This is a genomic window from Mesorhizobium sp. M0030, assembly GCF_040323695.1.
Lineage (GTDB): Bacteria > Pseudomonadota > Alphaproteobacteria > Rhizobiales > Rhizobiaceae > Mesorhizobium.
In genome coordinates this window covers 1-56,221 of the sequence record NZ_JAMYVE010000021.1, presented here as the reverse complement: position 1 = coordinate 56,221, position 56,221 = coordinate 1, and the positions used below count along the sequence as shown (strand labels likewise).

Sequence of the window (56,221 nt, the reverse complement as noted above, 5' to 3'; positions counted from 1 at the left end):
CCGGATGCAGCGATTCCCTGGCGTGCCGGCTCTCGTCGATGTTCCACGCGCCCATGGCGCCGGCAGTCAGCGTCACGCCGAGCGCCCGCCTCTCCCAATCCGCATGAAAATACGGTTCGTCCTTTTCGGGCGCGACCGGCCCGAAACCCATCTGCCCACCGAGATCCTGCGGCCCGTTCATGCCGGTACCTTCTTTGTCCCGGGTTCCTTGGCCACCGCCGTGCCGATCATCGCATCGCGGCTGACCAGTTCGGCGAGTTGGTCCTCACTCCAGCGTTCGGTACCGCCAGGCCGCATCGGCACCACGAGATAGCGCAGTTCGGCAGTCGAATCCCAGACGCGGATGTTTTTCTCCGCCGGCAAGGTCAGCCCGAACTCTTCGAGCACGCCGCGGGGATCGATCACCGCCCGCGAGCGATAGGGCGGCGCCTTGTACCAGACCGGCGGCAGCCCAAGCACCGACCACGGATAGCAGGAGCACAGCGTGCAGACGACGAGGTTGTGCGTCTCGTCCGTATTGAACACCGCCTGCATGTGCTCGCCCTGGCGGCCGCTATAGCTCAGCGACGCGATCGCTTCCGTCGCGTCGCGCTTCAGCCACTCGGCAAAGGCCGGATCGCTCCAGGCTTTCGCCACCACCCTGGCGCCGTTGCGCGGCCCGATCTTGGTCTCATAGGTGTCGACGATGACGTCGATTGCGGCCGGATCGATCAGGCCTTTTTCGGTGAGGATGGTCTCCAGCGCGCGCACGCGCGCCGCAAACGGGTCGAGCTCATTGTCGTGGTCATGATCATGGGACATGACCTCAGATTAGGATCGGCGGCACGCGGCCGCAAGCATGACAGCTTGGGCCACGGGCTATCGCCTATTCGGCGGCGGCCCTTTGCGGCTGGAGCCGATCCTCGGGACCGAACAGCGAGGCCTGCTCGCCGCTCTCGACCGCATGCAGCTCCGGCCTGTTCTTTTTCGAAGAGAAGAAGCTCACCAGCCAGCCGGAGAAATTCTCGAAATAGACATAGATGACAGGGGTGACGAACAGCGTCAGCGCCTGGGAAGCGAGCAGCCCGCCGACGACCGCGACACCGAGCGGCTGGCGCAGCTCAGCACTGGCGCCGGTGCCGAGCGCGATCGGGAACGTGCCCATCAGCGCCGCCAACGTCGTCATCATGATCGGCCTGAAACGCATCAGGCACGCCTTGTGTATGGACTCCTTGGCCGACATGCCTTCTCGTCGCAGCTCCAGCGCGACGTCGACCATCATGATGCCGTTCTTCTTGACGATGCCGATCAGCATCAGGATGCCGATCACCGCGATCACCGACAGGTCCATGCCGGCAAAGCGCAGCGCGACCACCGCGCCCAGCACCGCCGAAGGCAGGCCGGTCAGAATGGTCAGCGGATGGATAAAGCTCTCATAGAGGATGCCGAGTACGATATAGATGGTCAGAACGGCGCCGCCGATCAGCAGGCCCTGATTGGCCAGCGAATCCTGGAAGGTCTTGGCGGTGCCGGCAAAGCTGGTCGAAATCGCCGGCGGCATGCCGATCTGCTCCTTCAGCGCGGCGATGCGGGCCGTGCTGTCGCCCAGCGCCACGCCTTGCGGCAGGTTGTAGGAGATGGTCACCGCCGGCAGCTGGCCGAGCTGGTTGACCGTCAGCGCGCCGGCGGTGCGGTCGACGCGGGCAAAGGCGCCGAGCGGCACCAGGCTGCCGCTTGCCGTCCTGACCTGGATGGCCAGCATGCGCTCGGGCGACCATTCGATGTTGGGATCGAGCTCCATGATGACTTCGTAGCTGTCGGCCGAGCCGAAGATCGTCGAGACCTGCTCCGTGCCGAAGCCGCCATAGAGACTGGAGCGCAGCGTGTCGGTGTCGATGCCGAGCGAGGCCGCCTTGTCGCGATCGACCACCAGCGTCGCCTGCAATGAATTGTTCTGCAAATCGCTGGTGACGTCGGTGAAATTCGCATGATCGGCCGCCATCGCATCGTCGAGCTTTTGCGCCCATGTGTCGGTCAAGCCGGTATCGAGGCCCTGAACGACGAGCTGGTAGGCGCTGGCGGAAGAACGCGCGCCAAGCCGCAGGTTCTGCACCGGCTGCATATAGGCATCGATCCCCGGCACAGTGGCCAGTTGCCGCCGCAGATCCGACAGCACCTTGTCGATGTCGGGGCGCTGGCTCTTGTCCTTCAGCTGCACATAGAGCTGGCCCTGGTTCAGCGCATTGTTGCCGCCGCCGGCTGACCAGGCGACATGCGAGACATAGGGCGAATGCGAGAAGACACTTGCCGCCTGGTTCTGCAGCTTGACCATGGCGTCGTAGGAGATGTCCTGCCTGGCGATCGTCGTCACCGAGATCTGGCCGATATCCTCTTGCGGGAAAAAGCCTTTCGGCGAGACTTCGATCAGCCACACCGACCCTGCCGCCGTGCCGACAAAAACGAGGAACACCAGGAAAGTGTGGCGCAGGCAGAATGTCAGAAGCCGATCATAGCCGCGGGTGACGAAGTCCTGCTTGTGGCCGGGGGCGTGCTTGTCGCGATCGGCCTTGGTCACCGACAGCAGCCTTGAGCACAGCATCGGCGTCAGCGTCAGCGAGACGAACATCGAGGCAAGGATCGCGACCGTCACCACGACGGCGAATTCGTTGAAGATGCGGCCGATGACGCCGCCCATTAGAAGCACGGGGATGAACACCGCCACCAGCGAGATCGAGATCGAGATGATGGTGAAGCCGATTTCGCGCGCGCCCTTCAGCGAGGCATCGAAGGCCGAGAGACCGTCCTCCTCCATGTGGCGAAAGATGTTTTCCAGCATGACGATGGCGTCGTCGACGACGAGGCCGACTGCGAGCGTCAGTCCCATCAGCGAGATGTTGTCGATGGAGAAGCCGAACAGGAACATGGCGCCGAGCGTCGCGATCAACGAGATCGGCACCGCCACGGCCGGAATGATGGTTGCAGTCACCCGGCGCAGGAAGACGAAGATCACCATCACCACCAAAGCGATGGTCAGAAGCAGCGTGAACTGGACGTCGTCGACGGCCTGGCGGATCGAGGTCGAACGGTCGTTGAGCAGCTTGATGTCGGCGGCGGCCGGCATTTGGTCCTTGAACGACGGCAGCATCGCCTTGACCTTGTCAACGACGTCGACCGTGTTGGCGTCGGGCTGGCGCTGCACCGCCAGGATGATGGCGCGCGTGCCGTCATACCAGCTTGCAGTCGTCGTGGTCTCGACCGAGTCGATGACGCGCGTCACCTCGCCCAGCCGCACCGGATGGCCGTTCTTGGTGGCGATGATGAGGTTGGAGAACCCGGCGGCATCGGTGAGCTGCGTGTTGGCCGTGATGGTCAGCTGCTGCTTGTCGTTCTGCAAGACGCCGAGCGGCGTGTTGGAGTTGGCCGACGCGATTGCCGTCTGCAGCTGGTCGATCGAAATGCCGCGCGCCGCCAGCGCCGTCGGGTCGATCTGCACGCGCACCGCATATTTCTGCTGGCCGAAGATCGACACCTGCGCAACGCCGTCGATGGTCGACAGCGAGGGCGAGATGACGTTTTCGGCGAAGGCGTCGAGGTCGGTGAGCGGAACCGTGTCGCTGACCAGCGACATCAGAAGGATCGGCGCGTCGGCCGGATTGACCTTGCGATAGCTCGGCGGCGCTGTCATCTCGGGCGGCAGTTGCCGCTGCGTGCGTGCGATCGCCGCCTGCACGTCGGCGGCCGCCGCGTCGATATCCCGGTTGAGCACGAACTGGATGGCAATGGACGTGCGTCCCAGCGAATTGCTGGTCGAGATGGAATCGATGCCGGCAATGGTGGCGAACTGCTTGATCAGCGGCGTCGCCACCGAAGTGGCCATGGTTTCGGGTGACGCGCCGGCCAGGTTGGCCGAGACATTGACGACCGGGAATTCGGCGCTCGGCAGCGCCGCCACCGGCAGGAACTTGTAGGCAAACAGCCCGCCCAGCACGAGGGCGAACGACATCAGCAGCGTCGCGACAGGCCTTCTTATGCAGAATTCTGAGATCATTGGGCAGCTGCCTTGCCGGCCTCGGCGACCTTGGGAGCAGCTTGATCACCGCTGGCCGCCTTGCCTTCGTGAATGGCGGCGCCGTCCTTCAGCCTGGTCTGGCCCTCGACCACCACCTTCTCGCCTGATTTGACGCCCTCGCTGATGGCGCTGTTTTCGCCTTCGGTCAGCGCCACCTGCACCGGTCGCATCTCGACCGTGTTGTCGGGCTTGACGACATAGACGAACGGTCCCTTTTGGCTAGGCTGCACGGCCACGGTCGGGATGGATGTCATCTGCGGCATGATGCCGGCGTCGAGCACGACATTCACATATTGCCCGGGCCACAGCGAAAGATCGGCGTTGGGGATGCTCGCCCGTGTCGCGATGGTGCCGGAAGCGGTGTCGACGCTGGAATCGACGAAGTCGAGCGTGCCTCTGCCGATCGGCGTCGGGTCGCCGTCCTTGGTCAGCGTGACTGCCCCCTGCTGCGGGTTGGCCAGCGCCTTGTGCAGCAGCGCCAGGTTGCTCTCCGGCAGGTTGAAGTTGACTTGCAGCGGATCCATCTCGGTGATCGTCACCAGCGGCGTGGCCGTGCTCGAGTTGCCGTTGCTCAAGGTGACGAGGTCACCGACCGAAACGTTGACCGCCCCCAGCCGGCCGGCAATCGGCGCCTTGATGCTGGCAAAGCCGAGCTGGACATTGTCGGCGTCGATCGTCGCCTTGTCGGCATCGACCGTCGCCGCGGCAGCCTTTTGCGCCGCCACCGCCTGATCGTAGGTCTGCTGCGTGCCGGCCTGCTTGGCGACGAGATCCTTGGCGCGCTGGAGGTCGGAGCCCGAACTGGTCAGCAGGGCCTGGTCCTTGGCGAGCGTCGCCTGATCCTTGGCAAGCTGCGCCTTGAGCGCCCTGTCGTCGAGCGAGAACAGCAGGTCGCCGGCCTTCACCATCTGGCCGTCCTTGACGTCGATCGATACGATCTGGCTGGACACGCGGGCGTTGATGTTGACCACGGCCGGCGAAGACACGAAGCCGATGGCGTAACGGCGGATTGGAAAATCGGCCATTGTCGCAGTGGCCGAGACGATCGAGGCCGAACGGGCGGCATTACCGCCGGCGCCGGATTTGCCCCCAGCCTTGTCGGCCGAAGCCTTGTCCGATCCAGCCGGCTTGTCCGTTGCTGCCGCCTGCCTGGCGCCCGGCAGCATCTGCTGCAGACTGCTCATCGCCGCCGGCGAAAAATAGACCCATGCCGCGGCGACACAGGCCGCTGCCACCACCACCGCCAGAACGACTTTACCGCGCATCGACTAAAAGCCCTATGATCCGACACGCCGAACCCGGTGGTCTCATTCTACGCAATCACGGCGCCTTGCCGCGATCTCGCCGAAGTAGATAGGACGCACATTTGTCGGAAAAGGGCCAAAACACGGCATTACGAAGATTTAATGTGCACTGCACAATGACTATGCAGCCGGCTCAGCAGTCGGAAAACCAGCCAGGATGCGGTTGAGATCTCAGGCGGATGCGTCTATTTCAGCATCGGCCAGAGCGTCGCCGCCAAGAGCACGCCCATGGCGATGTTGAACCATTTCAGCCGCACCGGATCCGACAGGAACCCGCGCAGCGCTGTGCCGAAACCGGCCCACATCGAGACGCTCGGCAGGTTGACGACGGTGAAGGCGATCGCGATCAGCGCCACCGACAGGAACGGGTGGTCCGGATTGGAGTAGACGGCCATGGCGGTGATCGCCATCACCCAGGCTTTCGCATTGACCCACTGGAATGCGGCTGCCTCGATGAACCGCATCGGCCGTGCCTCCGTCTCACCCTTGCTGGACAGCGAGCGCGACATGGCGATCTTCCAGGCGAGATAGAGCAGATAGGCAGCGCCGGCGATCTTCAATCCGGTGTGCAAGGCCGGAAACGCCGTAAGCACCGCGCCCAGGCCAAAGCCGACAGCAAGCAACAGCACCAGGAAACCCATGCTGATGCCCAGCATATGCGGAATGGTTCTGACGAGGCCGAAATTCACGCCCGACGCCAAGAGCATGAGGTTGTTCGGCCCCGGCGTGATCGAGGTCACGAAGGCGTAGACCAAAAGTGCAAGGAAAGCGTCGAGGGTCATGACGGCTCACAAAGGTCAGCAATGCTGACTTAAATCGACAGGGCGCCGGACGCAACCTCATTCCATTGGTCCAAAGCGCCCCGCCGCGCGCATGAAGGCCTACATCCCTTGCGGGCCGCGATTCATCGCCGCCACGCCGGTGCGGCAGATCTCGACCAGGCCGAGCGGCTTCATGATGGCGATGAACTGGTCGAGTTTCGAGCCCTTGCCGGTAATCTCGAAGATGAAGTGCTCGGTGTTGGCGTCGATGACCGAAGCGCGAAAAGCGTCCGCCAGACGCAGCGCCTCGACGCGGGCTTCGCCGGTGCCGGCGACCTTGACCAGCGCCAACTCGCGTTCCAGCGGCCGCTCCTGGCCGAACTCGTGTGAGCGCACGGTGAGATCGACGACGCGATGCACCGGCACGATGCGTTCGAGCTGGTGCTTGATCTGCTCCAGCACATGCGGCGTGCCGCGCGTCACGATGGTGATGCGTGACAGGTGCTTCTCGTGTTCGGTCTCGGAGACGGTGAGGCTCTCGATGTTATAACCGCGGCCGGAAAACAGGCCGATGACCCGGGCAAGCACGCCGGGCTCATTGTCGACCAGAACGGAGAGCGTGTGGTTCTCCGGCTTTTCCGTTTCCTTGGCGATGAAATAGGCGGAGCCGGTCGGTTGAAGCTGTGCGTTCATGACATGAATCTCGATTTCAGACTTTGAGCTAATTCTCTGTTTGCGCACGGCTTCTCGCGACAGCCCTGCCCCGGCTTGGACCTAGACCAGTTCCCTGCCCTTGGCGTCGATGGCGTTGGCCACGGCTTCGTCGGTCGCCTCGTCGGGCAGGAGCATTTCATTATGCGCCTTGCCCGACGGGATCATCGGGAAGCAGTTGGCGAGCGTCGCCACCCGGCAATCGAACAGCACCGGCTTCTTCACCGCGATCATCTCCTTGATCGCATCGTCCAGCTCGTCCGGCTTCTCGCAGCGAATGCCATGGCCGCCATATGCGTCGGCCAGCTTGACGAAGTCGGGCATCGCTTCGGTGTAGGAATGCGACAGACGGTTGCCGTGCAGCAGCTGCTGCCACTGGCGCACCATTCCCATATACTGGTTGTTGAGGATGAAGATCTTGATCGGCGCATTGTGCTGCACCGCCGCGCTCATCTCCTGCATCGTCATCTGCACCGAGGCATCGCCTGCGATGTCGATGACCAGCGCATCCGGGTGCGCGATCTGCACGCCGAGCGCCGCCGGCAGACCGTAGCCCATCGTGCCCAACCCGCCCGACGTCATCCAGCGGTTCGGCTTCTCGAAATGATAGTGCTGCGCCGCCCACATCTGGTGCTGGCCGACCTCGGTGGTGATGTAGGTGTCCATGTCCTTGGTCAGTTCGTAGAGCCGCTGGATGGCATATTGCGGCATGATCACATCGTGGTTCATCTTGAACGCGAGCGAGTCACGCGCGCGCCATTTGGCGATCTGCTCCCACCAGGGATGGAGCGCCTTCTTGTCGGCCTTGGCGCTCGCCCGCCACAGCCGCACCATGTCCTCCAGCACCCGGCCGACATCGCCGATGATGGGCACTTCCGTGTGCACGTTCTTGTTGATCGACGATGGATCGATGTCGATGTGGATCTTCTTCGAGTTGGGCGAGAAGGCGGTCAGCCGTCCGGTGATGCGGTCGTCGAAGCGCGCGCCGATGCAGATCATCACGTCGCAATCATGCATCGCCATATTGGCTTCATAAGTGCCGTGCATGCCCAGCATGCCCATCCAGTTCTTGCCCGATGCCGGATACGCGCCGAGGCCCATCAGCGTCGAGGTGATCGGGAAGCCGGTGAGGTCGACCAGTTCGCGCAGAAGATGGCTGGCCTCCGGACCGGAGTTGATGACGCCGCCGCCCGAATAGATGATCGGCTTCTTGGCGCTGGCCATCAGTTCGACGGCGGCCTTGATCTTTTCCAGGTCGCCCTGGACCTTCGGCTGGTAGCTGGTGCGCGGCGCCGCCTGCGGCGGCACATAGATGCCTTTGGCGAACTGCACATCCTTCGGAATGTCGACCACCACCGGGCCGGGGCGGCCGGTCGTCGCGACATGGAAGGCCTCATGGATGGTGGCGGCCAATTCGTTGACGTCCTTCACCAGCCAGTTGTGCTTGGTGCAGGGGCGCGTGATGCCGACCGTGTCGCACTCCTGGAACGCGTCGGAGCCGATCAGCGAAGTCGGCACCTGCCCGGTCAGGCAGACCAGCGGGATCGAATCCATCAGCGCATCCTGCAGCGGCGTCACCGCATTGGTGGCGCCCGGGCCGGAGGTCACCAGCATGACGCCGGCCTTGCCGGTCGAGCGGGCATAGCCTTCGGCCGCATGCCCTGCGCCTTGCTCGTGGCGGACGAGGATGTGCTCGACCTCGTCCTGCTGGAAGATTTCGTCATAGATCGGAAGCACCGCGCCGCCGGGATAGCCGAAGACATGCTTGACGCCATTGTCCTTCAGCGCCTGCACCACCATTTCGGCGCCAGTCATTTCCCTGTTTGGCATTTCGCGCCGTTCGTTCTGTCCGTTGCTCATCGGTCTGGTCCCGTAATTCTAGCCATGAGGCGATTGCTGGTCGTTTAGTCGTGTTTCGGGCAATAAAAAAGGCCCCCGATGGGAGCCTGTGTGTTGCGCATGGGAGGTTTTCGCCCGGCGGTTACACCGCCTTGCCCACGCGCTTTCCTACGAGAATGAGTGCCTTTTTCATCGTGGCGGACACTACGAGGGTGAAAGGCAAGGTGTCAACGGGAAAAACGCGCGATGCGAAAGACAAAGCAAGTGGCCCGCCGCCTCTGGTCGGCGGGCCACCGCGGCGCATACGATACCCCTCAATCGCACCGCGCCGGGAACAAGAGCCACTGCCGTGTCACGTCAGGATCAGCACGATCTTGTACGTATCCGGGTCGACGATGACGATGCGCCCGTCGGCCAGCACGAAGTACTCATAGGATTCGTAAGCCGGGACGATCTTGACAATGCGCGCCGGCAGACGGTGCAGGCGCACTTTGTGCCGCGGCACCTCGATGCCGACCGAAATGTCGAAGTCGACGTTCTTCACCGGCTCAACCCTGGTCTCGTGGATGATCTGCGTGACCTGCGTCTTCTGCTCGACTGTCACGTTGTTGATCGAGGCCGTATTGCCCTGGTCGGTCTGGACGTTTGTGTTGCCCTGAGCGTTCTGCTCGGTGGTGGTCCCGGCCTTGCCCTGGGCCTGCTGGTCCGTGCTGGTGCCGGTCTGGCCCTGAGCGTTCTGCTCGGTGCTGGTCCCGGCTTTGCCCTGAGCCTGCTTCTCGGTGCTGGTGCCGGTCTGGCCCTGAGCGTTCTGCTCGGTGCTGGTCCCGGCCTTGCCTTGGGCCTGTTCATCCGTCTTGAGCTTGGCCTTGCCCTGAGCCTGCTTCTCGGTGCTGGTGCCGGTCTGGCCCTGAGCATTCTGCTCGGTGCTGGTCCCGGCCTTGCCCTGGGCCTGTTCATCCGTCTTGAGCTTGGCCTTGCCCTGAGCCTGCTGATCGGTCGTGGCGCCGGCCTGACCCTGAGCATTCTGCTCGGTACTGGTCCCGGCCTTGCCCTGTGCCTGTTCATCCGTCTTGAGCTTGGCTTTGCCCTGAGCCTGCTGATCGGTCGTGGCGCCAGCCTGGCCCTGTGCATTCTGATCGGTCTGTGACTTCATCTTGCCTTGCGCCTGTTCGCCGGCCTTGCCGCCCTTCTGGCAATCGGCCGCGCCAGCGGCGCAGTTGTCGCCGCCGCTCGGCTGCACAGCCTGGGTCTGGGCGATCGCGGCGCCGCACCCGACGCCAAGCGCAATCATGCTCGTGATCAACACATGTTTCATCTGCTTTCTCCTTAAAGAGTCGGTCCCTCAGCCTAGCCAACTCTGTCAAAAATACTTTGTTCCGCATTTTGCGAATAAAATCGGGCTTCTAAGAAGACCAATAAATGTAGGCAGTAGTTTTGCCAACAATCAGCTACAAATTGCATCAAAAAATTAATGCAACGCAAGATTTTTGCTTTTTTCTGAGCTTGTGATCCCATAGCGATGACACCAGCCTCACAAGCTTAGAAGTACTCCCGTCGTCATGACCAGGATGGCTACCCCGAAAACAGGCAAGAGCAACCATCGTGCCTGATGGACGCTGTTGTCCATTAACGCCTCCCACAAGTGCTGATCTCAACGATGCCGAGAACCCTGTGTTCCGCCCTGAGGAGGCTCTAGGACCTCTACAGCCTGGCACCAGACTTTGGTCCCTCTCCCTATAGTCCATTGGCCCGATGACGCCCGGACCGAAGCCCCACGCGGGAACGCAGCCGCGAAAAGCCCGTTCGGCTTGCGGTGTGCATCAACCTCACCAACAACCACCGTATCGGAATCGAGCTCGCGCAAGATGCATGAGCGTTGATGAAGGAGAGAATCATGACGACCATGTACCAGTCGACCGCAATTGCCGGATTCTTGCTGCTCGCGAGCGCGGGCGTAGTTGCCGCTCAAGACGTCATCATCGCGCCGGAGCAGGAAACGGTTGTGCGCGAATACGTGAAAAAGCAGCCCCTTGCGTCGGTGAAGATTCCAGGTGTCGAATTGAACGTGGGGACCGCCATTCCCGACACGGTGGAACTGCATGAAGTGCCGAGCGTCAAGTATCGCTACGTTGTGGTCGACGGGCGAACCGTGCTGGTCGACCCCGGCACGCGGAAGATCGTCAAGATCATACAGTAACGCTGATCCCACCGCCGTTCCCCGCGGGTGGCGGTGGGATCATGCCCTGAAATTGCGGTTTCCCCGGCAATTCAACCTAGCGCTTGCTCGCACCATCGACCGTTCTAGATGTAGGATGGCTTAGGCATTTTGGCGCGGCCAAAGTCGCGGGGTCGGTTGAGACGTGCGCTACATTGATAGTCTCTATCAAAACTGGAACAGGCTATCGTTGGCTTGGCAGTTCATCATAGTCGGAAGCATTGGGCTGCTGTCGCTGATGCTGGTCGTCGGCCTATGGGTCACCTCGCAAATACGAGATGGAGTGATCCGCAACTCTGCAAGCACGACCGCGCTTTACGTCGACAGTGTCATCGCGCCAATCCTGCCGGATATGCGCAAAAGCCAGCAGCTCAGCGACACCGTTAAACGGGCGCTCGATGAAACCCTGGACCAGGGTGCTCTCGGCAAAAAACTGGCGTCGTTCGTGCTTTGGCGGCGTGATGGCAAGGTGCTGTACGCCAAAGACGCGGCTCTTATCGGCCAGACCTTCGAGCCAAATGCGAACTTGCTGCATGCGTTCGGTGGAAACGTGGTGGCGCAATTCAATGATCTGGACGAAAATGAAAGGAAGGAACGGAAGAGCCCCACCGCCTCGCTGCTCGAGATCTACAATCCGGTTCGAGAGCCGTGGTCGGGCGATGTTGTGGCCGTTTCCGAGTTCTACGAGATAGCCGACGATCTTCAGGGCACTTTAAACTCGGCACTATGGTCGAGCTGGCTGCTCGTGGCTGGCGCGACCGCGGTCGCCTTGGCGATGCTCTCGGGAATCGTGCTTCGCGGCAGCAGCACTATCGAAACGCAGCGTTCAGCGCTTGAGACACAAGTGGCCGAACTTCAGTTGCTTTTGGAGCAGAATTCCGCTTTGCGGGAGCGCGTCCAGCAGGCGTCGCGCCGCGCAACGGCAATCAACGAGCGTTACTTGCGTCGCATCGGGTCTGATTTGCATGACGGTCCAGCTCAGCTGGTCGCACTGGCTGCGCTGCGCATGGACAGCCCTCTGCTGCTCGATCCCGCCGCATCCCCAAGCCACCGGAAGACCGAGATCGCCGATATCCATCATACGTTGGACGAGGCGATGCGGGAGATCCGCGCCATCTGCACCGGCCTCGTGCTGCCACAGATCGAAGCTTCGACAGTCGCGGAGATATTGCGGCTTGCGGTTGCCGAACATGAACGCCGGACGGCCTCCTCCGTATCGCTTTCACTGCCATCTCGCCTGCCCGACCTGGGGACGTCCGAGAAAATAAGCATCTTTCGCTTCGCGCAGGAGGGGCTGAACAATGCCTGGCGACACGGTCTGGGCAAGGGGCAGGCTGTCAAGGCGAGAGTGACGCAGGGCAAGCTCCTCATTCAAGTGCTTGATCACGGCCCTGGATTCCAGTCGGGATCGTGTGAAGGACTTGGACTCGCCGGTATGAGGGAACGTATCGAAAGTATCGGAGGTCACTTCGAGACCTTTTCGAGCCCCAGGGGGACCCGGCTGACCATAACGCTCAACATCGAGGACCAGAAATGACCGCTCCCATAAGGATTGCCATTGTTGATGATCATCCGCTGTTTCGCGAGGGTGTGGCTCGCAGCCTCGCCGAAATCGGCGGCTTCGAAGTCGTTGGTGCGGGCGAAACCGCGACGGATGCCGAACAGCTTGCGGCCTTGGCAAATCCCGACATATTGCTGCTAGACATCAGTTTGCCGGGAGGGGGTCTGGCGGCAGCGGAAAATATTCTTGCAACTCAGCCTGACTGCAAGATCGTCATGCTCACCGTCTCGGAGGCGAACGCCGATTTGGCAACGGCGCTCAGGCTGGGCGTACGCGGATATGTGCTGAAAGGGATTGGGGCGGCATCGCTGGCCGAGGTGCTGACTTATATAGCCGCAGGAAAAAAATATGTTTCGCCGACCCTGTCAGCGCAGCTTTTGAATGAACTGATCCGGCCGGAAAAGCGCACAACCGATCTCGTTGCCAATCTCTCGGGACGCGAGCTTGGGATAATCTCCTTGGTAGGCGAAGGACTGAGCAATAAAGAAGTCGCCAAACGTCTCAACCTGCAGGAGAAAACGGTAAAACACCACATGACTCGGATATTTCAAAAGCTAAAGGTGCGAAACCGCACCGAAGCAGCCATTCTTATGCACGCGCCCAAAACGGGTCTTGTATAGGGAGATCGGGGCTTGTCTGAAGGTCGGATGCTGGTTGGCGAACCAACAGTTACAGCCCTTTCAGACGAGCAATGTCGGAGGCCCTTACGGCGCGTTCGACAATTGTCCTTCCAAGCGGATCCTTCATAGTGAAGCGGCCGGCCTCGATGCTTTCGCTGAATCCATCGCGATGCACGACCTGGATTTTGGCGCCCTGTACCGTCACCGTGTCGCCAGCGGCATTGACTTGGCTACTGGGAGCTTGGCTACCGGCGGCGTTGTCGCCGGCACCATTTTTTCCCTTTCCGTTGGCGTTGCCATTCCCGGCGTTGCCGCCTGAGCCATTACCGTTACCACTACCGTTGCCACCACCGTTACCATTGCCATTGTTTCCGCTCTTGGCGCTGGCAGCGGCGAATTCGATCTTGTAACCGTCGACATGGCTCAACCGCAGACCAAGCACCGGCATCGTCACCGCAACCGCCGCGAATACGCGCAAGCTAAAGTACGCCCGGCGACGCACGGATGAAAACAGGGGCTGCCTTTCTCCATTCATGCCACCATCACATCATGATGTGTCACGGTATTCAAGAATGAACAGCCCAAAATTGCGGCTCACAAACGCTGAGGAAACTCTCCTTTCGTGCTTTCAGCTCGATTCTCAGACCTTCGTCTGAGTCAAATATATACCGAAGTCTGACCTACTGATCTTGGCCGCGCCGACGGATGTCGCAATAAAATCCGCGGTGACAAGGCTCGTCACCGGTAGGGATCGGCAGCGAGGCGCGAGCGCCTGCGGCACGCAGACGCTTGCGGCAGGTCTCCGGCATACGGTTAGCGCATGCTCGCCGTCGAAGCGGTAGCACATGCCGGTCCTTCTCCGGATTATGATCAGGCGCGATTGGCGAAGTCGCGGACAACCCGTTGCAGCAGCGGCATGTAGTCGCGAAATGCCCGGGTCTTCATGTTGGCGATCTTGCCGGCCTCGTCCCAGATGCGGACCCGAACCGCTTCCTCGTGGAACGGGTTCTTGCGGAACTCGGCCACCTCTTCGGCGTTCATCGGCCCGCCTTGCAGCGACAGCGTGTGGACCGAGGCCTGCGACAGCCTGCCGAAATAGGTCGGGTCGGTAGCGCAGAGGTAGCGCTTGGCCGCGACATGCAGCCTGACGCATTCGACGATCACCGGTGGAAAGAACGGCGCCAGCACCTCGCCGCCGGCTTCGTCATGATGCTTGTCCTCGACATCGTCGGGCGAATAGGTGCCGAACTCGCTGGTGTAGTGGCCGATATCGTGCAGCAGTGCTGCCGCCACCAGCACATCGGGCGCGTCGTCCTTTTCGGCGAACCAGGCGCCCTGCAACATGTGCTCCGACATGGTGACGGGTTCGCCGAGATAGGATTCCGCCCCTCGGCGTTCGAAAATATCGGCGATGAATTCGACGATGTTGCCCGCGTTCAAATCCTGGCCGCTCATTCCGCAGCCTCCTTGAAGCTGTGTTCGATCGCCGACAGCGTCGACAAAAGGCCATCCTTGTCGGCGTAGCAGCCCTGCAGCCAGCGCTTGCCGGTGCCGGAGAACGCCTTGCGGGCATGCATGACGCGGGTGTTGTCGACGATGAAGGCCTCGCCCGCCTCGAGCCTGAAGGTGGCTTCGAAGGAAGGATCCTCGATCAGTTCGGCAAACCGGCGATAGGCGGCGTAGTAGGCCTCCATCTCCGCGAACGGTACATCGACGGTCGGCGCCAGCGAGCGGTTGTTGAAGCGGATGGCGATGAGTTCGCCATCCGGCCCGAGTTCGATCATCGGCCGTTTGGCCTGCAATCGCACGCCCGACGACCCCGCATATTCGAAACGCGCCGGGTATGAACTTAACAGCCGGAAGCCTTCGGGGTTTTCGGCCTGCAGCGCGGCCGCCACGGCAAAACCATCGACGACGCTGGATTCGCCGCCCTCCACCGTGTTTTCGATGCAGGACAGGATCTGCAAGGTCGGCACCGGATCACGATAGGGGTTGTCGGTGTGCGCCTGCAGGCCAAGATTGGTGTAGGCCAGATTGGTTGGATTGACCTCGGCGCGCACCTCGAACCAGCGGCCGTAATTGGTCTCCCTGATATAGCCGAACAGATCGGACACTTTGCACAGCGCCCCGGATTCGGCCGGCAGATCGTCCATCACCGCGAAGCCGTAGGTCTTCACCGCCGACAGCCATTGCCGCAAGACGGCGCGGTCGCGGCTGGCCGCGACATAGCCGGCGCGCGGCACCGAATTCTGCATAGAGGCCCTGGTCCATCGCACGGTGCCCTCGCCTGTCCAGCCGGGCTGTCGGGCGGCATCGCGGTCATAGGCATTGGCGCTCAGCCATGCCGCAGGAAAGCGCACCGTCTTTCCCTCCGGTTCGAAACTGACTTCAAGCGCATCGCCCTTGATCGCGGCTGCGCCGATCCGCGTTTGCGCCGGAATGTCGAGAATGGTGATCAGCCGCTGGCCGTTGCCGGCGCTGCGCGTCTTGTCGTCGAGCGCATTGTCGCGCAACCACATGGCGTGAAAGCGAGTGCGCGCGCCGTCCTTCCAACCGAGGTCGATCGTTCTTCCTTCGTCGCCGATCAGCGCCTGGGTAAGCATGGAGATCCGTTCCTGTCCGCTGCGCCCCGCAGCCAACTCCGCAGGGTTTCCGGTTGCATCGTGATGATGTCGAAGGTATAACTCAAATTATCATTTTGCGGCCAAAGGCCATAAACGGTTTATGCCTCAAACAACCCTGCCCTTGCCGCCGCTCGACTGGCTGCGGAGTTTCGAGGCCGCCGCGCGGCTGTCGAATTTCACCGCCGCCGCGGCCGAGCTTGGCCTGACCCAGGCTGCGGTCAGCCAGCACATCCGTTCTCTCGAAGAGCGGTTGAAGCAGCCGCTGTTCATCCGCCTGGCGCGCGGCGTCGAATTGACGCCGGAGGGTGCCGCCTACCTGCCGCATCTGCAATCGGCCTTTGCCGTGATCGCCAACAGCACGCGCGAGTTGTTCGAACCCAAGACCGTCCAGAGCGTGACGATACGCTCGCCGATCTCGTTTGCCGTGCTGATGATCGCGCCGAAGCTGCCGCAAATGGCCAAGGACCTGCCCTTCGTCCAGCTGCAGATCGAGACCATCCACACACCGGCCGATTACGGCGAGCGCTTTGTGGGTCTCGACATCCGATTCGGCATTGGCTCCGGCTCCTTTGCCGGACGGCAGGCCGACCGCCTCACCCGCGAAACCTTAACGCCGATGGCGTCGCCAAATGTCGCCAAGGCCAAGGATTGGACAGGATTGCCGAGACTTACAGTGGTCGGCGCGCGGGAAATGTGGGGCGAGTGGTTCGCCGTCGCCCGGATGAAGCCGGCGCTCGGGCCCACGCACAAATTCGACAGTTTCGTTACCGCGTTGGAGGCGGCGAAGCACGGCGCCGGCATGGTGCTGGGATCGCGACCGTTGGCCGACGCGGCACTGCGCGAAGGATCTCTCGTTACCCTGTCCGGCTTTACGCTGTCGAGCGGTGCCGGCCACTATCTGACCGCACCTTCGGGCGCGCATCTGAGCCCGGCCGAAGAAGCGGTCCGCCGCTGGTTCGCAACGGTCTTCGGCGTCCCGATTTCCCGATAAGCCCCTGAATACGCGGCAAACTATTGGACGACGTGACGCGGCGCATAATTTGTCGCGATACTGCGCCAGGCCGGACGTCAAGCTTCGGCAGGGTTCCGCTCGCTACAGGCGGCCAAGAAAAATCGCGGAGGAAATTCAATGCTCGACAAGGCCCCCAACAAGAAGCTTTCCGACCTGCTCGATCGCTTCGGCGCGGCACTCGCCGCCGGTGACATCGACAAGGCGGTCGCCTGCTTTCAGGAGGATTGTTTTTGGCGCGATCTCGTCAGCTTCACCTGGAACATCAAGACCATGGAAGGCCGTGACCAGGTGCGCGACATGCTGGTGAGCCAGCTGGCCAAAACCAACCCATCGAACTGGGCGATCGCCAGGGGCGAGGACGCCACGGAAAACGATGGCCTGCTCGACGGCTGGATCAGTTTCGAAACGTCTGTGGCGCGCGGCTTCGGCCACATCCGGCTGAAGGACGGCAAGATCTGGACGTTGCTCACCACCATGGTCGAGCTGAAGGGCCATGAGGAGCCGGCCGGTTTCGACCGCCCGCTCGGCGCCAAGCACGGCCATGGCAAGAACCGCCCGACCTGGAAGGAGGAGCGCGAGAAGGAGGCCGCCGAGCTCGGCTTCAAGACGCAGCCCTATACGCTCATCATTGGCGGCGGCCAGGGCGGCATCGCGCTCGGCGCGCGGCTGCGGCAGCTCGGCGTGCCGACCATCATCGTCGAGAAGAACGAACGGGCCGGCGACAGCTGGCGCAAGCGCTACAAATCGCTCTGCCTGCACGATCCGGTCTGGTACGACCATCTGCCCTATATCGACTTTCCCAGGAACTGGCCGGTCTTCGCGCCCAAGGACAAGATCGGCGACTGGCTGGAAATGTACGCCAAGGTAATGGAGCTGAACTACTGGTCGTCGACCGAGGCCATGAGCGCTGTCTATGACGACAGCAAGAAGGAATGGACGGTGGTGGTGCGCCGCGACGGCAAGGACATCACGCTGAAGCCGAAACAATTGGTGCTGGCCACGGGGCAATCCGGCAAGGCCAACATGCCGAACTTCAAGGGCATGGACACATTCAAGGGCGACCAGCATCACTCCTCGAAGCATCCGGGACCCGATGCCTATGTCGGCAGACAAGCTGTCGTCATCGGCTCGAACAACTCCGCCCACGACATTGCAGCAGCCCTTTGGGAGGCCGGCGCCGACGTCACCATGGTGCAGCGCTCGACCACGCACATCGTCAAGTCGGACACGCTGATGGAGATCGGCCTGGGCTCGCTCTATTCGGAAAAGGCGGTTGCGAGCGGCATGACCACAGCCAAGGCCGACCTCGTCTTCGCCTCCCTGCCCTACAAGATCCTGCACGAATTCCAGATTCCGGCCTATGCCGAGATGAAGAAGCGCGACGCCAACTTCTACAAAGGCCTGGAGAAGGCCGGCTTCATGCTCGACTGGGGCGACGACGGCTCCGGCCTGTTCATGAAATATCTGCGACGCGGCTCGGGCTATTACATCGATGTCGGCGCCTCCGACCTGATCATCGACGGGTCGATCAAGCTGAAAAGCGGTGTCGACGTGAAGGAGATCAAGGAGCATTCGGTCCTGCTCAGCGATGGATCGGAACTGCCGGCCGATCTCATCGTCTACGCCACCGGCTACGGTTCGATGAATGGCTGGGCGGCCGATTTGATCTCACGGGAGGTCGCAGACAAGGTCGGCAAATGCTGGGGCCTCGGCTCCAACACCACGAAGGACCCAGGCCCCTGGGAAGGCGAGCTGCGCAACATGTGGAAGCCGACGCAGCAGGAGGCGCTGTGGTTCCATGGCGGCAATTTGCACCAGTCGCGCCATTACTCCCAGTTCCTGGCGCTGCAGCTGAAGGCGCGCATGGAAGGCATCGCGACGCCGGTCTACGCGCTGCAAGAGGTTCACCACAAGGCTTAGGCAGCGCCGCCGATGCGCTTCCAGTAGATGAGCGTGCCGGTCAGCCCGCCATGCGGTTTCAGGGCAAAGTCCGGTATTTCGCCAGTGAGCGTGAAGCCGAGTTTTTCGTAAAGGCCGGAAGCGCCCTCCTCGGTAGCGGTGTCCAGCACCAGAAGCGTGCGGCCTTTCTCGACGGCGAGCGTTTCGGCCGCCCGCATCAGCCGGCTCGCTATGCCCTTGCCGCGGTGTTCGACGCGGGTCATGAGCTTGGCGATCTCGGCCCGGTGCGGCTGATTGACCGGAAAGTCGAGCAGCAAGGTGACGGTGCCGATCAACGCGTCGCCATACCAAGCACCCAGCACCGCTCTTTCACCTCTCTCTGCTGCCATCAACGAGTTGCTCCAGAAGGTTTCCGCCGCTTGCCTGGATAAGGGATGCATGAAGCTGACGGAGCCGCCGGCCGCGACCGTCTCGATCAGGAGGTCGGCCAGCATGTCGCGTGTTTCCGCAGTCAGCGACCTGATTTCGATGGGACTCACCTGCACTTTCCCTTGCTAATCCAGACGCGCGACGCGGCGCCGCTTTCGTCTCGCCTTGATCGCGGCGATGCGATCGGTGTCTTTCGGCTGCAGATGCAGCCCGCGTTCGAGGATTTCGAGCGTGTATTCCTCATAGGTCAGGCCAAGCCGCTCGGCCTTTTCCATGCGCATCAGCATCACGTCACGGCTTGGCGCCTTCCACGCCTTGGCATGCGCTGCCTGCCAGGCCAGGAAGATGTAGGGATCGCCCCTGCCCCATGGCGGACCCTTGTAATCATCGAGCGGCGGTCCGCCATTGTCGGAGCGCTTGGGACGTCTTGCCACGATTTCAGCCCCTGACCAGCGCAACCAGATAGTCGGCCGGCTGCGGTCCGACGGCATGGAACGTGCAGTCCGACGGCGCGCCGAGCGCCAGGCAGTCGCCGGGCTCGAGACTATGCACCATATCACCCTCGGTGAACTCAAGTCGCCCGGAGATCAGCCACATCTGCTGCTTGATGAAGGCATAGGACGCCGCCGGGAAACTCACACTGGCGCCAGCCGGCAGTTGCACCCGGATCAATTCGAGCGGCGTGTCGGAAACCGGCGACAGATGCCGGCGGACATAGCCCGTACCGGGGTCGCGCCAAACCGGCTGCTCACTCTCGCGCAGCAGGCCGCCACCTTGCTGCTCGGCGCGTGCAATCAGCGTCGACAGCGTCATGCCGAAAGCAGCGGCGATGCGCACCAGCAGCGCGGCCGTCGGGCTGGTCATGCCGCGCTCGATAGTGCTGAGCATGGCTTTGGAGACGCCGGAGCGATTCGCCAGGTCGGCCAACGACCAGTCCCGCAAGGCTCTTTCGGCGTGGATTCGTCTGCCTATCGTAGCCGACATGTCATTCGCTATATCAGTCATTCGTCCAATATATCGAATATTTAGATTCGGAAAAGAGGCCGGCTGGTTGAATTTTCGCTGACCGGTTAACCCCTGCTACACCATCCCGCATCACGCCACCTTAACCCCGTCTGTGTAGGATCGACGCTCCACGAGAATGGGGATCGGATCGTATGTTTGTCGAGCGCGAAGCCTCCGTCGGCGAACCGACCTCGCAGGAGCGCCGCCGCGCAGAGCAGAGCGACAAGCGCATTCTCGGCAACGTCGTGCAGTGCGACGGTGCGCGCGCCACCATCAGCGCCTATGCCGACGACATCGAAGGCGCGGTCACCGGCCTGTGGACCGTCGGCAAGATGATCTCCATCAATCTCGGGACATCGCGCACCGTTGGTCTGGTCTACGAAATCGGCAAGTCGGATCGCGCCTGGAGCAATGAGGGACAAAATCCCATCGAAGTCAGCGTCGAGCTGATCGGCGAAGTGCGCGACGGCGCCGAACCGGGGGCCAAACCGGTGTTCGACCGCGGCATCACCACCTATCCTCATATCGGCGCCATAGCGCACCGCATCCGTACCCGTGATCTGCAGGCGGTCTACGATCTCGCCGGGCGTCATTCGATCACCATCGGTACGCTGTCGCAGGATGAGTCGATCGACGCCAACATCGCCATCGACGACACGCTGGCGCGCCATTTTGCCGTTGTCGGCACAACCGGCGTCGGCAAATCCACCGCCATCTCGCTGCTGCTGCGCAAATCGATCGCCGCCCGGCCCGATCTGCGAATCCTCATTCTCGATCCGCACAATGAATTCGCGGCATCCCTGCCTGAGTTCTGCGTCCGGGTCGATTCCAAGACGCTTGATCTGCCGTTCTGGATGTTCAGGCTCGAAGAATTCGCCGAAGTGCTGTTTCGCGGCCGAGAGGTCGTGCCGGAAGAAGTCGATGTCCTGCGCGACCTGATCCCCGCCGCCAAGAACCTCTATCGCAATCCCAATTCAGGCTCTTACGTGCGCCGCGGCAGCGATGCGCTGACCGCCGACACGCCGGTGCCCTACCGCATGGTCGATCTCATCAAGCAGATCGACGAGCGCATGGGCCTCTTGGAAAGCAAGAACGACCGCCCGACGCTGAAATCGCTGAAGACGCGCATCGAGTCCGCCGCGTCCGACCCGCGCTATCGCTTCATGTTCAATTCGCGGCTGATCGAGGACACGATCCACGAGACGATCGGCAATATTTTCCGTGTGCCGCATCATGGCCGCCCGGTGACCTGTTTCGAGATGGCCGGCATGCCGTCCGAAGTGGTCAACTCCGTCTGTTCGGTGCTGGCGCGCCTGGCCTTCGACCTTGCGCTGTGGAGCGAGGGCCGGCTGAAGCTGCTGTTGCTGTGCGAGGAAGCGCACCGCTATATGCCGGCCGATCCGCGCCTAGGCTTCGCCCCGACAAGGCATGCACTGTCGCGCATCGCCAAGGAAGGCCGCAAATATGGCTGCTATCTCGGCGTCGTCACCCAGCGCCCGGGTGAACTCGATCCGACCATCCTGTCGCAATGCTCGACCTTCTTCGCCATGCGGCTGGCCAATGAGCAGGACCAGGCGATCATCCGCTCGGCGATCGCCGATTCCTCCGCCTCGACGCTGGCCTTCCTGTCCTCCATGGGCCAGCGCGAAGCCATCGCCTTCGGTGAAGGCGTGGCGACGACCATGCGGCTGAAGTTCGAGAAACTGGCGGAGAACCTGATCCCCGGCACCGCCAAGCGAGAGCAGGACGAGTTCTCGCAGGACGGCAACGACGTCGATCTCGCCGCCATCGTCGAGCGGCTGCGCAACGTCCCGAAACCGCAGCAGCAGATGGCCTTCGCCGAGGTCGTGGACTCCGGCCGCCAGGCCGGCGATCCCGATTACCGCAAGCCGGCCACCGCCCAGCGCGTCCAGCCCGACGACGATTTCGACCTGCGCTACGGCCTCAAGCCCACAACCTTCGGCATGCGCCCGCAGAACGATTGACCTTCAGCGTAGCGACTTTTTTGCCGGCCAATTGAGAAGCCGCCGGAGCGCCAGGGCTCGGCTTCGTTGGCCGCTTGGGCAAATCCCGAAAGGGAATTCATCAGGCCGGATTGAATGGCGTGGCTTTCGAGAAGCCGGAGCGGAGCGGACATTTAGTCCGTGAGCACCGGAAGTCGAGAAAGCCACGTCAGGCAACCGGCCTCATGAATTCTTCTTCGGGATTTTAGGCGCAGACGCGGTTGCGGCCTTGCCTCTTCGCCTCGTAGAGCTGGCGGTCGGCGCGGCGGTAGAATTCCTCGGCGGTTTCCTTCCGATCCCAGACGGCGAGTCCGACGCTGGTGGTGATCTTGAGGCGGACATTGCCCGACAGCACCGACATGTTGGCAATCGCCTTGCGGATGCGTTCGGCGAACTTGCCCAACAGCTCCGCATCCATGTTGGGCGTAACGACGGCGAACTCCTCGCCCCCAAGCCGCGCCACCACATCGTGGTAGCGCGTCATGCCTTTGAGGCAATTGGCGACTGCCCTAAGCACCTCGTCGCCGACATCGTGGCCATGCGTGTCGTTGACCTGCTTGAAATGATCGAGGTCGAGGATCATGAGCCCGACGGGCTTTTCGATGCGGCGGAATTCCTCGAGATATTCCTTCAGCGCATCATCGAAGTAGCGCCGGTTCTGCATGCCGGTAAGGCCGTCGGTCAATGCCGCATGCTGCAGCGTTTCCGAGCGGGCGCTGAGCGAAACCGTCATGGCGCGCAGCTTGCCCTCTTCCGTGGCCTGCCTACGGATCAGCGGGTAGATGAAGAACACGCCGAAGAACAGCGCTGTCGCCAGCAGCACCCCGGTGACAAACAGCAGCGTGTTGAGATAGGCGATCCTCTCGACCCGGGAAGTCGTATCGTGACCGACCGCGATGAACTGCGATTGATCATAGGCATAAAGCGTCACCAGGCCTGCGGCCAGGATCACGAAAATAAAGACGAAAAATGCGGATTCCGCCTTGTGGAAACGCATCTGCTTCCCGTTGCAAAAGTACCCGCCGGATCTATGGCATGCCGGCGCCTTACGGACGGTTAATCCAGACAACCGGAGCGGGAATGTTCATTCCTACTTCTGTTTCTTTAATTGTATTGGCAGCACGAAAATCAAATCGTGGTTTGCAGGCGGCCGCCGGGCTGCAATCTCAGCCATTCCGGTCCCAGCTGATGGCGAAACCACGTCGTTTGCCGTTTGGCATATTGCCGCGTCGCTGCCTTGCAGCGCTCGATGGCCTGAGGAAAGCTGATGTCACCCGCCATGGCGGCCGAAAGTTCGCGAACGCCGATCGCCTTCATCGCCGGCAGGTCGGGATCGAGGCCAAGCGCCGCAAGCCGTTTGACCTCATCGAGCGCGCCGAGATCGAGCATGCGGTCGAACCTTGTTTCGATCCGCTCGACAAGGGCGGCGCGGTCCGGCTCGATAACGAAGAACCGAGCGCTGTCGCGGTCGATCAGCGGCCGGCCGCGCGCTGCCTGCCATTCTAGGATGGAGCGGCCGGATGCGTCGAGCACCTCCAGCGCCCGCACGATGCGCTGGCCGTCGGTCGGCTTCAGCTGCATGGCGACTGCCGAATCCTCATGCATCAGGATGCGGTGCAGCTTGGCTGCGCCTTGCTCCTTTAACCCGTAGCGCCAGCGGTCGCGTACCTGCTGCGGAATGTCGGGCATTTCCGAAATGCCCTCGGCAAGTGCGCGAAAATAGAGCCCGGTGCCGCCGACGAAAATCACCGGACGTTCAAAGCCGGCGTCATCGGGCTGTCGGGCGAGCGTGCCGTCATCGATCAGCTTCATCACGTCGCGCAGCCAGGCGCCGGTGGAATAGGCGGTGGAGGGATGCACGTGGCCATAGAGATAGTGCGGCGCGCGGGCGAGGTCGGCAGCGCTCGGCCGCGCCGTCAGCACGTCGAGCACCGAATAGCCCTGCATGGAATCGGTGTTGACGATGACGCCGCCCTTGCGCTCGGCGAGATCGAGCGCCAGCGCCGACTTGCCGCTGGCGGTCGGCCCGGCTATCAGGATCGCGTCCTTCACGCGGCCCTCGCCCGCCTGCCCGCCCTCGCCTAGCTGCTTGGAAGCCTCGATGCCGCTCATTGCCACGCTTGTGTCCCACTCCGTCCGCCGCGCGATGTCGGCCTCGCTTGCGAATATGGCCTCACGGTCGGTCGGCGCAAGCGCTGTTCGCTGGCTGGGCGAAGGCGTCGCCTGCGACCTGGTGCTGCCCGAGGGTGCGGAAGCCGCTGAGGCAAGTGCCGCCTTGCGCTTGGCACTTGGCTCCGAGCCGGTCGACGTGATCGTTCAGCAGGCCGAAAGCCGCCGCAAGACAATCCTGCTTGCCGATATGGATTCAACCATGATCGACCAGGAATGCATCGACGAACTCGCCGACGAGATCGGCGTCAAGGACCGCGTCGCCGCCATCACCGCACGCTCGATGAACGGCGAGATCGCTTTCGAGCCGGCGCTGCGTGAACGCGTGGCGCTGCTGAAAGGCCTCGATACGGCCGTCGTCGACCGCATCATCGCGAACCGCCTGACGCTGGCGTCGGGCGGCCGCGCTCTGGTGCAGACGATGCGCGCCAATGGCGCCTGGACGGCGCTTGTCTCCGGCGGCTTCGACGTCTTCACCAGCCGTGTCGCCGCCATGCTCGGCTTCGAGGAAAACCGTGCCAACCGACTGATCGAGGAGAACGGGCGCTTTGCCGGCCTGGTCGCCGAGCCGATCCTCGGCCGCGCCGCCAAGGCCGATGCGCTGAACGATATCTCGGCCCGCCTGGGCCTGACGCCATTCGATGCGATTGCGGTCGGCGACGGCGCCAACGACCTCGACATGATCCGCCTGGCCGGCACCGGTGTCGCGCTCCACGCGAAGCCGGCCGTTGCTGCCGAAGCCAAGGTCCGCATCGACCATGGCGATCTCACCGCACTGCTTTATCTCCAGGGCTACCGCCAGGAAGAGTTCGCCCAATGAAACCGATGCGCACCGAGCGCCTCATCCTGCGCAACTGGGAAGAGCGCGACCGCGAACTATTCCATCGCATCAACTCCGACGAGCGGGTGATGGAATTTTTTCCGTTCCGCCGCGACCGCGCCGAGACGGATGCCAAGATGGACGAGTTTCGGGGCTGGATCGCCGAGGACGGCTTTGGTTTTGCCGCCGCCGAGATCGCCGCGACTGGGGAATGCATCGGCTTCGTCGGCCTCTTAAAGACCGATCACGTGCCGTCCCTGCCCTCCGATACGATCGAGATCGGCTGGCGGTTGGCGCCGGAATTCTGGCGAAAGGGCTATGTCACGGAGGCCTCCGAAGCCTGGCTCGCCTTTGGCTTCGAGACGCTTGACCGGGACGAGATCGTCTCCTTCGCCGTCGCGGCCAACCGCCGCTCGACGGCCGTCATGGAGCGTCTTGGCATGAGCCCTGACCCGGCTCGCGATTTCGACCACCCATCCATCCCTGACAGCCACCCGCACCTCAAGCGGCATGTCCTCTACACCCTGTCGCGCAAGGACTGGCAGGCAAGAAAAAGGGCGGCTAACTAGCCGCCCTTTTCATTTCGAAATCAGATCGTTGCAGGCCTGACCGGACTCAATCCATCCGGATCGTCACGAAGCGCAACTCGCCTGTCTTGGACGCCAGCATCAAGAGCGCATTCTTGCGGCCCTGCTCCTTCAGCGCGCCGATCCGGTCCATCACGTCCTTCGGGGTCGCGACCGATTCCTGGGCGATTTCGGTGATCACCTCGCCGGCCTGGATGCCGCGCTCGGCGGCGGCCGAATCCTTGGTGACGTCGGTGATGACGACGCCGGAGACGTCGGCCGCGATGCCGAATTTTTTCCGTGTGTCGTCATTGAGCTCGCCGACGGTCATGCCGAGCACCGAGGCCGTGGAGACCGCGGGCGCCTTGTCGCCGCCCTTGTCCTCATCGGTAGTGCCGTCCTCACCGGCAGCGACCTTCTCGCCGTCCTCAAGCCGGCCGAGCGTCACCTTCACCGTCTGCTCGACGCCCTTGCGCACGATGATCACGTCGACCGCCTTGCCGACCGGGCTTTCCGCCACGACGCGCGGCAGGTCGCGCATTTCATGGATGTCCTTGCCATCGAACTTGATGATGACGTCGCCGGCGAGAATTGTGCCGTTGTCGACCGGTCCGCCCTTGATGACGCCGGCCACCAGCGCGCCCTTGGCGGTCGCCATGCCGAGGCTCTCGGCGATGTCGTCGGTCACCGGCTGGATGCGCACGCCGAGCCAGCCGCGACGGGTCTCGCCGAACTGGCGCAGCTGGTCGACGACGCCCGAGGCAAGCTGCGAGGGGATGGAGAAACCGATGCCGATCGAGCCGCCCGACGGCGAGATGATCGCCGTGTTGATACCGATGACCTCGCCCAGGCTGTTGAACAGCGGCCCGCCGGAATTGCCGCGGTTGATGGCGGCGTCGGTCTGGATGAAGTCGTCGTAGGGGCCGGAATTGATGTCGCGGTTGCGGGCCGAGACGATGCCGACCGTCACCGTGCCGCCAAGGCCGAACGGATTGCCGATCGCCATCACCCAGTCGCCGACGCGCATCTTGTTGGAATCGCCGAATTTCACCGCCGTCAGCTTGTGGCCCTTCGGGTCGACCTTGAGCACCGCCACGTCGGTCTTGGTGTCGGTGCCGACCAGCGTCGCCTTCAGCGTCACGCCGTCGGAGAAATTCACCTCGATGTCGTCTGCATCGGCGATGACGTGGTTGTTGGTGACGACAATGCCTTGCTCGGCGTCGACCACGAAGCCGGAGCCCAGCGACTGTACCTTTTGCGCGCCGCCATCCTTGTCGCCGCCACGGTTCTTGAAGAAGTCGTCGAAGAAATCCTGGAACGGCGAACCCTCGGGCAGCTGCGGCATCGGCACCGCGCCCGGACCTTCCGTGCCCTTCACGGTCTGCGAGGTCGAGATGTTGACCACCGCACCGAGCAGGCCTTCGGCGAGGTCGGCAACCGAAGCCGGTCCGTCCGCGGCCATCGTCGGCGTCACGAAAGCTGGAACGGCAAGCGCGCCGACCAGAAGTGCCGCAGCACCTGCGATGAACGTCCGCCGCGCCGCGCGCAGAAGGGTGTTGGATGTCATCGAAAGCCTCCCGGATTGCAGAAAAGAAAAGCGCTTCGGCAAAACGCCGCGTCGCGTCATGTTGGCAAGAAATACGGCACGTTTGCGGCTATGGCCACATCAGGAGGATAAATCCTCCGTTACACCTTAGAACGGTTCGCCGTTTCGCGGAAACGGCGAACCGTTCGATCCCTTTGCTTTTACGCAATTCCGGACGGAAAACCGCTCACACTTTCCTGGAATTGCAGATCAGCGGTCCTCAGCCACGCACCAACCAGACGATGCCGACGCCGATGGCGATCGCCACCAGCCCGACGATGCGCAGCGCAATTTCCGGCGTCGACAGCACTTCGCCGGCAAGACGTTTGGCAAGGCCGGGAAAGCCGCCATAGACCAGACCCTCTACGACGAGGACCAGGCCTATGGCCGCAAGGAAATCCTGCACCGCCCTACTGGGCGGGTGCAGGTTGTGCAGCCGGCGCGGCAGGTGCCGTCGCCGGCGCGGCAGGTGCCGTCGCCGGAGCCGCAGGCGCCGCCGGCTTCGCGTCCGTCCCGTCCGGATTGCGGAAGAAGCGGAAGAACTCCGAGTTTGGCGACAGCACCATCGTCGTCCCGGAGTTGTCCAGCGCCGTGCCATAGGCATTCATCGACCGGTAGAAGTCGAAGAACGCCGGATCGCGTTTGTAGGCGTCGGCAAAGGTCGCGCTGCGCTGGGCTTCACCTTCACCACGCAGGATTTCCGATTCCTTGCGCGCTTCGGCGACGATTTCCACCACTTCGCGGTCGGCGCGGGCGGTGATGCGCTGCGCGGCCTCTTTGCCGCGTGCCCTCAGCCGTTCGGCCTCGGCCAAACGTTCGGCCTTCATGCGGTCGAAGGTCTGCTGCGAGACCTCGGCCGTCAGATCGGTTCGGCGGATGCGCACATCCTCGATCTGCAGGCCGAGCGAGGTGGCGTCGGGCCGAAGCTGATCGCGCACTTCGCGCATCATCACGGCCCGCTCTTCCGAAAGCGCCGCCTCGAAGTCGCGCAGACCGTAGACACGGCGCAGCGCCGCATCGAGACGCGTCCTCAGTCGTGCTTCGGCCAGTGTGATCTGACCGGACACGGCTGAGCGGAACACGCGCGGATCCGAGATGCGGTACGCGATGAAAGCGTCGACCTCGTAGAACTTGCCGCCCGAAACCTGGACGCGGATGTTGTCGAGATCGAAGCGCAGCACCCTGTTTTCGATCAATTGCACGCTGTCGGCGTCGAAGAAGGCGAAAGGCGCCTTGAAATAGATGCCGGGTTCATTCTTGACGTCGACAATCTCGCCGAACCGCAGCACGAGTGCCTGCTGGCGCGCATTGACCACGAAGACCGAGGAGTAGAGCAGGAACAGAAGCACGGCCGCGATGACCGCGATGATGGGAAGACGATTGGCCATCACTGGGCTCCTCCCGTGGTCGCAGGCGGCGGCGCCTTCGGTTGCAGTGCCGGCAGCGGCAGATAGGGAACGACCCCTTGCCCATTGCCCTGTTCGACGATCACCTTGTTGGAATCCTTCAGCACCTTCTCCATCGTTTCCAGATAAAGCCGCCGGCGCGTAACATCGGGCGCCTTGGCGTATTCGTCATAGACCGAGATGAAGCGCTGCGCCTCACCTTCGGCTTCCTGGACGACACGGTTCTTGTAGGCTGCCGCGTCCTCGCGGATCTGCGCCGCGGCGCCACGCGCCTGGCCAAGCTTCTGGTTGGAATACTGGTTGGCCTGCTCGACGAACTTGTCTTCGTCCTGCTCGGCGCGCTGCACTTCGTCGAACGCGTCGGCCACTTCACGCGGCGGCGCCGCGTCCTCGATCGAAACCGCGTTGACATTCAGGCCGGCCTTGTAGCCGTCCAGCGTCGTCTGGATGATTTCACGCACCGACGCGGCGATGCCCTGACGGTCGTCGCGGAAGATGTCCTGCGCCGGACGCCGGCCAACCGCTTCGCGCATGGCGCTCTCTGCGACCTGCTGCAGCATGCCTTCGGGATCGGAGACGTCGAACAGATAGGCCCGGGGATCGGAGACCTGATAGGCCACCGAAAACTGGACGTTGACGATGTTCTGGTCGCCGGTAAGCATCAGCCCCGACGAGTTGCCGCTCGTCGCGCCGCCACCACCGATATCGACGAGTTGTTCGGCGATGTTGGCCGTCTCGACGGTTTCGACCGGCCACCAATGGAAATGCAGACCCGGCTGCGACAGCTCCGCCTTCGGCTTGCCGAAGCGCAGCTCGACCGCAACCTCGTCCGGCTGCACGGTGTAGACCGCCTTGAACGCCCACAGCACGATCAGAGCCGCTGCGATCAGCGCAAAGACGGCGGGGCTGGCGCCGCCGCCACCGGGCAGCGCGCGCCGCAGCCGGTCCTGGCCGCGGCGGATGATGTCTTCGAGATCGGGAGGTGACCCCGGCGGGCCGCTAGGCCCCTTCGGTCCCTGCCCCCAGGGTCCCTGATTGTTGCCGCCGCCGCCCCATGGGCCGCCGCCGCCGCTCTTGTCGTTCCAGGGCATGAATGTCCTTTCGCTTGGGATTCCCTCAGCGCCGACGTTGCGGCGCAAAATCCAGTTGTTCTTCTATAGGGACGCAGCGATGCGCTTTCAACGCGATCCGCTGCCGAGCATGTCCGTTTTGGACGTTCGCGACCCTTTTATCGTCTCAATGCACGCCGCGGCGTCGCTCGTAAACCGAATAGCGCGTCGCATGGCTGTCCTTTTCACCGGCCGGAACGTCCTGAGCGCTGACAAGGCGCCACAAATCCGGATCGATGTCGGGAAAATGCGCGTCGCCATCGACCGCCGCCAGCACATGGGTGACGTGCAGCCGGTCTGCCAGCGGCAGCGCCTGCGCATAGATCTCGCCGCCGCCGATGATGCAGATTTCGTCGACGCCGGCCATGCAACGCCCGCGCACCGTGGCCAGCTGGATCGCTGCCTCCAGCGAGTGCGCCACCTCTATGCCCTCGGCGCGCCAGGCCTTGTCGCGGGTCACCACGATGTTCAATCGGCCCGGCAGCGGCCGGCCGATGCCTTCATAAGTCTTGCGGCCCATGATGACGGGCTTGCCCATCGTATCGGCCTTGAAGCGCTTGAGATCGGTGGACAGCCGCCACGGTAAGCCGCCGTCGCGCCCGATGACGCCGTTCTGCGCAATGGCGACATAGATCGCGACGTCCATCAGTTGGCTCCCCCGGCGCCGTCATCCGACGGCTCCAAAAGCAATATGTCGATGTTGTGCTCGGGATAGAAATCCTGCGCCTTGGTCTCGAAGGTCGTCGGCCCGACCTTCTTGACATTGTCGCCGTAAAACGAGATCAGCGCTTTCGGATTGCCCTTGTCGACGGTCAGCTTGAACTTGCCGATGCTGCCATTGGCCCAGTTGCCGCCGGTGGTCAGGATATAGGCTATGCGGTTCTCGTAAAAATGCGGATAACCGTCGGCCTTGGCGGCCTGCCGCACCGCATTCTCGAAGCTGTCGTCCATGCAGTAGCGGGTCTTGTAGGTCGTATACTGGCTGCCCTCGGAGAACTTGCCGTCATAGAAGAAACTGACCGATGACGTGCCACCGACGCTCGGTTTGTAGCGGTGCGAGACGTGGACATCCTTGTTGGCCGGAAAGGTCGCGCGCCACCAATAGGTCGAGCGCAACTGCCACCACGGCGTATAGACCTTTTTCGCCTCGGTACCGTCGCTGCCCGTATCCTCGATGATGATGCCGCGGTTTTCCCAATCCTCGGCGACCGTTTTCGGCAGCTTCGCCAGGGCCGCCTTGGCCGCATCGCCGAACGGATTGAACGGCACGTTCTGCGCCTTCAGATCGGCGCCGATATCGATGCCGACAGCGAACACTTTCTGCTCGAGCTGCGGCTTTGCCGGCGCTCCGTCGATCGTCACCTCGAAGCCAAGGAAATTGTCGCTCTGGTTTTCCGGGATGGCCGGCATTTCCTCCGGATTGCCTTCGATGTCCGGCAGCGGAAAAGCGACGATGGCATTTACATCCTTGTCGGTGTTGTTGTGGAAGACGTAGTCGACCGTGATCTTTTCCGGCGAGATATAGAGGTCCTCGCTTTGCATCGACACCGCGTCGCTACGCGACAGGATCAGGCCACCTGTGCCGAGTTCGGCGGTCGTATCATTGGCCAGCGCGGGCACGGCTAAAAGCGCCAGCGCTACGGACAGAACATATTGCAACATCGAAGCCCCTTGCCAAGAATGCCGCGACCCTAGCCGTTTCAATGTGGCGTTTCAAAGCCTTCCGTCTCCCAGCAGGACGCCACAGTGTCTGGACACGCCAATCGGCGGTCTGGACTAACAGGTTTCGATCGGGCAGGAGTTCGCGTCATGCGCAAGCTTCTCGTCATCGGCATCGGCGCCGGCAATCCCGACCATATGACCGTGCAGGCCATATCAGGCCTAAACCGGGCGGACGTCCTGTTTATCCCCGACAAGGGGGCGAAGAAGAACGACCTTGCCGAATTGCGCCGCCATATCTGCGACCGTTTCGTCAGCAATCCGAAATCGCGCCGCGTCGAGTTCGACGTGCCGGTGCGCGCCGAGCCGGCGCCTTCCTATCGCTCGACCGTCGATGACTGGCACGAGGCCATCGCCCAGATTTATGAGAGCCTGGTCCGCGACGACCTTGCCGAGGACGGCTGCGGCGCCTTCCTGATCTGGGGTGACCCCTCGCTCTATGACAGCGCGCTGCGCATCCTCGCGCGCGTACGACTGAGGGGCAATGTCGCATTCGAACTGGAGGTCATTCCCGGCATCACCGCCGTCCAGGCGCTAGCCGCCGGCCACAAGATGGCGCTGAACCGCATCGGCGACCCCGTGCTGATCACCACCGGCCGCCGCCTCGCCGAACAAGGCATGCCGCACAATGCCGGCAGCGCCGTGGTCATGCTCGACGGCAAATGCGCCTTCAACACGCTGGCAGACAAGGATCTGATCATCCATTGGGGCGCCTATCTCGGCACACCGGACGAGATCATCGTTTCCGGTCGCCTGGGTGATGTCGGCGAGGAGATTGAGAGGACGAGAGAAGAAGCCCGGAAAAGAAAGGGCTGGATCATGGACACCTATCTGCTGCGTAAAGCAGGAGAGCCCGAGGAATAGCGCGCTCAAAGGTCGAGTTCCTTCGCGCCCCCCTCTGTCCTGCCGGACATCTCCCCCTCTAGTGGGGAGATTGGCCGTCACGGAGGATTTCGCCAATCGCCTAACAGATTAGCGCCCGTCTACTGGCGAGCTGATCTCCCCCCTTGCGGGGGAGATGTCCGGCAGGACAGAGGGGGGTGTGACGGATCGCAAGCTTCAACCCTCACCCAGCATCAATCTCGGCCTGCAAGGCGTCCATATGCGTGGCCGCCGCTGCCGCCGCAGCGCGCTCGATAGCGCGAAAACGGCTGACAACTGCAAGGCCAACTGAGGTCAGCTGTGCGCCGCCGCCCTTCTTGCCGCCGGTCTGCGCCGCGACCAGTGGCTTGCCGAACACACGGTTCATATCTTCCACCAGATCCCAGGCGTGCTTGTAGGACATCTCCATGCCGCGTGCCGCAGCCGAGATCGAGCCGAAAGTGGCGATCTGCTCCAGCAATTCGATCTTGCCCGGACCTATGCGCCCGTCCGGATCGAGATTTATCCGCAGGCTCAGCGACGGCATCTCTTGTCCTCCACAGTCACACTAGCCCCTCTCGACCCATAGCGCTATTCCAAAACGATATAGCGGCTATCAGCCATCCGCTTCGGCCGGCAGCCCGGCGCCGGTGTTGGCACGGTCGAAACTGACCGTCTTGATCACCGCGAACACCTTGCCGCCGAGTTGAAGGTTCAGTACCTGCCTGGATTGTTCGGTAATGCGCGCAAGCACGGTTGCGCCATTGCAGTCGATGCCGATTTCGACCGTCGGCCCCTCGCCCGAGCCGATTGCGACGATGGCGCCCGGCAGGATGTTGAGCGCACTGAGACCTTTCGGCTGTTCGGTGGCGATCATCACGTCGCGGGCGCGGATTCGGATGCGCACAGGCGCGCCGACCGAGACCGCCAGAAGCGGCACCCGGATTTCGCCCGCCGCCGAGCCGAGCACGGTCATCCCGAAGATCTCATCATGGCGCAGCACCTTGGTGTCGAGAACCGCGCCGCCCTCGCCGCGTTCCTCCGCCGGCAGCAATTCGAGCCGTTGCATGATCGCGCCGGTCGGGCCTGAGGCAGCGACCTTGCCTTGCGCCATCACCACCACGTCGCTGGCCAGCCGCGCCACCTCGGCGACGGAGTGGCTGACATATACGATGGGCAGCTTGGTCTCGTCGCGCAGCCGCTCGATATAGGGCAGGATCTCGGCTTTGCGCGCATCGTCGAGCGAGGCCAGCGGCTCGTCCATCAACAGCAGTTTCGGGCTGGCAAGCAGCGCCCGGCCGATCGCCACGCGCTGCTTTTCGCCGCCCGAGAGCTTTGCCGGTCGCCGGTCGAGCAGAGGACCGATGCCGAGCAGTTCGACGACCGCGTCGATATCCGCATAGCGCTCCGCCGGTGGCGTGAACCAGCGGCCATAGCGCAGATTGCCGGCCACGCTCATATGCGGAAACAGCCGCGCGTCCTGGAACACCATGCCGATCCGGCGCTTGTGCTTCGGCACGAAAATGCCGGCATCGGTGTCGACCAGCACGCGGCCATCGACCGCGATACGCCCTTTGTCCGGTCGGATCAGGCCGGCGATCACGTTGATCAGCGTCGTCTTGCCGGAGCCCGATGGCCCGAACAGCGCCGTCAGCCGCCCGGCGCTTTCGAAACGCGCGTCGACGGCGAAACCGCCGAGCCGATGGCTGATGTCCACCAGCACGCTCATTCGATGTCCATCCGCCGGCCGACGCGCCGCGCCAGCACTTCCGAGGCGACCAATGCGGCCATCGAGATGACGATGGAGATCAGCGTCAGCCTGAGCGCCCCGTCATCGCCGCCAGGCACCTGCGTGAAGGTGTAGATCGCCGAAGGCAGCGTCTGCGTCTCGTTGGGAATGTTGGAGACGAAGGTGATGGTGGCGCCGAACTCGCCCATCGCCTTGGCGAAGGATAGGATCGAGCCGGCGATCAGCCCGGGCAGGATCAGCGGCAGCGTGATGGTGGCGAAGACCCAAATCGGGTTGGCGCCGAGCGTTCCCGCCGCTGCCTCCATTTTGCGGTCGACCGCCTCGATCGACAGCCGGATCGCCCGCACCATCAGGGGAAAGCCCATGATACCGCAGGCCAGTGCGGCGCCGGTCCAGCGAAACGAGAAGACGATGCCGAAATGCTCGGCCAGGAACGCTCCCGCCGGCCCGCGCCGGCCGAAGGTAAGCAGCAAGAGATAACCTGTCACCACCGGCGGCAGGATCAACGGCAGGTGAACCACGCCGTTGAGCAGCGTCTTGCCCCAGAATTTTCCGCGGGCCAGCAAAAGCGCCATCAAGATGCCCGGCGGCAGGCTGAACAGCATCGCCACCGTCGCCACCTTGATCGACAGCCGGACCGCATTCCATTCGTCGGGAGTGAGGTCCAGCAGCCAGTTCATGCGTCAGCCGCTACCTTAATTGCTCGGCGTGAGCACGGTGAAACCCTGATCCCTAAACAGCTCCACCGCCTTGGCGGACTGCAGGCACTTCAGGAAAGCCGGGGTATCCTTGTCCTTCGAATCGGTGGTCTGGGCAACCGGATAGATGATCGGCGGGTGCGAATCCTCCGGGAAGGTGCCGACCACCTTGACTCCCTTGTCGGCATGCGCGTCGGTGGCATAGACGATGCCGAGCGCGGCCTCGCCCGTTGAAACCAGCTTGAGCGCGGCGCGCACATTCTCGGCGTGCGCCACCTTGCCTTCGACCGACGACCAGACGCCGAGCGATTCAAGTGCCGCCTTGCCGTATTTGCCGGCCGGCACCGCCTTGACGTCGCCCATGGCAAGCCTGCCGTCGCCAACCAGCTTGGCCAGGTCGAAGCCTTTCTCGATCCTGGTCTCAACCTTGGAATCCTGTGGCGCCACCAGCACGATCTGGTTGCCGAGCAGTTTCACCTCGGTTTCCGGCTTGGTCAGTCTCTTGTCGGAGAGGTACTTCATCCAGTCGAGATCGGCCGAAATGAACACATCGGCGGGCGCCCCGCTTTCGATCTGCTTGGCCAGCGCCGAGCTCGCGGCGTAGGAGACGGTCGCCGCTTCTCCGACATCGGCTTCGCAGGCCTTGGTGACGGCGTCGAGCCCGTCCTTGAGGCTGGCTGCGGCAAACACGATCACCTTGTCTCCCGCGTGAGCCGCCGGCATCACGGCCATCAGAGCTACGGCAAAGCCGCCAATCGCGATTGCCCTCATACCAAAACCTTTGTGCCCCAACATGAAAACTCTCCCTGGGCTTGAAATCTGCTGGCTCACTCCTGCCGACCGATATATCTGGATGAATATAACAAGGGAAGGCCGCCTCCTGCGAAAGCGTATGTTCGGCATCGATTGTTCTGGTTTGGACGTGCACCGAAACCCGGAAAGGAACTCCGATGAAGATCAGCGCCCGCAACATCCTCAAGGGAACGATCGTCGAGATCGTCAAAGCACCTCGCCTGTCCGCGGTGATGTCGCCGGCTCCGTCGTCACGCTTCGATCACCAACGAGGCCTTTGCCGATCTCAAGCTCGAAAAAGGCAAGCAGCCTATGCCATGATCAAGGCAACCGACGTCATGGTCGACATCGATTGAGGGTCGGAATTGATTGACGGTGGACGGATCAGACCGCGATCGGCGCCTTGATCGACGCGTCGGCAAAATAGTTTTCCAGCCGGAAATCCTCGAAGCGGAAGGCGAACAGGTCCTTCACCTCCGGATTGATCCACAGCGTCGGCAGCGCCTTGGGTGTGCGCCGCAATTGCTCGCGCGCCTGCTCGAAATGGTTGGAATAGAGATGCGCATCGCCCAGCGTATGGACGAACTCGCCGGGCTTCAGCCCGGTCACCTGCGCCACCATCAGGGTCAGCAGCGCGTAGGAAGCGATGTTGAAGGGTACGCCGAGAAAAATGTCGGCCGAGCGCTGGTAGAGCTGGCAGGACAGCTTGCCGTCCGAGACGTAGAACTGGAACAGGCAGTGGCAGGGCGGCAGCGCCATCGCCTCCACTTCGGCCGGGTTCCACGCCGAAACGATCAGCCGGCGTGAATTCGGATTCCTGCGTATCTCCTTCAGAACATTGGCAATCTGGTCGATCGACCCGCCATGGCCATCCGGCCAGGAGCGCCACTGCTTGCCATAGACCGGGCCGAGATCGCCATTCTCGTCGGCCCATTCGTCCCAGATCGAAACGCCATGATCTCTAAGGTATTTGATGTTGGTGTCGCCGGCCAGGAACCACAGGAGTTCATGGATGATCGACTTCAGATGCAGCTTCTTGGTGGTGGTGACGGGAAAGCCGCGCGACAGGTCGAAGCGCATCTGGTACCCGAACACCCCACGCGTGCCGGTGCCCGTGCGGTCGCCACGGTCGGCGCCATTGTCCAGCACATGCTGCAAAAGGTCGAGATACTGGCGCATCGGCTTCGCCTCGATTCGGGGTTACCGCCATCATAACCGACTGGCCGCCGGCCGAACACAGCAAAAGGACCAGAACGCGGCTTGCCCCATCACTCTTCAAGGGTTAGCGCTGCCCCTCACCTGCCTGCCGGCATCCTCTCCCCGTATAGGGACGGGGAGAGGGGCGCTGTGATCAGCGGTTTCGCCAATCACAAGCGTTCGAGAGAGAGAGAGAGAGCCAAGGCTGCGGTCGGCCCTTTCTCCCCGTCACTATACGGGGAGAAATGCCCGGCAGGGCAATGAGGGGCGGTGCTGACCTCCGGTGAGGAGCAAAATCAAACGCGCGCTCTGCCTATCGGCAATAATCTCTACAAAGAGCCGAGCTTGCCCAGATCCTTGGCGACCAGATAGTAGAAAGTCACGCGGCTCTTGGAGCTGTCGGCGGCCAACGCCTTGCAGGTCTTCTCGATCGCTGAGTCGGCTTTCGCCCCGTCGGTCACGCGGAGTTTCTTGGCAACCCAGTTGGTCTTGACGCGCTCCAATTCCTTGGGGTCGGTGCAGGATACCAGCGAGGAATCGCGGTTGCGCAGCGCGATGCCCAGATGTTTCACAATCTTGGCAACCACATCGGCATTTGCGGCGGCGTCGTATTTCTTCACGTCTGCGAGATAATCGGCCATCAAATTTCCCCATGTCGGCGCCACGGGATCCGATCGATGAGGGCTGTGGCGCGCTGCCGCAACTTGTGCGCTCGGTCGATACTCCTCACCATCGCAAAGCTTCGGTTGAGACCGCGCGCGAGTCAACCCTCGGCGCCGCAGTTTGGTGCGGCCAAGAAGTGTCATTGCGGCCTTTCATTTTGTGCGCCCGCCCCCTATATTCGTTTTGTCGGCTTGACCGACTATGGCGATAAATGGGCGATGTAATAAGCCGTTCGGACCCGGGGGCGGTACCCGGCGCCTCCACCAAGAACCGCTCTGTGATCAGAGCGGCTGTTGCTGGGGGCGAAATAGGATCGACGAAGGTGTAAAGATCGTACTTTTGCCCGGCATGGTACCACCGTCATCGGGCTAAACCTGTAGTTGCAAATGACAACTATGCGGAAGCACGTCTCGCCGCGTAAGCGGTGCGATAGCTTCAAATCAAGCCCTAGAGGTTCGCACTTCTAGGCGGGGTTCGGAGGTACCTGGCAACAGAAACCTCCACTTCTCCCCTCCTCGATATCGTACGCTCAATGCCGGCTGCCGCTGGCCGGATTTCGCATGACGATGGGCCGCGAAGCCTACACCAAATTGAGCCATGAGCTGGTGCAATTTGCCGCTGGCGTCGGTCGAAGGCCGTGGTTCTGGCCGGGGCCGGATTACCCCAGACGTGAAAAAGGCCGGGATGACCCGGCCTTTCCGGTCGATTGCGGTCAGCTTACTCGGCCGGCGCTTCAACGGCTTCGCGCGAGCGGCCGAGCGTCAGTTTGGCCAGCGTGAACGAGATTACGGCGCAGAGCGTGATGCCGGCCACCATGGGCAGCGGGGTGCCGTCGAAGAAGATGCCGGCGACGCCCATCGCCAGCGCACCGATGGCGAAGTGCAGCGTACCCATCAGCGCCGAGGCCGTGCCGGCGATCTCGCCATGCTCTTCCATGGCCAGCACCGACGTCGTCGGGATGACCAGGCCGAGGAAGCCGTAGCCGACGAACAGCAGTGCCGCCATCACATCGAGCCGGTCGACGCCGGTCGCCATCACTGCGAACAGCACCACCATCGTCGTGGCATAGCCGGTCACCGCCACCCAGACGACGCGCTTCAGCCCGAAGCGCTCCGACAGCAGTCCCGTCAGCTGCGACATGCCGATGAAGGCCACCGCATTGATCGAGAAGAACACGCTGTAGACGGAAGGCGACAGCCCGTAATGGTCGATCAGAATGAAGGACGAACTCGAGAGGTAGACGAAGAAGCTGGCGATGCCGAAGCCGGCGATCGCCACCAGGCCGAGGAAATTGCGGTCGCCCATGAGGAAGCGATAGCCGGCGAGTGCGGTTCCGAAGGAGGAACCGACGCGTTCTTCCGCCGGCCGCGTCTCCTTCAGCGAGGTCGCCAGCAGAATGGTGGCCAGCAGGGCCGCGCCCGTCACCGTCCAGAACACGGCGCGCCAGCCGAAATTCTCGATGATCTGGCTGCCGGTCAGCGGCGCCAGGATCGGCGACACCGAAAACACCAGCATCAGCAGCGACATAAGCTTGGCGGCTTCGGTGCCGGTGTGCAGGTCGCGCACGATGGCGCGCGGCACCGCCATGCCGGCGCTGGCGCCCAGTCCCTGCAGGAAACGGAAGGCGATCAGCCATTCGATGGTCGGGCTCATGGCCGAACCGATGCCGCCGACCATGAACAGCGCAAGGCCGCCGTAAAGCGGCAGCTTGCGGCCGACCATGTCGGAGATCGGTCCGACGACGATCTGGCCGAAGCCCATCGACAGGAAGAAGATCAAAAGGCTCATCTGAACGGCGGCGGTGCCGGCATGCAGATCTTCGCCGATCGAAGGCAACGCCGGCAGATACATGTCGATGGCGAAGGGGCCGATAGCGGACAACAGGCCGAGCACGACCGCGATGCGGAGGAATTTGGGACTCATGATAAAGGCTTCTTTCAAGTCTGGTTGGCGCCGCCAACGCGACGACTAACCCTAGGACGTTCCATCCCGTTGAAATCCGACGGCTCAGAGCGAGATTATTCGTCTCTACGGAGCGAATTCCCCATTTATTGTGTCCACAAATTTAGACAGCCTTGTCTAATTCGTCAATCACCTCTATATAGATTTCTATGAAGCTTGCCGTTTCTCCTGACATTTTCCCGCCACGCGGCCACGAGGCCAAGCGTATGTCGATTATCGATGCGGCGGCTTCGGTCTTTTGCCGGGAAGGCTTTGCCGGCGCCAATATCGACCTGATCGCGGTGGAGGCCGGCGTGTCGCGCCAGACCATCTACAATCACCACCGCGACAAGGAAAAGCTCTTCGTGGCTGTGGTGCGCGATCTGACGGAGCGCTGCAATGCCGGCATCTTCGCCACCTTCGCCTCTTTCCCAGACCAGCCGAAGGATCTGGAAGCCGACCTGATCGGCTTTGCCGTGCGCATGAATCAGAACTGCATCTGCAACCGCGACGGACGCTTCCTGCGCAAGCTGATCCAGACCGAAGGCGAGCGCTATCCCGAGCTCTTCGCAGAATGGCGCGACCAGGGGCCGGGCCGGACCTGGCCCGCACTTGCCGCCCGTTTTGCCCGCCTCGCCCATGCCGGCCATCTCGCAGTCGACGATCCCGATGTCGCCGCACGCCAGTTCCTGGCGCTGGCCAACGCCGAACTGCAGACCACCTTCATGCTAGGCGGCATGCCGTCCGAAGACGAAGTGTTGCAATCCGCCACCCACGGCGTGCGCACCTTCCTGCGCGCCTTCGGCAAGCGCAGATCAGCGGCAGCGGTGGAAAAACAGCTGGCCAGCGCCTGAACGTCAAAGCCGGCGATCAAATCGTTCGTCACGGGCTTCGCTTCGGCGCATCAGCGATCTATATCCGGTTTACGCCGCGCTCAAGCTTGATTACAGCTATGCGGACGATTCAACGGAACCCGACCAGCACATGGCCGACGACCACATCCGCTACGACATTCTGGCCCAGGAGGCATTGCGCGGCGTCATGCGCAAGGTCCTGGCCGAAGTCGCGCGCACCGGCCTTCCCGGCAATCATCATTTCTTCATCACATTCCTGACCGGCGCGCCGGGCGTGCGGGTGTCCTCCAGGCTGCGCGAGCGCTATCCCGAACAGATGACCATCGTCATCCAGTTCCAGTATTGGGACCTCAAGGTGACCGATACCGGCTTCGAGGTCGGGCTGTCCTTCTCCGACGTGCCGGAGAAGCTGGAAATCCCGTTCTCGGCCGTACGCGGCTTCTACGACCCATCGGTCAATTTCGAACTCGAATTCGACGTCAAGACCGACGTCCCGGCGGAAGACGATGCAGCCGCCCAGCCGGCTCCCGAGCCTTTGGCTATCGTCTCCGAGAAAAAGCCGAAGGCCGAGAAGAAGGCAGCTGCCACTGAGGCCGAGAAAAAGCCCGCCGTGGCCGATGCCGCCGCCGGCAAGAGCGCCGACGTCGTGTCGCTCGACGCCTTCCGCAAGAAGTAGCGGGACGGTCGGCGCGACATGGGCGAAATCGTCAACCTTCGCCAGGTCCGCAAGCAGAAGGCGCGCACCGAAAAGGAAAAGCTCGCCGGCGAGAACCGCGCTCTGCACGGCCGTTCCAAAGCCGAAAGAACTCGTGACCGTCTGACATCGGACAAGGCCGAAAAATTCGTCGCCGGCCACCGCCGCGAACGCCCGGAAGACCAGGGCGATTGATGGACCGCCTGCGGTGAGCCCGGTCGAAAAACGCTCCGTGACCATCCGCGGCCATCGCACCAGCTATTCCCTCGAAAAACCCTTTTATGACGATCTCGTCGCCATCGCCGCCGCGCGCAAGCTGACCCTTGCTGCCCTGGTCGCGGAGATCGACGAGACAAGACCGCGCGATGCGAACCTGTCCTCGGCGCTCAGGCTGCATGTGCTGGACTGGGCCAAGCGCGGCGCTGTCTGAATGGTTTTTAATTGCCCAGCGACTTCAGCAAATTGTCGACCGAGAACGGATTTGTCCTGGGCTTCGGCGGCGCCGGGGCCGAACCGTCATTGACGCCGGGAAGTGAGCGGTCGACCTTCGGCGCCTGCTCCTGAGCCTTGCGCTCGGCCTCCAGCCTGGCTTTTTCCTGCGAAGCGATCCGAGCCTGTTCGGCCTTCTTCCGTTCGTCCTCGGCCTTGGCGGCGTCTTCGGCAGCCTGCTCTTCGGCCTGGGCTTTCGCGTCCGCATCTGCCTTGGCCTTTGCGTCAGCCTCTGCCTGCGCTTTCGCATCGGCATTGGCCTTTGCTTCGGCATCCGCCTTGGCCTTGGCATCCGCTTCGGCCTGTGCCTTCGCATCGGCCTGTGCCTTCGCCTTGGCGTCGGCCTCGGCTTTGAGCCGTGCCGCTTCCTCCTGCTTGCGCAATTCCTCGGCGGCCTTGTCGCGCTCGGTCTGCAGGGCGGCGTAGTAGCGCACCTCGCGCCGCAGCCGCTGCTTCTCGAGCAGTGCGGCCTGCATCGCCTCGACCCGCTGCTGCTCCTTTTCCAGCGCGCGCTGGGTCAAAAATTGCGCCAGCGGCTCGCTGTCGAACTGCTTCTTCAGCGCCCCGAACGGCCCATCGACGCTGAAATTGACTGTCGGATCGGAGCCGATCAGCGCCTCGTCGCCAGGCTTGTAGGTGACAGCGCCCTTGGTGGCGACGGTGCCGGTGTTGAGGTCGGCCGTGATGTCGGCAGACAGCGTCGCCGCCTGGTTTTCGAGTTTCATCGGTGGTGCCCGCAACGTGCCGCCGGCGACCGTGAAGGCGATGTCGGCATCGCCGGCAGCAAAGCTGCCGTCGCCAGCGATCTCAGGTGCAAAGCCCGCGGTCTTGGCCACGTCGATGTCGCGCCCGATCGCATCGGCCTTGGCAATCAACGCGCCGAAGGCATCGGGATTGACGCCGGCAATGGTGAGGCCTTTCAGCGCCGCCGTGCCCGAGCCGGAGAGTGCGGCAATCATCGCGTCGACCGATTTGCCGCTGGTCGACAGCCCTGTCGAGAAGTCGCCGCTGCCACTCAAGCCGGCAGCCGGCAGCACGGTCGCCAGGTCAGCGCCGGCAAGCCTCATCTGGCCGGAGAACAGCCCCGTGCCGTCCGTGTTCTTCAACTCGAACAATCCGGTGAGCGCGCCGCCGAGCAGTTTTGCCTTCAGGTCCGAAACGCGGATGCCTTCCTGGTCGAGTTTCAACGACAGCGACGCATCATAGGCTGTCGCCAGCGGTCCGGCGGCAAGAGTCGCCGTCGTCAGATCGAGATCGGCGCTGAACGGCAGGCTGGATTTCTGGCTGAATGGCGCCGTCGGCCAGTTCGCGTTGCTGCTGAGGAACGACTGGTCACCGAACAGCGCAACCGCAATCGGGTCGAGGTCCAGTTCGTCGAGCGCCAGCGCACCGGCAAAATGCGGCAGCCCCTGCTTCGCATCGATGTTGACGTCGCCCGAAATCTCCGACTCGTTGATGGATCCGCTGAGACCGCTCAACACCAGCAGGCCATTGCCGAAATCGGCATCCGCGCTGAGCGAGGTCGAGGTGCCCGTTCCCATGCCCGGCAGGCCGGCGCCGGTCGTCATCAGCCAGGGCTCGATGTCGGAGGCGTCGAGGCCGATCTTGCCCTTGGCGGTGGCGCCTTGCGGTGTCTGAGCAACGGTGCCGTCGAACGTCGCCCTGAAGTCGTCGGCGGCGAAATTGAAGCTCGTCGCCAGGCCGCCGCCAAACGTGCCTTTGGCCGAAATATCGGTGCTTGCCTGGCCGAGCATGCCGAGCGGCAGCGCCGGCAGGCCGTAGAGCGCCAGCAGCACGGTGGCGTCGGGATTTTTGGCGTTGAAGGTCAGCGTCACCGGCGCGTCGAGCAACTGGCCGACGGCACCCTTGCCCGACAGCGACGCCGAAAAGGCCGAACCGCCGGCCTTGCCTTGTCCGCTCACCGCCAGCCCGGTCGTGCCGTCGCCATTGTCGGCGGCGCTCGCCACCAGATCGACGCGCGCGTCCTGGAACAGTTCAGGATAGGCGGCCGTGCGGCCAGCCAGCCCCTTCAGCACCTGATTGTCGGGATAATGTTGCGCGGCAATGTCGATCAGCGGCTTCAGATCGACGGCGACCACCGAGGCATCGAGCTTGCCGGTCGGGCTTGCCGGAAAATCCTTGATCCGGCCGGTGGCGCTGATCGAGGCGCCGGCAAGGCCGCCAATCGACAGCCGGTCGATTTCGAGCAGCCCGTCGCGGAGCCGGAGCGCGGTATCGACCGTGTCGGCGGTGAGCCCGCCGGCATTGACCGGCCCTGCCTTGATCTGAAAATCGAGGTCACGGTCGGAAAAGCGGTTGGCGCCCTTGTCGCTGACGAAGATCGAGGCGAAGGCCGTCAGCCCGTCGACATCGAGTTCGCCGCCCTCGAGCCGCATCAGCACCGAGGACTTGGCGTCGTCGGGCTGGCTGGAATCGATGCGGCCGGTGAACTTCGACTTGCCGAGGATCAGTTCGAGATCGCTGAACGCCTGGCGCTTCTCCGACAGGTCCACCTTGGCCTTGAAGCCGGCGGCCGGCAGCCGGCGGATCGCCTCGTCGACATCTTTGGACAACCAGGCAGCAAAGCCGGAAGGCTGCGCCACAGCCAGCAGCATGGAGCCGCTGAAACCGAAATGATCTTCGACGCTGAGCATGCCGCTGGCTTCCAGCGTCGTGCGCCCGGGCAAGGTCGCGGCCAGCGATTTCACCGACCAGCCGCCCTCGACCGGCTCGGCCGAGAGATGCACGTCGCGCACCGTGGTGTCGCCAGCCACCACCGCCGGCAGCTTGACCTCGACAGTGCCGGGGATGCTCGGCTTCGGCAGTTCGAGCAGCGCCTGCTCGATCCCGGCAATGCGCTGGTCCAGCGTCAGGCCGGCGCCCTTCTCAGCGCCCACCGCCTCGTCCAGTTGCACCTGCGCGCCATTGGCCTCGATGGCGAAGTTCGGCCTAAGGCCGAGATCGACCGAAGCCTTGCCGTCGGCTGTGTAGGGATTGTCGAGCGGCCCGGTCTCGAAGCGGAATTCGTCGACGCCGAGCTTCTGGTGGTCGAGCGAGAACTTGCCGTTCAGCCGGAAGCCCGGATCGGGTTTGCCGGCGCTGATTTTGACGCTCTCGCCATCGCTGCCGCGCAGTTCGGCGCTGTTTTTGTCGTTGCCGGAAATCTTGAACTGGCCGGAATAGACGGCAGCCCCATTGATGATGCCTGCATTGCCGTCGGTTTCGATGACCAGTGGATAGGTATCGGGATCGACCTTGAGCCTCAGCCGCATCTGGCCGCTGCCTTCGGCCTTGCCGGTCGAAGCCGCAACCGTCGAACGCAGGCCATCGAGCAGCAACGTTCCGTCCATGCGCCACGGCCCGGCCAGCGACTTGGCAGAGATGGTCGAATTGATCTCGGAAATCAGATGGCTGCGCCCGCCTGCGGCATGGCGGAGCGCAATTTCTCCCTCCGTCACCGTCAGCTTCTCGATCGAGATCTGGTTGAGGTCGAAGGGCGAGGACGGCCGTATCGCCCAGTCGACCGTGCCGTTATCGGCGATGTCGATCGTCGCCTTCGGATGCACCAGCCGCATGTCGAAAATCAGCACTTCGCCACGCAGGAACGGCGCCAGTTCCGCGTCCATCGAAAAGGTCTCGACGGTCATTGCCGGCTGGCCGCCGGGGCCGCCGGCGACCGTGACGTTTGAGAAGGTCACCGAGGGGAACGGCAACAGCCGCGCCGTGGCGTCGCCTTGCACCGTCACCTTGCGGCCGAGAATGGCGCTCGCCTCGCGCTCGAATTGGGCGCGGTACCCGGTCCAATCGACAAAATACGGCACCACCAGCGCCGCTACCAGCACCAGCACAAACAAGCCACCGAAGATCACGAACAGGCGTGCGAGCATCAGCTCCGAACGGGTTGATTGAAAGTCAGCCGCACTCTACCCGCATCAGCGTGTCGATAAAGAGGCAATTCATCCAGAGTTGCTTGATCTCTGATGTATCTGGAAGAGCAGAGATTTTTGGACGCCTTTGACCGCGGTCCGGCCTGTGCGTAAGAGACTATCCTGCCATGGCCCGTCGGCGATATTCGTTCAGCAGCACCACCATCTCCTCGAGGGACAATGTCCAGCCCTGGGGTAATGCGGCTTCGGCGCCCAGGCTTTTGGTCACGCTGCCCATGACGGAGCTTTTCTTGACCCCCGGTGCGAAATTGTACCCGATCATATCGCCTATCCTGCGCCGGCGATGGACGACGAAGAAGCTTTCGATATCCTTCCAGGGGACCAGCTTGGGCGATCGAACAAGGCCTCCGCCGAGACTGAAACCTTGTCCGTTCAGCACCAGAATCTGCGGCCGCACAAGCTGCCAGGCAAACACCAACGCGACCAGCCCGAAAAAGGCCACGCACCACCAAAGGCCGGCGGTGTCGCCGTCCTCGGAGACATAAATCAGGAAAGCGCAGGCCAGGACAAAGAAGAGGCTGGCCGACAGCAATAACAGTGTCTTGCCAAGCGATGCCCTTATAATCAGGGTATCCATTGCCGCTCCTCACATTTCGGCTATGCAGGTAATATCTTGCCTGGGTTCATGATGTCTTGCGGGTCGAGCGCTTTTTTTATGGAGCGCATGATGTCGACACCATGGCCGAGCTCATGGCGCAGGAAGCCGATCTTGCCCTGGCCGATGCCGTGTTCGCCGGTGCAGGTGCCGTCCATGGCGATCGCCCGCATGTTCAGCCGCGAGACGAATTTCTCCGCCAGCGCGATCTCTTTGGGGTCGTTGACATCCATCAGCACCAGCACATGGAAATTGCCGTCGCCGGCATGGCCGACGATCGGCGCAACCAGGCCCATCTCGGCAATGTCGGCCTCGGTTTCGGCAACGCATTCGGCCAGCCGCGAGATCGGCACGCAGACATCGGTCGAAAGACCCTTGGCGCCCGGCCGTAGCGTCAGCGACGCCCAATAAGCATCGTGCCTGGCTTTCCAGAGTTTCGTGCGCTCCTCGGCGACGCTGGTCCAAAGGAATGGCCCGCCGCCATTGTCTTCAGCAATGGCACCGAAGGTCTCGGCCTGTTCGGCGACGCCGGCATCGCTGCCGTGGAACTCGACGAACAGGCACGGGCTCTCGGGATAATCGAGCTTCGAGTAATTCTTCATCGCCCGCATCTGCAGCCCATTGACCAGTTCGATGCGCGCCACCGGAATGCCCATCTGGATGGTCGCGATGACCGCGTTGCAGGCCGCCTCGAGGTTTGGAAACGGGCAGACGCCGCCGGAGATCGCCTGCGGAATGCCTTGCAGCTTCAAGGTCAGCGAGGTGATGATGCCGAGCGTGCCTTCCGAGCCGACCAGAAGCCGCGTCAGATCGTAGCCGGCCGAACTCTTTTTCGCCCGCTTGCCGGTCGTCACCGTCTCGCCATCGGCCATGACGGCTTTCAGCGACAGCACGTTTTCACGCATCGTGCCGTAGCGCACCGCATTGGTGCCGGAGGCCCGCGTTGCCGCCATGCCGCCGAGCGAAGCATTGGCGCCGGGATCGATGGGGAAGAACAGGCCGGTATCGCGCAGGTGCCGATTCAAATCCTCGCGCGTTACGCCAGGCTCGACCGTGCAGTCGAGATCCTCGGGGTTGACCGACAGGATGCGGTTCATGCGCGAGGTGTCGACCGAGATGCCGCCACCCGGCGCGTTGGTGTGGCCCTCCAGCGAGGAACCGACGCCGAAGGCGATGACCGGCACGCGGTGCGCGGCGCAGGCACGTACGATCTCCTGCACCTCTTCTGTCGTCTCCGGGAACGCGACACCGTCAGGCGCCTGCGTCGGAATATAGGTGGTGGTATGCGCATGCTGCGAGCGGATCGCCGCGCCTGTCTGGAAGCGTTCGCCAAGCTGCTGCTTGAGAATGCCGAGGACCGCCGCAATGCCCTCCTCGTTGCGTTCGACCGGATTGAGGTCGCTCAGAGCCATGAATTCCTCCGCGAATGGACCAGCGTCCACGCTTGTTATGCGATTATTGATGCACATGACGCAATTCCAGGAAAAGTGTGAAGCGGTTTTCCGTCCGGGATTGCGTCAACAAAAAACTAGAGCGGTTCGCCGTTTCCGCGAGACGGCGAACCGCTCTAGTCTCACGGGCCGAAGCCTGTCCAGCACTGAACTCGGTCCAGCACCAGAACAAGGAAGTTTCCATGCCCATCCCTGCCCCCTTCGTTTCCAAGCCGATGGACATCGAGAAGGACTGGATCGACTACAACGGCCATCTCAACATGGCCTATTACAACGTGTTGTTCGACCGCTGCTCGGATGAGGCGTTCGAGGCGATGGGCATGGGGCTGGACTATGTCAAAGAGCGGCGCCTGACCATCTACACGGCCGAAGTCCATGTTTGCTATGTCCAGGAACTGCACCTTGAACACAAGGTCGTCGTATCCTTCCAGCTGATCGATCACGACGACAAGCGGCTGCGGGCCTATCAGGAAATCCGCCATGTCGATGGCTGGCTCGCCGCCACTTCCGAAACCCTGTCGCTGCATGTCGACATGTCCGGGCCGAAAGTCGCGCCCTTCCCCGCCGACGTGCAGGCCAAGGTGGAAGCGATGCGCGCCGCCCACTCTGCACTGCCGATGCCCGAACGCGCCGGCCGTTCGATCGGTATTCGCCGCAGGACCGCTTGAAGCGCTGCTGCGCCCGCGTTAACCTTACCAAGGTTTTAACGTGAACAAGCCATTTGGGCCATTGAACGACTCAGCTGACCGTTTGAGAACGGTGCGATGCGAGTTGCGACGCGGGCGGCGGGCAGCAGGCGGTTCGAGGAACGTGCATGAAAACCGACATCAAGGTCGAGGTGGACAGGCTGGCTGCCGATCCGCGCATCACCGACTATGATTTCTGGCGCTCGTTGAAGAACGTCAACAACGAGATCTTCCACATCGCCAACAACAACGAGCCTATCCCCTTCGACATGATCCGCTGGCGCGCCATCCTGAAGCAGGCGCGCATGAAGCGTGGCCACGCCTGACGTTTCCCCTGCTCTGAGAAAGCCGCCACCGGCGAGCGCCGCCACGGACCATTGCGACCTGATCATTTCTATAGGTCGGCGCCAGCCCTGCTTTCAGCGAATCGACTACATCCGACAACCTTCAAAAACCGTTCATTTCGACAGTTTGCGCAACCGGCGATTCGGTTTCGCAAACGGCTGCCTGCGACAAGAAGATCAAGATTGAACCAATTCCACGTCTAAGCCGTTGTGACCCCTGAAAAACGGCTTGGAGTGAAAGCATGGACTGGAAAAGGACCAGGGAACCGGCCGACGCATGGCACATGACGGACAATCTGCATGCCGAGCACGGCAAGGGCGATCCGTTCGCGGCCGCCATCCGCGCCACCCGCATGTCGATGGTCATCACCGATCCCCGTCAGGCGGACAATCCGATCGTCTTTGCCAATGACGCGTTCCTGCGCCTGACCGGCTACGAGCGCGACGAGGTCATGGGCAAGAACTGCCGCTTCCTGCAGGGGCCAGAGACAGACAAGGCAGCTGTGGCTAGCGTGCGCGACGCGATAGCAGCGGGAACCGATATCGCCATCGATCTGTTGAACTACCGTAAGGACGGCTCGACATTCTGGAATGCGCTCTACATCAGCCCGGTTTCCAACGACAAAGGCGAACTCCTGTTCTTCTTTGCCTCACAGCTCGACGTCTCGGATCGCAAGCGCTCCGAGGATCGCATCACCGCCGACAAGAACCGCTTTGAAAAGGCTGTCAAGGAACGCACGCGCGAGCTTGAGGCCGCCCTTGAGGCGCAGACCACGCTGCTGCACGAGGTCGACCATCGGGTGAAAAACAACCTGCAGATGATCTCCTCGCTGATCATCATGCAAAGCCGGGCAATCAAGGATGAAGCGACGAAGCGATCGCTGACCACCATGCTGGAGCGCATCGAGGCGCTGAGCACGGTGCATCGCCGTCTCTACCAGTCAAAGGATGTCAGCCGCTTCGATGTCTCGGATTTCGCCAGGGATCTGGTCACCGACCTGCTGACCGCATCCGGACGCGCCGAGATCAAGCCGACGCTGGACCTCGAACCCATCGTCATTCCGGCCGAAAAAGCCACGCCTGTTGCCTTGATGGTCAATGAGCTTGTCACCAACGCGCTGAAGCACGCCTTCAAGGCAAAGCCGGACGGCACCACGGCGGGGCGCATCGGCATCAAGATGAGCCAGCCCGACGGCCACTTCAACATCGAGGTTTCCGATGACGGCGTCGGCATGGCCGAGGCCAGTGGCGATGCTTCCTTCGGCATGCGGCTGATCAAGTCGCTTGCCCGTCAGTTGCATGCCGACATCGAATGGCGCGACGCCGGCCCGGGCACAAAGGTCGTCATCTCGATGCCGAACGAACCGCAGCAGAAAGGGAAGCTGTCATGAACGAACCGCTCAAGGTCCTGATCGTCGAGGATGAGGCGTTGCTGGCGATGGAACTGGAAAGCCTCGTCGAGGAAGCCGGCCACAGCGTTGTGGGTTGGGCGACATCGTTGGCCGAAGCAAGAGGTATGATTGATACCGCCGATGCCGATATTGCCTTTGTCGATATCCACCTCGCCGACGGACCAACCGGGGTCGAGGTTGCCGAGCATATCCGCGAGGGTAACCGTTCCATGGTGGTGTTCATGACCGCCAATCCAAAACGCATCCCCGACCATTTCGCCGGCGCGATCGGTGTCATCGCCAAGCCCTACACGATGAACGGACTGGTGTCGGCGTTGCGCTATCTGCAGGAGGGCGTGCGGCGTCCGCCCCCGGTCTCGGTGCTGCCGGCCGGCTTTACGCTGTCGCCGGCCTATGAGAGCGTATGGGCGTCGTCGGCGGCCTGAAGCCTACGCCAGCTTCTCCTTGAGGAAAGCGATCGTCCGTCCCCAGGCGAGATCGGCTGCCTTCTTGTCATAGCGCGCGGCCGAGGTGTCGTTGTTGAAGGCATGGTTGACGCCGTCATAGACATAGACGGTGTATTCGACATGGGCGGCGTCGAGCGCCTTCTTGTAGGCATCGATGCCGGCGTCGATGCGCTCGTCTAGGCCGGCATAGTGCAGCAACAGCGCCGCCTTGATCTTCGCCACATCCTCGGCCTTCGGCTGCATGCCGTAATAGGCGACGCCGGCGGCGAGATCGGGCGCGTTGACCGCCAGATTGTTGACCGTGCCGCCGCCCCAGCAGAAGCCGACAGCACCGACCTTGCCGTTGCCGTCCTTCTCGCCCTTGAGATAGGCGATGGTCGCCACACCATCGGCGGTGACCTGGCTGGCGTCGAGCTTGGTGAACATGTCGCGCGCCTTGTCCTCGTCGGCAGGCGTGCCGCCGAGCGGCGACAGGAAATCCGGCGCCAGCGCCACGAACCCCTCCAGCGCAACGCGCCGCGCCACATCCTTGATATGCGGGTTGAGCCCCCTGTTCTCATGCACCACGATGACGGTGCCGAGCTTGCCGGACTGGTCCGCCGGCCTGACCAGATAGCCCTTCATCTCACCGCTGCTGCCGGAATAGGTGATATCTTCAGCCTTCACGCGCGGATCGTTGTCGGCGACGATTGCCGCCTGCGCCGAATTCGCCGCAAGCAGCGGCGCGATGGCGGCCGCCGCCGCGCCCGATCCGGCAAGCCTGGTCAGCTGTTCCATGAAGCGGCGGCGGTCGAGCGTCAGATGCGTGTATTCGTCATAGGCATCGATCATCGCCTGGGTGATGGCAGGTTTGGCAGGTTTGACGGCTTCGGCGGTGGGTTTCGTCATGGCGTGCTCCTCGTTAGGAGATGATCTCACGGTCACTCCGGGATGACCTCGCGGTCACTCCGGGATGACTCGCGGATCAAGATAGGGTGCAAGCTCGCACGGTCCAGTCTCGGATGGGTGACGCTTGCGCCATCGAACGATGCGGCCGCCCCGCCGAACGCGCCCATCACATTTTGGTCATTTCAGAGAATGTCGATGGTGCCGCCACAATATGGAAGGAAGCTGATGATGGTCTCGCTCGTAGCGGCGAGCCCGACGAGAAGGAACAACGCCATGACCTTGTCTACTCCGATCCTTGCAAGCGCGCTCGTGCTTGCTGTTGCTGCCTTGCTGGCAATGCGCTCCGCTGCTGCCGCAGCCGCCGCTCGGATGGTGAAGGTCCGCGTCGACCGGCGTCGGCCGTCACCACGCTGATCCAGCAGGCCGAAACAGGGCCGCAGCTAACCAATGAAGTACTGGGCTCCGTGCCCAGCCTCAAAGGCCATCTCTTACGCAAGCTGACCAAGGCTGCTGCTGCCCCTCATCGCCCTGCCGGGCACTTCTCCCCGTATAGATGCCGGCAGGCAGATGAGGGGCGGCGCGACATTGCCAGAATATCTGCCGGGCCGATCACTTACCTAAGTCACATCGCTGCTACTTCGGCAGCGTATAGGCCATCACATAGTCGCCGGGCTTGGTGCCGACCGAGCCATGGCCGCCGGCGACGATGACCACGAACTGGCGGCCGTCGGCGACGGTGTAGGTCATCGGCGTCGACTGCCCACCGGCCGGCAGCCTGGCCTGCCAAAGCTGCTTGCCCGATGTCAGGTCATAGGCGCGCAGATAGTCGTCGACCGCCGCGCCCAGGAAGACGACGCTGCCGGCGGTGATCATCGGCCCGCCAATGCCGGGAACACCGACCTTCAGCGGCAAGGGCAACGGCGTCATGTCGTAGACGGTGCCGTTGCGGTGCTTGTAGGCGATCTTGCCGGTTCTGAGGTCCGCTCCCGCCACATAGCCCCATGGCGGCGCCTGGCAGGGCACGCCGAGCGGCGACAGGAACGGCCCCATCACCACCGCATAGGGTGCGCCCTCATTGCGGTTCAGCCCCTGCTCGCTGCCGCGCCCCTCATCCGGCGGCGGCACCTGGTCGCGCGGAATGAGCTGCGATTTGAACGCCAGATAGGTCGGCATGCCGAACATCACCTGCCGCACCGGATCGACGGCGACGCCGCCCCAGTTGAATGTGCCGAAATTACCGGGATAGACCAGCGACCCCTGCACCGACGGCGGGGTATAGCGGCCCTCGTAGCGCAGGCCCTGGAATTCGATCCGGCAGGCCAGCTGGTCGAACATGGTGATGCCCCACATGTCGGCGCCGGTCAGCGGCCTCGGATTGAAGGAGAGATCCGAGACCGGCTGCGTCGGCGACGTGTGATCGCCCTCGACAGCGCCGCCCGGCGCCGGCACTTCCTTGATCGGGATGATCGGCTCGCCGCTGCGCCGGTCGAGCACGTAGAGGTCGCCCTGCTTGGTCGGTCCAACCAGGCCCGGAACGACGCCGGCAGCGGTGGTGATGTCGACCAGGGTCGGCTGTGCCGGCACATCCATGTCCCAGAGGTCGTGATGCACGGTCTGCCGCACCCAGCGCACTTGTCCGGTGGCCAGATCGAGCGCGGTGATCGAGGAGGAAAACTTCTCGACATTGGCGCTGCGGCCCATCCCGAGCTGGTCCGGCGTCTGGTTGCCGAGCGGCACATAGAGCAGGCCGAGCTTCTCGTCGGCGCTTGCCGTCGACCACATGTTGGGCGAGTTGTGGGTGTAGGTCTGGCCTGCCGCCAGCGGCGTTGTCTGGTCCGGATTGCCGGAATCCCAGTTCCACACCAGGGCGCCGGTGTCGACGTCGAAGGCCCGGATGACGCCGGACGGCTCTTGCGTCGAATAATTGTCGTTGACCGCGCCGCCGATGATGATCTTGCCGCCCGCAATCAGCGGCGCCGAGGTCGAGTAATAATAGCCCGACTTCGGATACGGCATGTTGGTCAACAGATTGAGCGTGCCGGCTTCGGCGAAGGACGGGCAGACCTGGCCGTTGGCGGCGTCGAGCGCGATCAGCCGCGCATCCGATGTCGGCAGGTAGACGCGAGTCGCGCAAGGCTGGCCGGCGGCGATCTTGGCATCGGCATAGTAGGACACGCCGCGGCAGGTCTGGTGCTGGCGGTCCTTGTCGAGCTTGATCTTGGGATCGAAACGCCATTTCTCCTTGCCGGTGGCGGCATCGATGGCGATGGCGAAATTGTGCGGCGTGCAGATATAGAGCGCATCGCCCACCTTCAGCGGCGTCACCTGGTAGGTGGTTTCGCCGACATCGTCCGGCCCTTTCACGTCGCCGGTCTGGTAGGTCCAGGCCGGCTGCAATTTGGCGACATTGTCGGGCGTGATCTGGTCGAGCGGCGAATAGCGCTGGCCAAATTGCGTGCGGCCGTAGAAGTGCCATTCACCGGGAGGCACATTGCCGCCGAGATCGGCAGTCGGCGTCACCTTGTCGGCGCTGAGGTCGCCGGCGATGTCCTTGGGATCGGCCGTCATCGAATAACCGGCGACGGCGAGCGATGCGAGCACGGCCAGAATGAGCGGCGCGCGCGCGTCGGGGCCGGTCAGGCCCCGCCTTGCCCAAGGCGTCAGCAGCCACAGCGCCAGAAGCACGATGATGCCGCCGCGCGGTCCGAGTTCCCACCAGTCGAAGCCGATTTCCCACACCGCCCAGGCCAGCGTGCCGAGCACGATCGCCGCGTAGAGCCAGAGCGCCGTCGATTTGCGCCGGAAGAGCAGCCATGCGGCGATCAGGAAGGCGAGACCGGTGATGACATAGTACCAGCTGCCGCCGAGCATCGCGAGCCAGACGCCGCCGCCGCCAAGTGCCAGGCCGATGAGGAACAGGATGAGGGAGGTGATGACGACAGCCAAGACGATACTCCTTCGACTGATGCGCATTCCGCGGCGCGGCCATGGGCAAAGGTATGCCAATCCTGCCCCCGGCGGTACAACCTTCTCCCGGCCGCCGTGCCTGTCAAGCCGCCGGGGAGCGATCCATGGCGAAACCAAACGGCCATGCCGCAGGCTCCGTTGCGTAACAGGGCGTTTTTCGAGGCCACACGCCCAGGTGGCAATCCCGCCTTGCCGGCATCCGGGTTTTCCAGCAGTCTGCTTTGGACCAACCATCAGGAGCAACCAGAGTGACGTCATTCGCCTCGCCTCTGACGCGCGTAGTCCTTGTCCTCTGTAGCTTCGTCGCGCTCACGGCCGGCACAGTGGCCGCGCCGGCACAGACGCTGAGCGAGATCAACAAGGCAAACGGCTTTCACGAGATGCTGATGGGCATCGGTCCCGGCATCGCCGCAGCCACGAAATCCATACCCGAACCGTTACCGGCAAATTTCCAGGACGCCTTGTCGGTCGCGCTGGAAGGCGCCTTCGACGCAGTCAAAATGGAGACTGCCATCGAATCGCGGATGGCGGACAGGCTGTCGGCCACCGATCTGTCCGACCTCGCAGCGTTTTACGCTTCCCCGTTGGGCAAGCACGTCACCGCTTTGGAAATTCAGTCGTCTGGCCCGGAAGGCAGGCAAAGCAAGAAGACAGAGGGCAAGCAAATCCTCGCCGAGCTTCCGGCCAAGGATCCAGCCCGGCTCGAATTGTACCGCAAGATCATCGACGATATCAGCGCTGTCGACACCGGCGAGGCGATAGCGCTGAACATGAGCTACGCGATGGTTACGGGGATGCTGGGCGCAGCCGGAAAGCCTCTGTCGGACGAACAGATCATGGCGCTGGTGCGTCAGCAATCCGTGAAAATTCGCCAGAACATCGAACAGAATGCCATGCAGGGTAGCGCTTATACGTACCGGGATCTCCCGCTCGGCGATGTCAGACTGTACTCGACATTCTTGGCGTCACCCGCGGGCAGCCGCTATTACGACCAGATGCTGACGGCCTTTGGCATGGTGATGACAGGGGAAGCGCGCTCGTTCGGACATCGATTGTTCGTCGCGCTCGGTTACCGAAAGGCCTGAGCCGCAGTATCGGGCACTTTAGCAGAACAAAACGTAGACACTTCTGGTCTTTCGCTCCCGAATCACTACATTCGGGGGAGATGTCCGGCTTTGCGGAAGACATGCCCTTTTTCGACGAACCCAGTGCGCGGCCCGCGGCCCCGTCGGGCATAGCCGCGCGCGCCATGGCCGCCCGCAACGGCCCCAGCGCGCCCGATTATCTCAGCGGCCTGAACCCCGAGCAGCGGCTGGCGGTGGAAACCACCGAAGGCCCGGTCCTGGTGCTGGCCGGCGCCGGCACCGGCAAGACCCGCGTGCTGACCACCCGCATCGCCCATATCCTGGCCACCGGCAGGGCTTTCCCCTCGCAGATCCTGGCGGTGACCTTCACCAACAAGGCCGCGCGCGAGATGAAGCAGCGCATCGGCCATCTCGTCGGCGAAGCCGTCGAGGGCATGCCGTGGCTCGGCACCTTCCACTCCATCGGCGTCAAGCTCTTGCGCCGCCACGCTGAGCTGGCCGGGCTCAAATCCGATTTCACCATCCTCGACACCGACGATGTCGTACGGCTGATCAAGCAGCTGATCCAGGCCGAAGGCCTCGACGACAAGCGCTGGCCGGCCAAGCAGTTCGCGCAGATGATCGACGGCTGGAAGAACAAGGGCCAAGGCCCCGCCGACATTGCCGAGGGCGACGCGCGCAGCTTCGCCAACGGCAAGGGCCGGGAACTCTACAAGGCCTATCAGGAGCGGCTGAAGACGCTGAACGCCTGCGACTTCGGCGATCTGCTCTGCCACCCGATCCGCATCTTCCGCGCCAATCCGGACGTGCTGAAGGACTACCACAAGCGCTTCAAATACATCCTCGTCGACGAGTACCAGGACACCAACACCGCGCAATACATGTGGCTGCGGCTGCTGGCGCAAAGACCTACCTCCCCCTCGATGGGGGAGGTCGCGCCCCAGGCGCGGGTGGGCCGGCCCCCCCCCCCCGCCCGGAGGCCCCCCCACCCCCCGCCCGCGAGGGGGGCGAGGGGGAAAGAGAAGGGCCGGCGAGTACACCGCCCCCCCCCCCACA

The 56,221-nt window shown here is 62.8% G+C and carries 54 protein-coding genes, 1 other RNA gene and 1 pseudogene (1 of these 56 cut by a window edge); 22 read left to right on the top strand and 34 right to left on the bottom strand.

The annotated features are described in order from the left end of the window. From nthB to NKJ80_RS29240, 8 genes are all read right to left on the bottom strand, one after another. Window positions 1-181, bottom strand: the 5' end (the start) of a protein-coding gene (gene nthB, locus NKJ80_RS29275) for a nitrile hydratase subunit beta (protein ID WP_023682072.1). The gene continues 479 nt to the left of window position 1, outside the view; the window shows 181 of its 660 coding nt (coding positions 1-181); its start codon is at window positions 179-181; the stop codon falls past the left edge of the window. Further along, on the bottom strand, window positions 178-801 hold the full coding sequence (nthA, locus tag NKJ80_RS29270) for a nitrile hydratase subunit alpha (protein WP_352498828.1): 624 nt from the start codon (window positions 799-801) through the stop codon (window positions 178-180). The genes nthB and nthA overlap by 4 nt, the downstream gene beginning before the upstream one ends. Window positions 802-865: 64 nt before the next feature. Further along, entirely contained in the window at window positions 866-4,027 is a 3,162-nt protein-coding gene (locus NKJ80_RS29265) for an efflux RND transporter permease subunit (RefSeq protein ID WP_352498827.1), read from the bottom strand. Then, window positions 4,024-5,313 (bottom strand): efflux RND transporter periplasmic adaptor subunit, encoded by a 1,290-nt coding sequence (locus tag NKJ80_RS29260; RefSeq protein ID WP_023832899.1) that lies wholly within the window; start codon window positions 5,311-5,313, stop codon window positions 4,024-4,026. Before NKJ80_RS29260 ends, NKJ80_RS29265 begins: the two co-directional genes overlap by 4 nt. 224 nt (window positions 5,314-5,537) lie before the next feature. Then, window positions 5,538-6,134 (bottom strand): LysE family translocator, encoded by a 597-nt coding sequence (locus NKJ80_RS29255; RefSeq protein ID WP_023688075.1) that lies wholly within the window; start codon window positions 6,132-6,134, stop codon window positions 5,538-5,540. 99 nt (window positions 6,135-6,233) lie between these two features. Continuing rightward, on the bottom strand, window positions 6,234-6,806 hold the full coding sequence (gene ilvN, locus NKJ80_RS29250) for an acetolactate synthase small subunit (RefSeq protein WP_023668352.1): 573 nt from the start codon (window positions 6,804-6,806) through the stop codon (window positions 6,234-6,236). Between the two features lie 81 nt (window positions 6,807-6,887). Beyond that, a complete protein-coding gene (locus tag NKJ80_RS29245; RefSeq protein ID WP_023668351.1) occupies window positions 6,888-8,684 on the bottom strand; it encodes an acetolactate synthase 3 large subunit in 1,797 nt (598 codons plus the stop codon). Window positions 8,685-9,015: 331 nt separating this feature from the next. After that, window positions 9,016-9,978 carry a DUF1236 domain-containing protein gene (locus NKJ80_RS29240; protein WP_023668350.1) on the bottom strand — a complete coding sequence of 321 codons (963 nt, stop codon included), beginning with the start codon at window positions 9,976-9,978 and terminating at the stop codon, window positions 9,016-9,018. Between the two features lie 579 nt (window positions 9,979-10,557). Between NKJ80_RS29240 and NKJ80_RS29235 the strand changes: the two genes are divergently transcribed. From NKJ80_RS29235 to NKJ80_RS29225, 3 genes are all read left to right on the top strand, one after another. Next, window positions 10,558-10,860 (top strand): DUF1236 domain-containing protein, encoded by a 303-nt coding sequence (locus NKJ80_RS29235; RefSeq protein ID WP_023731684.1) that lies wholly within the window; start codon window positions 10,558-10,560, stop codon window positions 10,858-10,860. 163 nt (window positions 10,861-11,023) lie between these two features. Beyond that, window positions 11,024-12,415: a sensor histidine kinase gene (locus tag NKJ80_RS29230; protein WP_023690914.1), complete on the top strand. Its 1,392-nt coding sequence runs from the start codon at window positions 11,024-11,026 to the stop codon at window positions 12,413-12,415. Next, window positions 12,412-13,059 carry a LuxR C-terminal-related transcriptional regulator gene (locus NKJ80_RS29225; protein ID WP_023668347.1) on the top strand — a complete coding sequence of 216 codons (648 nt, stop codon included), beginning with the start codon at window positions 12,412-12,414 and terminating at the stop codon, window positions 13,057-13,059. The genes NKJ80_RS29230 and NKJ80_RS29225 overlap by 4 nt, the downstream gene beginning before the upstream one ends. A gap of 49 nt (window positions 13,060-13,108) precedes the next feature. Here NKJ80_RS29225 and NKJ80_RS29220 read toward each other — a convergent pair whose 3' ends face one another. The 3 genes from NKJ80_RS29220 to tmpA all read right to left on the bottom strand — a co-directional run bounded on the left by NKJ80_RS29220 (window position 13,109) and on the right by tmpA (window position 15,662). After that, entirely contained in the window at window positions 13,109-13,537 is a 429-nt protein-coding gene (locus tag NKJ80_RS29220) for a hypothetical protein (RefSeq protein ID WP_023731683.1), read from the bottom strand. Window positions 13,538-13,929: 392 nt separating this feature from the next. Next, window positions 13,930-14,514 (bottom strand): (R)-1-hydroxy-2-trimethylaminoethylphosphonate oxygenase, encoded by a 585-nt coding sequence (tmpB, locus tag NKJ80_RS29215; RefSeq protein ID WP_352498826.1) that lies wholly within the window; start codon window positions 14,512-14,514, stop codon window positions 13,930-13,932. Next, window positions 14,511-15,662: a 2-trimethylaminoethylphosphonate dioxygenase gene (gene tmpA / locus NKJ80_RS29210; RefSeq protein WP_352498825.1), complete on the bottom strand. Its 1,152-nt coding sequence runs from the start codon at window positions 15,660-15,662 to the stop codon at window positions 14,511-14,513. The genes tmpB and tmpA overlap by 4 nt, the downstream gene beginning before the upstream one ends. Before the next feature lie 121 nt (window positions 15,663-15,783). Between tmpA and NKJ80_RS29205 the strand changes: the two genes are divergently transcribed. Together NKJ80_RS29205 and NKJ80_RS29200 are read left to right on the top strand one after the other, a co-directional pair. Further along, complete coding sequence (locus NKJ80_RS29205; RefSeq protein WP_023682083.1) at window positions 15,784-16,674, top strand: LysR family transcriptional regulator; 891 nt, start codon at window positions 15,784-15,786, stop codon at window positions 16,672-16,674. Between the two features lie 138 nt (window positions 16,675-16,812). Continuing rightward, window positions 16,813-18,615 carry an NAD(P)/FAD-dependent oxidoreductase gene (locus NKJ80_RS29200; protein ID WP_023668342.1) on the top strand — a complete coding sequence of 601 codons (1,803 nt, stop codon included), beginning with the start codon at window positions 16,813-16,815 and terminating at the stop codon, window positions 18,613-18,615. On the opposite strand, the gene NKJ80_RS29195 is transcribed toward NKJ80_RS29200, so the two are convergent. From NKJ80_RS29195 to NKJ80_RS29185, 3 genes are read right to left on the bottom strand one after another with little or no spacing between them, the layout of a single operon-like run. Continuing rightward, complete coding sequence (locus NKJ80_RS29195; protein ID WP_023668341.1) at window positions 18,612-19,133, bottom strand: GNAT family N-acetyltransferase; 522 nt, start codon at window positions 19,131-19,133, stop codon at window positions 18,612-18,614. The two genes, NKJ80_RS29200 and NKJ80_RS29195, sit on opposite strands and share 4 nt — an antisense overlap. 15 nt (window positions 19,134-19,148) lie before the next feature. Next, window positions 19,149-19,457 (bottom strand): hypothetical protein, encoded by a 309-nt coding sequence (locus NKJ80_RS29190; protein WP_023668340.1) that lies wholly within the window; start codon window positions 19,455-19,457, stop codon window positions 19,149-19,151. 4 nt (window positions 19,458-19,461) lie between these two features. Further along, window positions 19,462-20,028, bottom strand: a complete 567-nt coding sequence (locus tag NKJ80_RS29185) for a helix-turn-helix domain-containing protein (RefSeq protein ID WP_023668339.1) — start codon at window positions 20,026-20,028, stop codon at window positions 19,462-19,464. Window positions 20,029-20,180: 152 nt separating this feature from the next. Between NKJ80_RS29185 and NKJ80_RS29180 the strand changes: the two genes are divergently transcribed. Continuing rightward, complete coding sequence (locus tag NKJ80_RS29180) at window positions 20,181-22,013, top strand: ATP-binding protein (RefSeq protein WP_023668338.1); 1,833 nt, start codon at window positions 20,181-20,183, stop codon at window positions 22,011-22,013. Between the two features lie 223 nt (window positions 22,014-22,236). Here the strand turns inward: NKJ80_RS29180 and NKJ80_RS29175 are convergent, their stop codons facing one another. Further along, window positions 22,237-23,028, bottom strand: a complete 792-nt coding sequence (locus NKJ80_RS29175; RefSeq protein WP_352498824.1) for a GGDEF domain-containing protein — start codon at window positions 23,026-23,028, stop codon at window positions 22,237-22,239. 131 nt (window positions 23,029-23,159) lie between these two features. Beyond that, window positions 23,160-24,143 (bottom strand): tRNA (adenosine(37)-N6)-dimethylallyltransferase MiaA, encoded by a 984-nt coding sequence (miaA, locus tag NKJ80_RS29170; protein ID WP_352498823.1) that lies wholly within the window; start codon window positions 24,141-24,143, stop codon window positions 23,160-23,162. On the opposite strand from miaA, the gene serB reads away from it, so the two are divergent. Both serB and NKJ80_RS29160 read left to right on the top strand, forming a co-directional pair. After that, window positions 24,133-25,020 (top strand): phosphoserine phosphatase SerB, encoded by an 888-nt coding sequence (gene serB / locus NKJ80_RS29165; protein ID WP_352498822.1) that lies wholly within the window; start codon window positions 24,133-24,135, stop codon window positions 25,018-25,020. The genes miaA and serB overlap by 11 nt on opposite strands. Then, entirely contained in the window at window positions 25,017-25,589 is a 573-nt protein-coding gene (locus NKJ80_RS29160) for a GNAT family N-acetyltransferase (RefSeq protein ID WP_023699045.1), read from the top strand. The genes serB and NKJ80_RS29160 overlap by 4 nt, the downstream gene beginning before the upstream one ends. Before the next feature lie 46 nt (window positions 25,590-25,635). Here the strand turns inward: NKJ80_RS29160 and NKJ80_RS29155 are convergent, their stop codons facing one another. The 6 genes from NKJ80_RS29155 to NKJ80_RS29130 all read right to left on the bottom strand — a co-directional run bounded on the left by NKJ80_RS29155 (window position 25,636) and on the right by NKJ80_RS29130 (window position 31,348). Next, entirely contained in the window at window positions 25,636-27,153 is a 1,518-nt protein-coding gene (locus NKJ80_RS29155; RefSeq protein ID WP_023668334.1) for a DegQ family serine endoprotease, read from the bottom strand. A 238-nt stretch (window positions 27,154-27,391) separates the two neighbouring features. Then, the gene (locus NKJ80_RS29150; protein ID WP_023668333.1) at window positions 27,392-27,577 is read right to left on the bottom strand and encodes a DUF2065 domain-containing protein; all 186 of its coding nucleotides are present in this window, start codon (window positions 27,575-27,577) and stop codon (window positions 27,392-27,394) included. Window positions 27,578-27,581: 4 nt separating this feature from the next. Then, the gene (gene hflC, locus NKJ80_RS29145; RefSeq protein WP_023682089.1) at window positions 27,582-28,559 is read right to left on the bottom strand and encodes a protease modulator HflC; all 978 of its coding nucleotides are present in this window, start codon (window positions 28,557-28,559) and stop codon (window positions 27,582-27,584) included. Continuing rightward, on the bottom strand, window positions 28,559-29,668 hold the full coding sequence (gene hflK, locus NKJ80_RS29140; protein ID WP_023682090.1) for an FtsH protease activity modulator HflK: 1,110 nt from the start codon (window positions 29,666-29,668) through the stop codon (window positions 28,559-28,561). Before hflK ends, hflC begins: the two co-directional genes overlap by 1 nt. Window positions 29,669-29,813: 145 nt before the next feature. After that, window positions 29,814-30,332 carry a dihydrofolate reductase gene (locus NKJ80_RS29135; protein ID WP_023667408.1) on the bottom strand — a complete coding sequence of 173 codons (519 nt, stop codon included), beginning with the start codon at window positions 30,330-30,332 and terminating at the stop codon, window positions 29,814-29,816. Then, entirely contained in the window at window positions 30,332-31,348 is a 1,017-nt protein-coding gene (locus NKJ80_RS29130; protein WP_352498821.1) for a DUF4424 domain-containing protein, read from the bottom strand. Before NKJ80_RS29130 ends, NKJ80_RS29135 begins: the two co-directional genes overlap by 1 nt. A 147-nt stretch (window positions 31,349-31,495) precedes the next feature. Here NKJ80_RS29130 and cobF point away from each other — a divergent pair, with 147 nt between their 5' ends. Continuing rightward, entirely contained in the window at window positions 31,496-32,269 is a 774-nt protein-coding gene (gene cobF, locus NKJ80_RS29125) for a precorrin-6A synthase (deacetylating) (RefSeq protein ID WP_023682093.1), read from the top strand. A 202-nt stretch (window positions 32,270-32,471) separates the two neighbouring features. Here the strand turns inward: cobF and NKJ80_RS29120 are convergent, their stop codons facing one another. From NKJ80_RS29120 to modA, 4 genes are all read right to left on the bottom strand, one after another. Then, window positions 32,472-32,813, bottom strand: a complete 342-nt coding sequence (locus NKJ80_RS29120) for a winged helix-turn-helix domain-containing protein (protein WP_023667411.1) — start codon at window positions 32,811-32,813, stop codon at window positions 32,472-32,474. A 69-nt stretch (window positions 32,814-32,882) separates the two neighbouring features. After that, window positions 32,883-33,995: a molybdenum ABC transporter ATP-binding protein gene (gene modC / locus NKJ80_RS29115; RefSeq protein ID WP_352498820.1), complete on the bottom strand. Its 1,113-nt coding sequence runs from the start codon at window positions 33,993-33,995 to the stop codon at window positions 32,883-32,885. Next, window positions 33,992-34,696: a molybdate ABC transporter permease subunit gene (modB, locus tag NKJ80_RS29110; protein WP_023667413.1), complete on the bottom strand. Its 705-nt coding sequence runs from the start codon at window positions 34,694-34,696 to the stop codon at window positions 33,992-33,994. The genes modC and modB overlap by 4 nt, the downstream gene beginning before the upstream one ends. A gap of 15 nt (window positions 34,697-34,711) precedes the next feature. Continuing rightward, complete coding sequence (modA, locus tag NKJ80_RS29105; protein ID WP_352498830.1) at window positions 34,712-35,506, bottom strand: molybdate ABC transporter substrate-binding protein; 795 nt, start codon at window positions 35,504-35,506, stop codon at window positions 34,712-34,714. Window positions 35,507-35,664: 158 nt separating this feature from the next. On the opposite strand from modA, the pseudogene NKJ80_RS29100 reads away from it, so the two are divergent. Further along, a pseudogene (locus tag NKJ80_RS29100) lies at window positions 35,665-35,862 on the top strand (TOBE domain-containing protein). 28 nt (window positions 35,863-35,890) lie between these two features. Here the strand turns inward: NKJ80_RS29100 and NKJ80_RS29095 are convergent. Further along, window positions 35,891-36,685, bottom strand: a complete 795-nt coding sequence (locus NKJ80_RS29095) for a thymidylate synthase (protein WP_023688064.1) — start codon at window positions 36,683-36,685, stop codon at window positions 35,891-35,893. A 347-nt stretch (window positions 36,686-37,032) separates the two neighbouring features. Further along, window positions 37,033-37,344, bottom strand: coding sequence for a DUF2853 family protein (locus tag NKJ80_RS29090; protein ID WP_352445601.1), 312 nt, complete (start codon window positions 37,342-37,344; stop codon window positions 37,033-37,035). 168 nt (window positions 37,345-37,512) lie between these two features. Here NKJ80_RS29090 and ssrA point away from each other — a divergent pair. Beyond that, window positions 37,513-37,871: a transfer-messenger RNA gene (gene ssrA / locus NKJ80_RS29085) on the top strand. Between the two features lie 212 nt (window positions 37,872-38,083). On the opposite strand, the gene NKJ80_RS29080 is transcribed toward ssrA, so the two are convergent. Continuing rightward, the gene (locus tag NKJ80_RS29080; protein WP_023667417.1) at window positions 38,084-39,289 is read right to left on the bottom strand and encodes a multidrug effflux MFS transporter; all 1,206 of its coding nucleotides are present in this window, start codon (window positions 39,287-39,289) and stop codon (window positions 38,084-38,086) included. 188 nt (window positions 39,290-39,477) lie between these two features. Here NKJ80_RS29080 and NKJ80_RS29075 point away from each other — a divergent pair, with 188 nt between their 5' ends. From NKJ80_RS29075 to NKJ80_RS29060, 4 genes are all read left to right on the top strand, one after another. Continuing rightward, entirely contained in the window at window positions 39,478-40,161 is a 684-nt protein-coding gene (locus NKJ80_RS29075) for a TetR/AcrR family transcriptional regulator (protein WP_023699584.1), read from the top strand. A 130-nt stretch (window positions 40,162-40,291) separates the two neighbouring features. After that, window positions 40,292-40,837, top strand: coding sequence for an SspB family protein (locus tag NKJ80_RS29070; RefSeq protein WP_352498819.1), 546 nt, complete (start codon window positions 40,292-40,294; stop codon window positions 40,835-40,837). Window positions 40,838-40,855: 18 nt separating this feature from the next. Further along, window positions 40,856-41,050, top strand: a complete 195-nt coding sequence (locus tag NKJ80_RS29065) for a DUF4169 family protein (RefSeq protein WP_023667420.1) — start codon at window positions 40,856-40,858, stop codon at window positions 41,048-41,050. Window positions 41,051-41,063: 13 nt separating this feature from the next. After that, window positions 41,064-41,285, top strand: a complete 222-nt coding sequence (locus NKJ80_RS29060; RefSeq protein WP_023668319.1) for a ribbon-helix-helix domain-containing protein — start codon at window positions 41,064-41,066, stop codon at window positions 41,283-41,285. Window positions 41,286-41,292: 7 nt separating this feature from the next. Here NKJ80_RS29060 and NKJ80_RS29055 read toward each other — a convergent pair whose 3' ends face one another. The 3 genes from NKJ80_RS29055 to NKJ80_RS29045 form a co-directional block, all read right to left on the bottom strand. Further along, entirely contained in the window at window positions 41,293-45,231 is a 3,939-nt protein-coding gene (locus NKJ80_RS29055) for an AsmA family protein (RefSeq protein ID WP_352498818.1), read from the bottom strand. 157 nt (window positions 45,232-45,388) lie between these two features. Further along, window positions 45,389-45,823 carry a hypothetical protein gene (locus NKJ80_RS29050; RefSeq protein WP_352498817.1) on the bottom strand — a complete coding sequence of 145 codons (435 nt, stop codon included), beginning with the start codon at window positions 45,821-45,823 and terminating at the stop codon, window positions 45,389-45,391. Between the two features lie 65 nt (window positions 45,824-45,888). Continuing rightward, the gene (locus NKJ80_RS29045) at window positions 45,889-47,298 is read right to left on the bottom strand and encodes an FAD-binding oxidoreductase (protein WP_352498816.1); all 1,410 of its coding nucleotides are present in this window, start codon (window positions 47,296-47,298) and stop codon (window positions 45,889-45,891) included. A 221-nt stretch (window positions 47,299-47,519) separates the two neighbouring features. Here NKJ80_RS29045 and NKJ80_RS29040 point away from each other — a divergent pair, with 221 nt between their 5' ends. The 4 genes from NKJ80_RS29040 (at window position 47,520) to NKJ80_RS29025 (ending at window position 50,204) form a co-directional block, all read left to right on the top strand. Continuing rightward, window positions 47,520-48,005, top strand: a complete 486-nt coding sequence (locus NKJ80_RS29040) for a thioesterase family protein (RefSeq protein ID WP_023712460.1) — start codon at window positions 47,520-47,522, stop codon at window positions 48,003-48,005. Window positions 48,006-48,151: 146 nt separating this feature from the next. Next, on the top strand, window positions 48,152-48,349 hold the full coding sequence (locus NKJ80_RS29035; RefSeq protein WP_013531006.1) for a hypothetical protein: 198 nt from the start codon (window positions 48,152-48,154) through the stop codon (window positions 48,347-48,349). 260 nt (window positions 48,350-48,609) lie between these two features. After that, on the top strand, window positions 48,610-49,758 hold the full coding sequence (locus tag NKJ80_RS29030; RefSeq protein ID WP_023667428.1) for a histidine kinase dimerization/phosphoacceptor domain -containing protein: 1,149 nt from the start codon (window positions 48,610-48,612) through the stop codon (window positions 49,756-49,758). Continuing rightward, window positions 49,755-50,204 carry a response regulator gene (locus NKJ80_RS29025; protein WP_023668313.1) on the top strand — a complete coding sequence of 150 codons (450 nt, stop codon included), beginning with the start codon at window positions 49,755-49,757 and terminating at the stop codon, window positions 50,202-50,204. Before NKJ80_RS29030 ends, NKJ80_RS29025 begins: the two co-directional genes overlap by 4 nt. Window positions 50,205-50,207: 3 nt before the next feature. Here the strand turns inward: NKJ80_RS29025 and NKJ80_RS29020 are convergent, their stop codons facing one another. Further along, on the bottom strand, window positions 50,208-51,113 hold the full coding sequence (locus tag NKJ80_RS29020) for a dienelactone hydrolase family protein (protein ID WP_023729329.1): 906 nt from the start codon (window positions 51,111-51,113) through the stop codon (window positions 50,208-50,210). Window positions 51,114-51,386: 273 nt separating this feature from the next. Here NKJ80_RS29020 and NKJ80_RS29015 point away from each other — a divergent pair, with 273 nt between their 5' ends. Then, a complete protein-coding gene (locus NKJ80_RS29015) occupies window positions 51,387-51,527 on the top strand; it encodes a hypothetical protein (protein WP_352498815.1) in 141 nt (46 codons plus the stop codon). A gap of 219 nt (window positions 51,528-51,746) precedes the next feature. On the opposite strand, the gene NKJ80_RS29010 is transcribed toward NKJ80_RS29015, so the two are convergent. Beyond that, entirely contained in the window at window positions 51,747-54,086 is a 2,340-nt protein-coding gene (locus tag NKJ80_RS29010) for a glucose/quinate/shikimate family membrane-bound PQQ-dependent dehydrogenase (protein ID WP_502902247.1), read from the bottom strand. A gap of 242 nt (window positions 54,087-54,328) precedes the next feature. Between NKJ80_RS29010 and NKJ80_RS29005 the strand changes: the two genes are divergently transcribed. Both NKJ80_RS29005 and NKJ80_RS29000 read left to right on the top strand, forming a co-directional pair. Continuing rightward, on the top strand, window positions 54,329-55,165 hold the full coding sequence (locus NKJ80_RS29005; RefSeq protein WP_352498813.1) for a DUF2059 domain-containing protein: 837 nt from the start codon (window positions 54,329-54,331) through the stop codon (window positions 55,163-55,165). Between the two features lie 80 nt (window positions 55,166-55,245). Beyond that, window positions 55,246-56,221: ATP-dependent helicase (locus NKJ80_RS29000; RefSeq protein WP_352498812.1), on the top strand; the 976-nt coding region annotated here is incomplete at its 3' end.

Bases quoted from the DNA above. Each gene is read 5' to 3' on its own strand.
- nthA (WP_352498828.1), bottom strand. From the start codon at position 801: ATGTCCCATGATCATGACCACGACAATGAGCTCGACCCGTTTGCGGCG.
- NKJ80_RS29265 (WP_352498827.1), bottom strand. From the start codon at position 4,027: ATGATCTCAGAATTCTGCATAAGAAGGCCTGTCGCGACGCTGCTGATG.
- NKJ80_RS29260 (WP_023832899.1), bottom strand. From the start codon at position 5,313: ATGCGCGGTAAAGTCGTTCTGGCGGTGGTGGTGGCAGCGGCCTGTGTC.
- NKJ80_RS29255 (WP_023688075.1), bottom strand. From the start codon at position 6,134: ATGACCCTCGACGCTTTCCTTGCACTTTTGGTCTACGCCTTCGTGACC.
- ilvN (WP_023668352.1), bottom strand. From the start codon at position 6,806: ATGAACGCACAGCTTCAACCGACCGGCTCCGCCTATTTCATCGCCAAG.
- NKJ80_RS29245 (WP_023668351.1), bottom strand. From the start codon at position 8,684: ATGAGCAACGGACAGAACGAACGGCGCGAAATGCCAAACAGGGAAATG.
- NKJ80_RS29240 (WP_023668350.1), bottom strand. From the start codon at position 9,978: ATGAAACATGTGTTGATCACGAGCATGATTGCGCTTGGCGTCGGGTGC.
- NKJ80_RS29235 (WP_023731684.1), top strand. From the start codon at position 10,558: ATGACGACCATGTACCAGTCGACCGCAATTGCCGGATTCTTGCTGCTC.
- NKJ80_RS29225 (WP_023668347.1), top strand. From the start codon at position 12,412: ATGACCGCTCCCATAAGGATTGCCATTGTTGATGATCATCCGCTGTTT.
- tmpB (WP_352498826.1), bottom strand. From the start codon at position 14,514: ATGAGCGGCCAGGATTTGAACGCGGGCAACATCGTCGAATTCATCGCC.
- tmpA (WP_352498825.1), bottom strand. From the start codon at position 15,662: ATGCTTACCCAGGCGCTGATCGGCGACGAAGGAAGAACGATCGACCTC.
- NKJ80_RS29205 (WP_023682083.1), top strand. From the start codon at position 15,784: ATGCCTCAAACAACCCTGCCCTTGCCGCCGCTCGACTGGCTGCGGAGT.
- NKJ80_RS29200 (WP_023668342.1), top strand. From the start codon at position 16,813: ATGCTCGACAAGGCCCCCAACAAGAAGCTTTCCGACCTGCTCGATCGC.
- NKJ80_RS29185 (WP_023668339.1), bottom strand. From the start codon at position 20,028: ATGACTGATATAGCGAATGACATGTCGGCTACGATAGGCAGACGAATC.
- NKJ80_RS29180 (WP_023668338.1), top strand. From the start codon at position 20,181: ATGTTTGTCGAGCGCGAAGCCTCCGTCGGCGAACCGACCTCGCAGGAG.
- NKJ80_RS29175 (WP_352498824.1), bottom strand. From the start codon at position 23,028: ATGCGTTTCCACAAGGCGGAATCCGCATTTTTCGTCTTTATTTTCGTG.
- serB (WP_352498822.1), top strand. From the start codon at position 24,133: ATGCCGCTCATTGCCACGCTTGTGTCCCACTCCGTCCGCCGCGCGATG.
- miaA (WP_352498823.1), bottom strand. From the start codon at position 24,143: ATGAGCGGCATCGAGGCTTCCAAGCAGCTAGGCGAGGGCGGGCAGGCG.
- NKJ80_RS29160 (WP_023699045.1), top strand. From the start codon at position 25,017: ATGAAACCGATGCGCACCGAGCGCCTCATCCTGCGCAACTGGGAAGAG.
- NKJ80_RS29155 (WP_023668334.1), bottom strand. From the start codon at position 27,153: ATGACATCCAACACCCTTCTGCGCGCGGCGCGGCGGACGTTCATCGCA.
- hflC (WP_023682089.1), bottom strand. From the start codon at position 28,559: ATGGCCAATCGTCTTCCCATCATCGCGGTCATCGCGGCCGTGCTTCTG.
- hflK (WP_023682090.1), bottom strand. From the start codon at position 29,668: ATGCCCTGGAACGACAAGAGCGGCGGCGGCGGCCCATGGGGCGGCGGC.
- NKJ80_RS29135 (WP_023667408.1), bottom strand. From the start codon at position 30,332: ATGGACGTCGCGATCTATGTCGCCATTGCGCAGAACGGCGTCATCGGG.
- NKJ80_RS29130 (WP_352498821.1), bottom strand. From the start codon at position 31,348: ATGTTGCAATATGTTCTGTCCGTAGCGCTGGCGCTTTTAGCCGTGCCC.
- cobF (WP_023682093.1), top strand. From the start codon at position 31,496: ATGCGCAAGCTTCTCGTCATCGGCATCGGCGCCGGCAATCCCGACCAT.
- NKJ80_RS29120 (WP_023667411.1), bottom strand. From the start codon at position 32,813: ATGCCGTCGCTGAGCCTGCGGATAAATCTCGATCCGGACGGGCGCATA.
- modC (WP_352498820.1), bottom strand. From the start codon at position 33,995: ATGAGCGTGCTGGTGGACATCAGCCATCGGCTCGGCGGTTTCGCCGTC.
- modB (WP_023667413.1), bottom strand. From the start codon at position 34,696: ATGAACTGGCTGCTGGACCTCACTCCCGACGAATGGAATGCGGTCCGG.
- NKJ80_RS29095 (WP_023688064.1), bottom strand. From the start codon at position 36,685: ATGCGCCAGTATCTCGACCTTTTGCAGCATGTGCTGGACAATGGCGCC.
- NKJ80_RS29090 (WP_352445601.1), bottom strand. From the start codon at position 37,344: ATGGCCGATTATCTCGCAGACGTGAAGAAATACGACGCCGCCGCAAAT.
- NKJ80_RS29080 (WP_023667417.1), bottom strand. From the start codon at position 39,289: ATGAGTCCCAAATTCCTCCGCATCGCGGTCGTGCTCGGCCTGTTGTCC.
- NKJ80_RS29075 (WP_023699584.1), top strand. From the start codon at position 39,478: ATGAAGCTTGCCGTTTCTCCTGACATTTTCCCGCCACGCGGCCACGAG.
- NKJ80_RS29070 (WP_352498819.1), top strand. From the start codon at position 40,292: ATGGCCGACGACCACATCCGCTACGACATTCTGGCCCAGGAGGCATTG.
- NKJ80_RS29065 (WP_023667420.1), top strand. From the start codon at position 40,856: ATGGGCGAAATCGTCAACCTTCGCCAGGTCCGCAAGCAGAAGGCGCGC.
- NKJ80_RS29055 (WP_352498818.1), bottom strand. From the start codon at position 45,231: ATGCTCGCACGCCTGTTCGTGATCTTCGGTGGCTTGTTTGTGCTGGTG.
- NKJ80_RS29045 (WP_352498816.1), bottom strand. From the start codon at position 47,298: ATGGCTCTGAGCGACCTCAATCCGGTCGAACGCAACGAGGAGGGCATT.
- NKJ80_RS29040 (WP_023712460.1), top strand. From the start codon at position 47,520: ATGCCCATCCCTGCCCCCTTCGTTTCCAAGCCGATGGACATCGAGAAG.
- NKJ80_RS29035 (WP_013531006.1), top strand. From the start codon at position 48,152: ATGAAAACCGACATCAAGGTCGAGGTGGACAGGCTGGCTGCCGATCCG.
- NKJ80_RS29030 (WP_023667428.1), top strand. From the start codon at position 48,610: ATGGACTGGAAAAGGACCAGGGAACCGGCCGACGCATGGCACATGACG.
- NKJ80_RS29025 (WP_023668313.1), top strand. From the start codon at position 49,755: ATGAACGAACCGCTCAAGGTCCTGATCGTCGAGGATGAGGCGTTGCTG.
- NKJ80_RS29020 (WP_023729329.1), bottom strand. From the start codon at position 51,113: ATGACGAAACCCACCGCCGAAGCCGTCAAACCTGCCAAACCTGCCATC.
- NKJ80_RS29015 (WP_352498815.1), top strand. From the start codon at position 51,387: ATGACCTTGTCTACTCCGATCCTTGCAAGCGCGCTCGTGCTTGCTGTT.
- NKJ80_RS29010 (WP_502902247.1), bottom strand. From the start codon at position 54,086: ATGCGCATCAGTCGAAGGAGTATCGTCTTGGCTGTCGTCATCACCTCC.